The following is a 57,671-nucleotide window of genomic DNA, read 5'->3' on the forward strand; positions in this document are numbered from 1 at the left end:
TTCTCACCCTCTCCCATCCAATATAGCAAAAAAAGCGACATCCTGCTGTAAAAATCAGGATGTCGCTTTTTGGTTTACATAGAGAAACTGGTGGGAACTAGTCTGCCAGCTTATTGGCGGTGCGTGCTACTTCTGCGACCGCTTTGTTGATATCCTCGATGATTTTGGAGAAGCTCTTGATCTCGTTCTCTACTTGGGAGCTTTGCTCCTTGCTTGCGCTTACCGCACCGAGGATCTGCTCGAAGAAACGCATGGTTTCACCCATGGTACCAGAGTTGGAGTTGACGAGCTGCTGTACCTTTTTCGCGGATTCCGCTACGCTTGCGGTCTGATGATTGGTCTTTTCGATCAATTCAGATACACCAGAGACGGATTTCTTGGTCTCTTCGGCCAGCTTGCGTACCTCGTCTGCTACGACGGCGAAGCCACGGCCATGTTCACCGGCGCGGGCTGCCTCGATGGCTGCATTGAGTGCGAGCAGGTTGGTCTGTTCCGCGATGGAGGTGACGACGGAGACGATGTCACGGATTTTTTCGGAGATATCCTCGAGTGTGTTGATCTCGGAAGCAATCTGCCCCATGCTTTGCTGGATCTGGTTCATTTCGCCGCGCTGCTGCTCCAGCTTCTGCTGTCCTTCACGGGAGAGTCTTTCTGCATTGGCAGAGTACTCCAGGCCGCTCTTGGTGTAGGCCACCACCCCTACAGACTGATGGGTCAATTCTTGCACAGAGGCACTTGTCTCTTCGGACAGGTATGCCAGCTCATTAGCCATCTGGTTGAGCTTGTCACGCATCTCTTGCTTGCGCTTCTCCTCTTCTTGACGGATACGCTCATTTTCATTCTCGTAGGCTTCGAGCACCAGCTGCTGTTCGAAGTTAAGCAGCTTGGTCACCACGATCAGTGAACGGTGGTACTCCTTTTTCTCAGGCAGATAACGGTCCAGAAGCGCCATCATGGACAACAGCAGATCTTGGAATGATGCCATGTACCATTTGGTATCCAGACCAATGCGTACGTGGACATGTGCAATGATGTTCCGCTGCTTGAGAAACGCGGCATCGATCACACCGTTGAATAATTCAGTAATATGACGGTTAAGCGTTTTCTTAAGACGGTCCACACTGCTGTTGTCTTGGATAATCTTCATCAAGGAGCTTTCATGTTCCAAGTTCTTATAAAATTGAGAAACGATCGCTTCAATATGCTTCACGACGATCGGTTGGAGTGATTTGGCGACGGCTAAATCCTCTTTGGTCAGTTGGATCATGCTCATTTGTTTGTGAATTGAGCTGTTGCGCGGCACGTCCAATACTACCTGATGAATCAATTCGGCTGGCGGTGTAAGCCGGATCGAATCCGTATCGGCATCCTTTTTCGATCCGAACAAGGTGGAAAATGGATTTTTTGGCATTGAAGTTCCCCCTATAAAAGCCCCAATAGTAACCTTTTCTATATGATTCAATACTAATACATATATACCCTTCGTGTCTGCATGTAAACCCTTTTATGCGGACAGATTCATTTCTAATTTATAGAAAAAAAGAGAGCCGCAGGTAATTATAACCTGCGGCGGTCTATTATTCAAATAGGGGTTTTCCCGTACTTGCGTCAAGGAAGCTGATTGTGGTGTATGGCGGCAAGTTGACTTTACCGACCAGATATGGATAGCTGATCACCTGCGGATACATCATGCCCGGTTCTGGTTCCGTCAGGCTGATATAGACCTTGAGCTGCTCCCAGGATTGCTCTTGCTTGACGTATTTGATCCCGTATCCCGGATTTGGCACTTCGCCTCTGGCGACGACGAAGAGGTTTCCTTTGCGGTGTACTCCTTTGGTCTGCTTCACAGAATTGACAAATTGGACTTCTTCCGCAGTCAGTGTGGACTCATCGACAACTGTAAACTGATCTTGAGTGTTCATGGTCATTGGGTTCACCTCGATCATTTTTTCAGCAGCGTTCCAGCCGACTTGATAGGAGAAAGATTCTAACGCATAGCGCAAAGGTACGTAGACCTCGCCAGCCTGGGTGATGGCGCCCTGTTCCGAGGCTTTCCATTCACCGCCCATGTTCACTTTGTCAGTGTTGGGACGAAAGCCTACTTCTGTTCCGTTGAGATTGAGAAATACTTCTGTCGCCCCAGTTCCGCTTTTTACTTTGGCATTGATGAGGGCGGCGAGGTCGTTGACTTGGATCATTGTGCGCCCTTTGATATTGAGGAGCGGTTTTTTCAGTGTATTTTTGATCTGTTTGTTTACTTGGATTTGGACCGGAGCGGCCGCCGGAGTCTGCGCCTGTGCAGGTGTGACCGTCGCGCCGATGGAGACTCCAATGGTCAGGGCAAGCGCAAGAATGGAGGTGTGTTTCATTTTGATTCATCCCCTTCTGTGGTGTGTAACCTGTATGCCTTATTGACGGTGGCTGATCGTCAAACGTTTCAGCATCCGGCAATATATCTTGCCAATGTCCTCTTGAAGATACTATAATCGTGTTGTTACATACAAGCAGAAGGCCATGTACGATCAGGTACAACCTCGGATGAGATCTTCCATTCATCGGAGCGTTGTGCCTTTTTTGCGTGTCCATTTGCGAGTCCAATAGAGACGTGAGACCAAGGAGGATACGACAGATGCAACGGGAAGCCATTTATCACCGCCCCAAAGCCAATTACGCCTATGCCTATGATGATCTTACCCTGCACATCCGGGTGCGAACCAAAAAACACGAAATGCAATCGGTTGAGCTGTTATGGGGTGACAAATACGACTGGGATGCAACCCATCAAATCACCCTGATGGATAAGCTTGCCACCGATCCGCTGTTTGACTACTGGCAGGCAGCGATTCAGCCCAAGACACGCCGTACCCGTTACGGCTTCGGGTTTACGCCGGAAAAAGGAAAACAGCTGTGGATGACCGAGCGGCAGTTCTGTAACGAGATGCCGGGTGACCCGAACCAGTTGTTTGATTTTCCGTATCTGCATGCCAGTGACCGTCTCAATATCCCGGATTGGGCGCGGGATGCGGTGTTTTATCAGATTTTTCCTGAACGTTTTGCCAATGGCGATCCATCGATCAGTCCGGCTGAGGCGGCTGAGTGGGACGGGATTCCGCGCTGGGACAATTTTTACGGCGGTGACTTGGCGGGGATCATCAAGCATCTGGATCACTTGTCCGAGCTTGGGATCAATGCACTGTATCTAACCCCAGTGTTTGAGGCGACGACCAATCATAAGTACGATACAGTTGATTATAAAAAAATCGACCCTCACTTCGGCGACATCGATACGCTGAAGCAATTGGTCAAAGCGTGCCATGACCGTGGCATCCGGGTGGTGCTGGATGCGGTGTTCAACCATTGCGGCTATCATTATCCACCGTTTCAGGATGTGCTGGCACACGGGGAGCAGTCCCGCTACAAGGATTGGTTCTACATTCATGATTTTCCTATTGTAACCGGGCCAAGACCGAACTATGAATGCTTCGGCTTCCATGATCAGATGCCGAAGTTCAATACACAGCACCCCGAGGTAAAAGAAGCCCTGCTGGATGTGGCCCGCTATTGGATTGAAGAAGCGGATATCGACGGCTGGCGGCTGGATGTAGCCAATGAGGTGGATCATGAGTTCTGGCGGGATTTCCGTAAGGTCGTCAAGTCTGCTAAGCCGGATGCCCTGATCATCGGCGAGATCTGGCACGACTCGATGCCATGGCTGGAGGGGGATCAATTCGACACCGTGATGAACTATCCGTTCAATGATGCCGTCCATGCCTTCATCGCCAAGGGCACGATCAAAAGCGCACAAGCCTTCGGCGAGACCCTCTCCCAAGTTCTCGCCATGTATCCGTCCCATGTGACCGAAGCGATGTTTAACCTGCTGGATTCACATGACACCCCCCGCCTGTTGACCGCCTGCCAAAATGACAAGCGCAAAATGAAGCTGGCTACCCTGATCATGCTGACCTATCCGGGGATGCCATGTATCTACTATGGTGATGAAGTCGGCATGACAGGCGGGCAAGATCCGGGCTGCCGCCAGGCGATGGTCTGGGAGCGTGCTGAGCAGGACCGGGAGCTGTTTGGCTTTTATCAGGCCCTGATCCGCCTGCGTCACCAGCTGGCTCCCCTGCGGCGTGGTGAGATGAAGACGGTCTATGCTGCACCGAAGCAGATGGGCTTCCTGTACACGCGCACGTATCAGGGGGAGACCGTATATGTAGCGGTCAACAACGGGAAAAAGCCGGTCACAATCCCACTTACCGAGACACCGGGTAAGACACTGATCAATCAGCTTCAACTGGACCAGTCCGGAGAGTCTGGTGCAAACGTAACGGTGGGTTCAGACGGTACGGCCCACATCGAGCTTGCACCATATGGCTACGCGATTTATACCGTAGAATAACAGCTACACATGAAAAAGGAGAGGAGCTCTTCCTGCCTGGATGCAGAGTGCTTCTCTCCTTTTTTGCCGGGGAAAACGAAGATTAAATGGTAAACTTGCCGACCGCCACTTTCAACTCAACAGCCATTCGGTTCAGGCCCGTGGATGTGCCCGCAATCTCTTCCATAGACGCAAGCTGCTGTTGGGATGCGGAAACAACATGCTGGGCACTTCCCGCTGCTTTTACGGCGATTCCGTTCATCTCCTCGATCACCTGTGTCACTTGCTTGGTACTGTCCGACAGCTGTCCGGAAGCGGAAGAGACATCCTCTATCTGCTTCGCTACTCGTCTGGACGCATCTAAAATACGCTCGAACGTCAGCCCTACGCCCATGATCATCTCCTTGCCAGACCTCGCTTCAGCTGTACCGTTGTTCATCACAGCAACGGCTTTGGCCGTCTCGGATTGAATCTCCTGAATCAGTGACGCAATTTTGCTTGCAGACTGTTGGGATTGTTCGGCCAGCTTGCGGACTTCGTCTGCGACGACAGCAAAGCCTCTGCCCTGCTCCCCTGCCCGTGCCGCTTCGATCGCTGCATTGAGTGCAAGCAGATTGGTTTGTGCCGAGATCCCATTCATCACCTCGATGATCTGCCCGATCTCGTCGGAACGGTCGCCCAACAGCTTCACAACCGCTGCGGATTGGTTGACCGAGTGGCTGAGTGCTTCTATCTGTTGGATGGCTTGCTGGACAGTATGGTTGCCATCTTCCGCCTGTAACGCTGTCTCTTGGGACGCTTGGGATACATCGGATGTGGTGATGGCAATCTGCTCCATTCGTCTGGACATCTGATTCATCTCTGTGTAGCTCTGCCGGGCCCCTTGTGCCTGTTGGTCAGCGCCTTGGGAGACTTCTTGAATTTCAAAGGTAATATGATTGGTGGATGACGTGACCTGCTGAATCCCCGCGGTCAATTGCTCAGAGGCCGCTGCCACTTGATTGGCCGAAGATACGACCTGCTGGATCAACTGATGCATGTTGATCACGAGTTGGTTAATCGATGTGGCCAAATCCCCCACTTCATCACGTGTTCTCACCTTGATGGTCTCCACCCGCAGATTCCCTTGGGCAACCTGCTGGGCGATCTCGGTCACTTTGTCTAATGGCTTCATGCGCCGGCCAAGGAGATAATAACCGGTCAAGACGCACCCGATCAGGATTGCGCTTGCGATGTTGGTCAGCACCAAGGTGAAATAATAAGAGGATGTCGCCTCCTCCACTTCCAGCCGGGTACGTTCACTCACCGTCTTTTGGAATTGGAGGATCGAGGCGGTGATCCGTTGCTTTTCTTGGTCATAGGATTGACCGAACACGATATGGCGGGCTTTTTCCAAGTCATCCTCATCGACTGCCCTCATCGCTTCCTCTTCGGTTTGGATGAGGCTGTCTAAGTCTTGCTTGGCCTTCTCCATCAACGCTATCTCTGCTTGGGGGGCGTTCAGTTCTCGCAGACGCTCAATGACGCGGTCATGGGTCTTGATCTCGGTCACCTCACGCCGATAGTTATCCTTATGTATTTTCTGTCCATAGACCGTGTAGCGGCGCACTTCATTGGTCAAATAATCAGAAGCGCCCGCCAAATCCAATCCCAGCTGCTTGAACTCCGCTTGACGCAGGATCGATTCTTGCTGCTGCGAAAAACTGACACTGGTCTTGTAGAGACAATATCCGGTCGCTGCCGAAAGTACAACGACGAATATCCCCATCGCCTTGAGAAATGCAGAAAGCCTCACGTAATTTCACTTCCTTTCTTAATATAAACAATGTTAATAATTCTATAAAATATATAGTAAATTATACTTTTTAACCCATAATGAAACAACCCTAATCTAAAAAACATCTTACGCTACTATTGAGCGTAAGATGTCTTGGTTTTGCCTCTTCCACCTTTTCAACCTTTCCAGAACGAACTGACCAGCACAAAGCCCAGATACACCCCCACGATGCCCATCACCCCGGCCAAAGCAGGCGGTGCCGGAATCGGCAGCTTCAAAAATGTCACGATCCCCCCGACGATCAGTCCCACCACAAATGATTTGATTACCTCCATGAAGTCCATCCCTGATCCTCCCTTCCATGTCCGGACGGTTTTTTTACAAGTATCCCTCGAAAATGAAAAAAGATGTGGGAAATAAGGCAAACTAACGACATCTTAGCAGGCTTCCCCTGTACTGGGATTGGATATGCCATAATAAGACAAGGAAGTGTTGTAAGACCAAATCCGCATGGGTTCACTAGGAGGCGACCGGAAACGATGAGTACTGTTACGATGACCAATATCACTGCAATCCGTGATCAACTGCTGCAACATCCGGTGTATCAAAAGATGGATAATCCCGAGAACGTGAAGGTGTTCATGGAGCATCATGTGTTTGCGGTGTGGGATTTTATGAGTCTGTTAAAACGTCTGCAAATCGACCTGACCTGCACCACTGTACCGTGGATGCCTGTGAAAAATGCACACTACGCCCGATTTATCAATGAAATCGTGCTGGGTGAGGAGACCGACGAGGATGGCCAGGGCGGGTTTGCCAGCCATTTTGAGCTGTATCTGCAAGCGATGGCCGAGGTAGGCGCAGATACGGGCAGAATCAACCGTTTCCTGCAGGCGATCGAGTCTGGTGCGGCCCCATTGGATGCACTGCGTCAGGCTGAAGTGCCAGAGACGGTGTATCAGTTCGTCTCGCACACGCTCGATCTTGCGCAAAAGGGCGGGACACATGAGGTGTGCGCGTCATTCTTCTTCGGTCGCGAGGATTTGATTCCGGATATGTTCCAGGTGCTGGTCGATGAATTGACCCGCCGCGGACAGTCTGCTGACCGCTTGGTTTATTATCTGAAGCGTCATATCGAGCTGGATGGGGACGAGCATGGCCCGCTTGCGGAGAAGCTGTTGTCGTCGCTGTGCGGGGATGATGCACAACGGTTGAGCGAGGCGGAGCGTACGGCGACGAACTCCCTGAAGGCGCGGATTACGCTGTGGGATGGCGTGCTTGCAGCGATTGAGGGGCGTTAAAAAAGAAGAAAAACTGGGGCTCCAGAGGGAGACCCCAGTTTTTTTATACCTCACCCAATCAACTGTCCGCAGACCATCACCACAACCGGAATCGTCAACAACCCGACCAGCGTCGACACCACCGTGGTCATCGCCCCCATCTCCTCATCGGCCGCATACCGCGCGAACAGAATCGAGGCCATCGCAATCGTCGGCATCGCTACCTGCACCAGTACGACCTGCGTAATCTCTTTTGGCAATGGCAGTGATATGACCGCAAGAATCCCCGCGACTACCAGTGGATAGACCACCAGCTTGAGCGTCAGGGGCATCCCGAGCAGTCTGAGGGACTGGCCTGTGGAGCGCGAATTTTTCAACAATGGCGGAATCAGCATCCCGATGTACAGCATCGCCATGGGAGAGGCGAGAGCAGCCAGCATCGAGGTGAGCTGTACCACGGCTTGTGGCGGATGCCAGTTAATCAGCGCGATCAGCATGCCGACGAGGATCGCAATCATCGGAATATTCAGGATTTCTCGGGCGTTTTTCCACGTCCATGCTTTTTTCTCTTGAAGCATCGTCGCCGCTACCGTCCAGATCACGACGTCCAATCCGGCGTCATAGACGGCCGCAAGCAATGCTCCTTTGTGACCGAACAGCGCGGCACACAGCGGCAGACCGATGAAGCCTGTGTTGCCCAGACCAGAGAGAATCGCCAGCTCATTGGCCCGTTTGCCGGGAATGCGAAGCAGCTTGGCCCCCAGATAACCGAGAAAGATCCCGAAGGCACTCAGCGCAATCGCCACGAGGAAAATCGTCATAATCTGCTGGAGCAGCTCAGCATCGATCTCTGATTGAAAAATCCCGTTCAAAATAATACAGGGCATCGCGACATTGACGATGATCGACACCAACAGCTTACGTGACTCAGCGGTAAGTGGATGGTGCTTGGCGGTGAGCGCACCGATACCGATAATCACCGCCATGATCGTGATTGATGTAAGCAAGGGAGCGAATGCCATAGGCTACTCCCCTCCCTCGATCAGCGTCCAATTGAGTCCCTCTACTTCTTTCAGATCACAGGTCCGTAAAATATCGCCGCAGACCGGGACGACTTTTTCTAATGGGACAGCCCATGCCAGTGGAATCGGTACCTGTTCACCCTCGATCGTGACCGTGGTCATCAGTCCGTCTGGCTTGTCCTGTGTGAGGATGTAATGCTTCGGTGTCCCGTCATATTCCTTCCATTGAACCAGCACATTGCCTTCATTGCCGCCGGATACCACCAGATCTACGTGGTCACCATATGCCGCATGCACCATAGTGTGAGTCGTGCCGTTGAGCTGGGCAATCGCGCGCAGGACTTCGTGCCAGGCGGTGTGGTTTTGATCTTCTTTGGATGCATCTGTATACATACGCCAATCGTTCATCTGTCTCTACCTCTTTTGCAGTTGGTTTGGTGACTGTCTTCCACTCTGTATCTTACCATAGTAACGAATCAAGCCCCCTTCTGGCAATCGCAAAAGGGGGCTTTTTCATCCATATCGGAATTTGGTTTAGGCTTGTTCTTTTTTGTACTCGACGACTACTTCTGTACCGAGGCCGCCGCGTGCGTTCCAGTTCGCTTCAATACGCATAGAGATTGGATCGCAGAGAGCAACGAGGTCGTTGAGGATCCGGTTGGTCGCATGCTCTTGATAGATCCCTACGTTGCGGTAGGAGGTCAGGTAGTATTTGAGGGATTTCATCTCGATCAGGGTTTCGTTTGGTACGAGGTAGATTTTGATGTCTGCGAAGTCAGGCAGGCCAGACCATGGGCAAACAGAGGTGAACTCGTTGGTCGGCATCATGATTTCGGTGCGTTTGCCTACATATTCGTATGGAATGGTTTCGAGGATATCAACCATGATCGCATCTTCGCTCTGGGTGTCAAAACGGATTTTGTTATATTTGCTGTGGTTGTGATCTACTTGTGTCATTGTGGATTCATCCTTTCGGGTATGGGTTGATTTTTCTTGGTTGTCTAGCGGTCCTGCCAGTCGACGTTGACCGCGTAGGCGATCGGGTCAGCAGAGCCTGCTTCTTGGAAGCCTTTGATCCGCAGGCGGCAGCTGTCGCACACGCCGCATGCTTCCTCGTCGCCTTGGTAGCAGGAGGTGGTCAGGTGATACGGTACCCCCAGCTTGAGGCCGAGCTCGATCGTCTCTTTTTTGCTCAGGTGCATCAGCGGCGCTTCGATCTTGAGGCTGTCGCCTTCTGTACCGATGCGGGTCGCCTGATTGATCGTCTCTGTCATCGAATTGATAAAAGAAGGACGGCAATCCGGATAGCCGCTGAAGTCTACTGCGCTGACACCGATGTAGATTTTGCGTGCGCCGATCACTTCTGCATAGGCCGTCGCCAAGGAGAGGAAAATCAGGTTGCGCGCCGGCACATAGGTGGATGGCACGCCGTCCTCTACGCCATCTGTCGGCACGTCGATGGTGTCATCGGTCAGCGCACTGCCGCCGATCTCACGCAGGAAGCCCATGTTGACGATCTTATGTTGCGGCACTTCAAAAAAGGCAGCGATCTGCTTCGCCTGCTCTACTTCACGGTTGTGCAGCTGTCCGTAGTCAAAGGTGATCGGGTACAGCTCAAAGCCCGCGCCCTTCGCGATTCCCATGCAGGTGGTGCTGTCCAGACCGCCGCTTAGGACAACGACTGCTTTTTCTCTGGTGGTCATCTTCTCGCCACTCCTTCCTATACCCCGCGCGTGTCGGGATGCCAGATGATTTTGTGCATTTGCATATTAATCTTGATCTGTTTGCGGCCAGATGCCAGCAGCTTGTCTACCAGACGTGCTGGCGGCATCGTCTCCCAGACCGGACTTAGCATCGGCAGTGCCTTGGTCGGGTAACGGTCGAGCACCTCCAAGGTAGTATCGAAGTCCTGATCACTGCCTACGACGAATTTCAGTTCATCTTGGTTGTCCAGCACAGCCAGGTTGTCCGGGATCATCTTGTCCATCTCGCCACTGTCAGGCAGCTTCCAGTCCATAATGAAGCGGACTTTTTGTGCTACGTTCTCATCTGTCTTACGAAGCTCCGCATAAGGGGCCAGATCGATCGCCCCGTTCGTCTCGATATGCAGATCCTCTACACACGGGATTGTGGCAAGAGCTTGGACCAGTGCCAGCGACTTCTCTCCGTGCATCAGCGGCTCGCCGCCTGTCAGACAGATGTAGTGGTTGCCGAACTTCTCCACCTGCTCCATGATCTCACCGATCGTCGCATAGAACTCCGGCTTATGCGGTGCGTAGCTGTAAACCGTATCACACCAGGTACAGCGGAGATTGCAGTTGAAGACACGGACAAAAGTCGTCGGAAATCCTGCCCGCGTCCCCTCGCCTTCCACCGTCTCAAAAATCTCTACCATCGGCAGCCGGATCGCCTTGATCTCTTGGTCTTGGAGTAGCGTCGTCGTCATCGCTTACGCCTCCTCCATCCATTCGCGCTTCATCGTACCCCAGCTGTTCGGTGTCTCGGCCAGCTTCAGCTCTTCGATGCGGAAGCCCTCTGCTTTGAGACCGTTGTCGATGAGCCATGCGTCGATCTGCTCCCAGATCCAGACGATCACATTTTCGACAGAAGTATTCATCTTCGGCAGGGTTTCATTGAGATAGCGGTGATCCAGCTTATCCTCCAGCACCTCGGTATAGATTTTTTTGATCTGACCGAAGTCGATGCTCATGCCGATTTCGTTGGGATATCCGCTGATGGTAATCTCCAGGCGATAAGTATGACCATGCAGGCTGATGCATTTGCCTGCATAGTTGTGCATATGGTGAGCCGCGTCAAAGGTAAATACCTTGGTGATCGCCACGCGCTTTTTGTGATAGCGCAGCTCTTCTGGCTGGATGTCTTGCATAAACTGTTGGGTCCCCTGCGGAATCTTAAACTCTGCCATATGCGTTCCCCTCCATGGTTGTTGGTTTCTTCTTCATGCCTTGAATCAAGAGGTACGAAATCGGTGTATCAATCGCGGCAATCGCCGTCTTCACCAGATACTGAAAGCCGATCATCGAGATCAGTGCCTCACTAGGCATCGTGCCCGCGAAGGCAATCACGATAAAAATACTCGTATCAAGCAGCTGACTGATCGCCGTTGAGACGTTTTTGCGGAGCCAGAAGGATTTCTCCCCGGTCTTGCGGCGAATCGCGTGGAACAGCTTCACGTCCACCATCTGTGCTACGAAATAAGAGAGCAGGCTCGCGACCACGATCCGAAGCGATGAGGACATGATCCCCTCATATGACTCCTGCAGAGGCCAGAACGGTGCTGGCGGCAGGAAGATCGTCGCCTGAACGAATACAATCATCAGGAGATTGGCAAAAAAGCCTGCGTACACGACCTGCTTCGCATTTTTCTCTCCATATAACTCACTGATCGCATCAGTCAGCAGGTATGTCAGCGGATAACCGATAACCGCTGCCGGGAGAATCATGCCCCACACGCTGATCACCTTGGTCGAGACGATATTGGCTACGACCAGGAGCGTGATGAAGGCGGTCGACAGATATAAAAAGCGTCGATCTATCTGAATGTGCTGGTCCATCTTGTTTCTACCTCACTTCTTTCTCTTGCCTGCATAACCCGCAAACCTAAAAAAACCACTCACCCGCCCCTGTATTCGCTAACAAACAGACAAGGGTGGAGAGTGGTTCTGCGCTTCATCACAATCACATGTAAGCAACACGAACTTGATCCATCAGCATGCATGGAAAAAATCCATACAGCCGGACGAATCCGCTCTTCCCTAGTTTTTATTAACGAGAGGAGGGTATTTCGAACTCTCGGTCTATGCGGTTATGTACCTGTTACACTATATCAGATGGACTTGCTGTTGAGAAGCAGATTTTTTCACTTGGAAAAATATTCTTGGCGCAGGATGGAATCCATCCCTGCTACACATAAACATGCACACAAAAGACAGGTACTGCGCCATGTCCGACACAATCCCTGTCTTTTTCCTTCATCTTATTTTATTAATGTGGAAGGTACTTCGAATACGCAAAATGATAGAGGCTCGTCTCATTGCTGCTTACGCTGACACCGTTAGAGGTAACGCTGAGCGGGATCACGTCGTAATAGTGCATGCTGCTCCAGTTGTTGTACGAATAGACACCTACCGCTGGTGACAAGCCGCTAATAGGGATACTGAATCTCCCGTTGGCATCAGCCGTACCAGTCGCTTGGAAGGTGCGGTTATTCAGACGAACCGTCACACTTACCGTAACACTGGCATTGGCAGCTGGCTTACCCATCGTGTCATATGCTGTACCGATGACGGTGATATTGCGGTAGATGCGCCATTTGCGGCCTTGTCCGTAGTTGATATAACCCTGTACACCACCGTCTGTGTTGATCTGGCTGATGCTGACTGATTTGGCCTGTACGCCTTTGCGGGTGACGGAGATGGTGTAGGTTTTTGTATTTCCATTCTGCGCGGTGACAGTGACGGTGATCAGGGTGGTGCCGACATTCAGATTGATCGGCTGGCTGGCCTGTCCATTGGTCACGGCTGTTCCATTGACCGTGACGGTGGCGGTTTCATCAGCCAATACAGGTGTGACCGATACAGAGGTTACACCGTTATCTACACTCGTGGTGTAGCCCGTAACCGCACTTGCAAAAGCCGGACTCAGTGTACCTTGGCTCGTCGTGAGTCCCTTCAGATCGGCATTGTTGCTGATGATCGTCTTGGCTTCAGCGATATTGGAGAGTCGGGACTGGTTGCCCGCCTCATCTGTCGTTTTGAGTGCAAAATAATAGAGAATGTTGCCAGTAAGACCTTGTACGACCGTAGTCTGCTTGGTTCCTGCCTGAGCCGGGGCTGGTGCTGTGGTGACACGTGCTGCCTCGCTCCAGTTCTCCTCTGTGATCGGCTGGGTACTGTAACGGATGTCGTAAGTGGCAGCAGTACCCGTCATCTCGTCATCACCAGGCGCCGTCCAATTCAGAGTGACGGCAGAACCCGTCGCTCCCCCTGCGGTCAGATCAACGGTAGCCGCTGGTGCTGTCGTGTCTCCAAACAGTATCGTAGTAGAACCACTGACACCGTTGGCGGTCGTTGCGGTGACCACAACGGACTCTGCTGTCTTGTCCGTCACCTGCACGACAGCCTGTCCGTTGACATCGGTACGTACGGTTCCTGTCACCATCGCGTTCCCTGTCGCGTGAAGCGTGACATCCGCATTCGGTACAGGATTGCCATATTGATCCGTAATCGTCATGCGGATGGTGGAGGCTTCTTCTGTAGTCGGATTGAGATTGTCCGCTTCCATAGCGACATGTGCCGGCTGATCTGCATGCAGCTCAACCGTGATCTGACCCTTGGCATCTCCTGATTGAGCCGTCAGGACGACATCCTGAACCTTGGTCGGTGCAACAAATTGGAAGGCAAACGCTCCATCCTCTGTCTGTTGCTCCTGTGGTGTCACCTGCCCTGCTGTTGCTGTGGCGGTGACGATCGTATCATTCTCGACTGGATTGTCATAGAGATCGTAGACCGTGCCGCTGAGTACCTCTGTTCCACCAACGACCAGAGGTGAAGCGGCTTCGAGTCGCAGATGATCCGGAAGACCTGCAATGAACTCGACACTGGCCTCTGCCGTCCGAGTATCGACTTCATCCTGATACTCTGTATCCTCAGAGATGACCTTCAGCGCAACCGTTTCTTTGACATGATCACTGACTTCAATGATCCCTTGGCCCTGATCATCGCTGTCCAGCTCCAGAGTGTCGGCTTGTACATTCACGCTTTCGCTCTCTATGTGCACGCGGGCATTGGCAGGCAATCCGTAGTCATCGGTCACTTTTACATGAAGCTCGGCGGTTTCTGTGACACGCACCTTGGATTGTGGCACATTCACTTCCAGATGGGTTGCTTCGTGTAAGGCCGAACCTGTCTCGAAGGAGTATGTAAACGTCGCATTATTCGAACTATTTTGGTCATTTTGCATGTCTGCCTTGAGGCTGAGACTGACTGTGATGGTACTGTAGCGCGGCAAGGTACCCGGCTCGACTTGGATCACCTGCTTTTGTTTGTCATAGCTGCTTGGTACAGCTTGTCCATTGATGCTAAGCTCATAAGCACCCCTCTCCAATTGATTGCGGAAACGGGCAAAATTCTTGTCTGCCGCATCCAAAGTCAGCTGGATGCTCGCATCTGGACGAACCCCTTCTGCTCCTGCCTGCGGGGTTACAGCGGCAATCGGGAGTCTGGTTTGATCTTCTTTGGCGTATTCAGCCGCAGCATAGACTGGTGCAGAATAGTAGGGGCTTAGGGTCGGGATACAGATGCTTGCAACCAACCCCATGACTAAAGTCGTGTGTTTCAATCTTTTTTTCACATTTTCTCCTCCTTATGATATATGTATAAAGTTATGGAATACTCCTATTTTACCATAAATTTTATATATCAGATGTAAATATTGAATAAATTTACCTACTCGTCAATAAATAAACACTGTGCCCAAGTAGACACAGTGCCTATTTCCTATCACCCATGATTTGGTCATAACGATAACAGATAACGTCGAGCATACCTTCGATTAGTCGTCGAAGAATACGCTAATCAAGAACAGGATGATAATGATCCAGATGATGCTCTCGAATCCGTCCCCAAAGAATCCCTTATGGCCACGGCTCATGGCTCATACCCCCTCTCAATCGCTACTAACAAACTATGTGGGTATGAGCATGCGTGTATGGACACCTGTTCTTATTTGCATAAAAAAGGGCAAAAAAATAAACCATCCGGGGGAACATGCTCTTGTCCATGATACAGGCAAGCTGTTCCCCGGTGGTTTCTCTCCAGGTTCTCTCTCGTTTTCTCTATCTGAGTGCTGTCCGTATTGCGATGACCCTTATCCTTTGGTTCCGCCTGAAGTAAGGCCAGAGATGAGGAAGCGTTGGGCCAGCAAGAATACGATCAGGATAGGCAAGGTTACGATAATCGCACCAGCGGACATGTAGTGCCAGTCAGTACGGAACTGGTTGACGAACTGCTGCAGACCGATTGGCAGGGTATACATGCTCTCGGTAGTCATGAACGTCAGGGCGATCAGGAACTCATTCCAAGCCGTTATGAACGAAAAGAATGCAGTGATCGCAAGACCAGGCAACGCCAACGGCAATACGATACGCCAGAACGTGCCAAACGGTGACAGACCATCTACACGGGCTGCTTCTTCCAGCTCATATGGAATCGTATCGAAGAAGTTTTTCAGCATCATCACGCAGAAAGGTACCGCGACTGTAGAATACGCGAGAATCAGACCGAGATAGCTGTTGAGCAGACCCATGCTGTCAACGATTTTGTACAGCGGAATAACCAAAAGCGACCCTGGAAACATCTGGGTCAGCAGGAAGCTGTAGTTGACCATGTTTTTCCCGATAAATTTGAAACGGGACAACGCATACGCCGCTGTGGCAGACAAAAACACACCTAAAATCGTGGTCAACACCGCAATAATGACACTGTTCGTCAGCCAGGTCAGGAACATCCCGTTATTGGCGGTAAGCACATGTTCATAGTTGCTTGTGGTGAATTCATTGGGGATAAAATTGATATCGGTTGAGCCAGCGAAGATCTCTTGTTCCGTCTTGAAGCTGGTGGACAGAATCCAGACAACCGGACCGACAGCGATGATTGAGGCGATAACCAACAGAACGTGTACCCACCAATTTTTCGCTTTGCCCATTAGTAGTAAACCCCCTCGTTGCTGTTTGCCTTGGTCATTTTGCTATGGAAAATGGAGAAGACGACCAAGAAGGAGAGAATCACAACACCATAGGTGGATGCCACACCGAAGTTCCAGTTCTGGAAGGCTTCACGGTACGCATAGGTGACGAGAATCTCCGTAGAACGGACAGGGCCGCCACGAGTAACGAGATAGATGATGTTAAACATATTGAAGGTCCAGATGACACCAAGCATAGTCGCCGTAGCCGCTACCGGACGTAAAAGCGGCAGGGTGATATTCCAGAATTGCTGGAAGGCAGATGCCCCGTCTACTTTTGCCGCCTCGTACAGGGAGGTCGGGATGGACTGCATACCGCCGAGCAGTGTTACCATCATGAAGGGAACCCCTACCCAGACGTTGACGATGATGACAGAGGTCATCGCCCAGAAGCTGTCACCCAGCCATGGAATGGTTGGCAGGCTGAGCTTAGTCAGTAACAGGTTTAAGAGACCGTATTTTTCGTTGTACATCCAAGTCCAAGAGAACGCGCTGACGAAGGAAGGCACGGCCCAAGGAACCATCAGAAGCATACGGTAAATCCCGCGGCCCTTGATCTCACGGTTCAGCAGAAGTGCAAGCCCCAGCCCAATCACAAAGTGGAAAAATACGTTGACGAACGTCCAGATCATGGTCTGGATCAACACGTCACGGAACACAGACTCAGGTGCGGCAATCGATGCAAACAGATCTGTATAGTTTTTGAACCCGATGAACTCCCAGGTCGGTGGTGCAAATTTACTGCCCATGTTGTATTGTCCCATGTCGGTGAAGCTGTACATGACGCCTTGGATGAGCGGATAGAACACCAGCAGGGCCATCACGATGATAACAGGAGCAAGGAACATGTAAGCGATCCATGTATGGTTGCGATTCACGCTTGACTCGCCTCCTTTTTTCTTGAAAATTTTGTAAATTACTTTTATTCGCTGAAATGGAGAGAAGGGTAGAGAAGCCTGTGGCCTCTCCCCCTACTCTCCTGCTTATGGGTTACGACTGATTACTTTTTGAGAAGTTGTGCCCAAGCTTGTGCTACAGAATCGAGCGCTTGCTGCGCGGATTTTTCGCCTTTGAAGAACGCTTGGAATTCTGGAGTGAATGCAGTGTAGATTTGGCCGCCTTCTGGAATAACTGGACGGTTGGTTGCATTCTCGATGACTGGTTTGTAATCAGAGATGATGCGGTTGCTCTTCACGTCGTCCAGCTCGTAAGCGGACTTACGGGTTGGCAGAAGACCATTTCTCACAGCGAATTTCGCTTGGTTTTCTTTGGCGTTGATGAACTCGATTACTTTATAGGAAGCATCCTTCACTTTGGAACCAGCGTAGATGACATAACCGTGACCACCTACAGGAGAACCGGTTTTGCCTTCTGGACCTGCTGGGATTGGTGCGATCCCGAAGTTGTTCTGATCTTTGAACTGCTCCCCTTTGAGGATGTCAGCAGTTGCCCATGGACCGTTGAGTACCATTGCCGCACGGCCGGTTTGGAATGCTTTCATTTGGTTGCTGTATTCGTTGGTTGCGTCGAATTCATTCGGGAATACCTTGTCTACGTCGCGCAGTTCTTTGAGGAACTCAAGACCTTTGACAGAACCTGGAGTGTTGATCAGGATTTCTTTGTTGTCATCGATCAGGCCGCCGCCGAATGCCCACATGAATGGTTGGAACCAGTACGCATCGGTTACACGGTAGTAGAAGCCCCATTTGTCTTCAGCAGGTTTGGAGAGCGCTTTTGCCACGGTGCGGAACTCTTCCATGGTTTTTGGCGGTTCGTTGAAGCCTGCGTCAGCAAGCAGCTTTTTGTTATAGAGAAGAGCAAGCGCATCGGTTACTTGTGGAACAGACCAAGTCTTGTCGTTCCATTTGGAGTAACGAAGCGGTGCATCGAGGAAATCGTCTTGATCTTTGAAATAGTTATCCAATGGTTCCAAGAGACCGAGTGCTGCGAACTCAGGAGTCCAGGCGATCTCAGAACGGAGGATGTCCGGGCCGTTACCAGCTTGTGCAGCGGTACGGAATTTGTTTTGTGCACCCTCGAATGGAATGGTTTCGAGCTGTACTTTGATGTCTGGATTTGCTTTTTCGAATTCTCCGATGATTTCTTTCATGGTGACGGTTTCTTCTGGGTTCATCGTGCTCCAGAAGGTTACTTTTACAGGACCGCCTGCTGCTTGTTCGCCGCCTTGTTCAGCCGCCGGAGCTGCGCCATTGGAACCGCAACCTGCGAGAATGCTGCCGAACAGAGCCATGGTAGCTACCACGTTGAAAGTCTTTTTCATGTTCATGAGTCAAACCCCTTTCTCTACTTGGTGAGATCAATCTCGTAATGGAAAGCACGCTGGTTCACCCTGATTATTCCGAGCTGCATGATGCAAACGGTTGCACAAATCCTCTAAAAATATTCGGGAGTGACAATCGCGCAAACGTTTTCACGAATAAGAGAAGAACAAACGCCCTTTGATTAACTTTATCCTACACTACATTTTCAAATTAGGAAACCGTTTGCATTGAACGAAAATCGGCTTTTATTCTTGTTTATTCTTCTTTATCTCTCACTATCTGCTTATTAGTCTGATTTTCTTTAAATATCTTGGATTTATATCTTTTCATAAAATACTTGAAAACGTTATCATATGCCGTATGAATTTTCATAAAATCGCTTCAATAGGTTTACAAGCCTGTTATTTTTCACTATGATGAAGAAAAAACGTTTGCACTTGCGCGGTTTGGGAGGTACTTTACATGTCATCTGCTACCATTAAAGACGTGGCAAAGCTTGCCGGGGTCTCTCCTTCTACGGTGTCACGTGTGCTGTCCCAACATCCCAAAATCAGTCCTGCTACCGTCCGCAAGGTAAAAGAAGCGATGGAGACACTCGGTTATCACCCGAACATCATGGCGAAAAGTCTCGTATCCAAAAGCACCCAGACGCTTGGGCTGGTTTTACCCCGTTCCGCTGAAGAGTTGTTTATCAATCCCTTCTTTTCGGAAGTACTGCGTGGGATGCTGGCATATGCCAACACGGCTAAATATGACCTGTTGATGTCTTCGGCTCATTCACAGCAAGAAGAATTGGAAGCGGTTAACCGAATGGTGATGGGGCGTCGCGTCGATGGGATCATCCTGATGGCTCCCCGAAAATCAGACCCGATTGTCGACCGGCTGCGAGAGCATGACTTTCCGTTCGTTCTATTAGGACGTTCGGTTGATTATGATGATGTGCTGTGTGTCAACAACGACAACAGGAAAGCAGCCTATGACGCAACCAATCATCTAATTGAACAAGGTCATACCCGCATCGGTTATGTGAGCGGCCCGCCTGATCTGGTCGTCTCTGAGGACCGTCTGGCTGGATATCGGGAAGCGCTTGCAGAAGCGAATCTCCCCTGCAACCGCGAATGGCTCGTCGGTACAGAGATACTGGAGAAAAGCGGCTTTCATGCGATCTCTCTGGTGATGAATCTGCCGGAGCGGCCGACTGCTTTTGTCATCGCAGACGATGTGGTGGCGTTCGGATTGATCCGGGAGCTGTACCAGGCTGGACTCTCTGTTCCGCAGGATGTCTCTATCGTCAGCTTCAACAATATCGTGATGTCAGAATTGAGCAATCCGCCGATCAGTACGATTGACATCGGCATCTATCACCTCGGTTATCTCACGGTTCAACAGTTGATCCGTAAAATATCAGGTGAAGCCATTACGCAACCACAGATTACGGTTCCACACCGATTGATCGTCCGCGGTTCATCAGTTCGATCTCATAAGTAACTCTCATCCCCTTGTGCTCCAAGGGGATGTTTGCAAACATGAAAGGAGTTTTATAACAATATGAAATGTTCACCTGTAACTAACAAGCCGTATCTCAATGATGCGATCATCGGCAATTCTTCCATGCTGGCTGCACTTGGCACCAGCGGCGAAATCCACCGTCTGTGGTGGCCGCACGTAGATACCCCGCAGCACATCGAGAAAATCCGTGCCGGTATCCTGCTCCATGACGCTCATCAAACCGTCTGGCTCGATGAAGCCTCCGAGTGGACACACGAGCAAAGCTATCTGCCAAAAACCAATGTGCTGGTTAGCAAAGCCACCGGAACCAAGCTCCCGCTGACCGTTCAATCCACTGATTTTGCCGTACCTGACAAGGATCTTCTGGTGCGCCACTATGAATTGACCAACACTTCTGATGCGCCTGTCTCTTTGCAATTCATCTACTATGCCAACCTGACGATCTGTGAGAACCGCCTCTACAATACGGTTACATTTGAACCAAAAATCGACGGTTTGCTGTTCTTCCGTCACCAGTATGCTTTTGCGCTTTCTGGTGCAAACGTTTGCGCTGGTTACACAGCAAAGAACGCTCTAGAAGAGGCTGAAAAGGGTGCATTGAGCGGTGTTGTGATTGACATGGGTACAGATGGTGCGCTCTCCTATCAGGTAGAGATCGAGCCGGGTGCTACTGTCTCTCTGCCGATCTATCTGGCTTGCGGTACGACACTCGCTGAAGCGACTGCCGCTATGGAGGAAGCAAAATCGGAGTCTGTCGGTCACTGGCTCACCCAGACCTCTCAATACTGGACCAATTATGTGAATGAGCTGACAGGCAAAAAACCTGTCACTACAGATGATACACGGATCACCGAAATCTATGAGCGTTCCCTGCTCGTCTTCAAGCTGATGTCTGACAGCCAGACAGGCAGCGTGATTGCCGCGCCTGAGTTCGACGAAGCCTTCACTCGTTGCGGTGGCTATGCGTTCTGCTGGGGTCGTGATGCGGCGTATATCACGACTGCGTTCGACCGTGCAGGCTTGAGTGATCTGACCCGCGACTTCTATCGTTGGGCTCTGATCGCACAAGATGCTGACGGTTCCTGGCAGCAACGCCACTACCATGACGGCCGCCTCGCTCCATCCTGGGGTCTGCAAATCGACGAAGGTGCCTCCATCCTCTGGGGGATGTACCAGCACTATCTCGCAACAGGCGACCGTTCTTTCCTCGAAGAAGTATGGACAGCCGTCGAAAAAGGAACTACCTTCCTGCTCAACTTCCTTGACGCCGAAACGGGTCTGCCACTGCCTAGCATGGACCTGTGGGAAGAGCGTGCAGCCGAGCATACCTACTCCTCTGCCGCGGTATTCGGCGGCATCACAGGCGCTGCCTCCATCGCGCAAGAGCTGGGCAAAACCGAGCTGGCCGACGCGTGGAACCAAGCAGCCGCGAACCTGAAAGACTCCATCCTCACCCATACCGTGCGTGAAGACAATACGTTCTACCGTGGCGTGAAGCTGGCTGTCAACGAAGAGACTTACAACCGCGCAGAAGCAGCAGGCAAAAAAGTCTACAAGGTGACGGATGAAAAAGGCTATGTGCGCCACAATCAGTATTTTGACGAAATCTATGACATCAGCCTAATCGGGGTAACGGTCCCATTCAACCTGATCGATGCCAATGATCCTCGTGCAGCCGCAACCGCTGATGCGATCGAGCGTACCTGCACCTCGCCAAAAGTAGGCGGCATCCGACGTTATGAGGATGACCCATACATCGGCGGTAACCCTTGGATTCTCACTACCCTCTGGCTCGCTCAGTTCCGTATCCTCCAAGGCCAATACGATGAAGCGAAAAAGCATCTGGAGTGGGCTGTGACACATGCGACCTCCCTTTCCCTGCTGCCTGAACAGATTGATAAGGAGACGGGTGAGACGGCATGGGTTGTGCCGCTGACTTGGTCTCATGCGATGTTTGTGCTGACGGTGCATATGTTGCAGGATGCAGGACAGTTGTAATTTACTGGTAAATACTTCTTTTCAAAAGGCTGTCGACGCTTTGGGGTCGGCAGTCTTTTTTTGGGTTGCTCCGGCAGGAGCGTGGGGTAGCGTGGAGGAGCGTGAGGAGCATCTGTTTTCCAGTCGCCTTTCCCTCTCTTCGTTCGGCCGGTCTCCTTACAAACAGATGCTCCTCACGCTCTTCCAGCAGTTGGTTATATAACTGAAAAAAACTACGGTTCCCTTCTTGCTCATGCCTCTTTCGAACCTCAGCAACTCTCCCCAAAATTCAACCTAACTAAACTCACTAAGATGACCAGGTAGCCTTTTCCTCTGTTCATAATAGAAAAAGATTGCCCTCCCTATCTGCGTGAAGCCAGCGGGAAAGCAATCTGTCTGCATGAACTTAATTTCTCTAGCAGTCCATACTTTTTATATGATTGATCAACTACTTCCGGATCAGCTCGAAGCTGTCGAACGCTGCCCAGTTATTTGCGTTGGCGTCGTTCCAGACTCCCACTTCGATCTGGCCGCTGGTGACATTGATATTGTCGATGGTGTATGGCGTCCAGTTGGTTACCGGATTCGTCCCGACCTCTGCTGTCAGCTCGGCACCGCCGTAATCTTTGGCGAACAGGCGAAGCGTTTTTTGTCCGCCGCCGGAGCGCACCCATCCGCTGATTTTGTACGTCCCATTTGGTACCGTCTTGATCTGGCTGGTCAGTTGCTGATAGGCAGACGCAGAATAGTGGGTCAGCTTATACGTCCCGATGTATGGATAGTCGGTATCTACCTTTTGTGCAGATGTCCCGCTGCTCCACTCGGTCCAGCCTGTTGCATTCCCCGTCTCAAAGCTGGGATTGTTCAACAGATTCGGATTGGAGGCAACCAGCTCAAACTGGTCAAAAGCAGCCCAGTTGCCTGTATTGGCATCATCCCAGACGCCCACCTCGATCTGTCCGTTGGTAACCGTGATGTTATCGATGGTGTATTTCGTCCATTCGGAGATTGGATTCGTCCCGATATTCGCCGTCATCTCCGCACCGCCGTAGCCTTTGGCAAACAGGTGCAGCGCTTTTTGTCCACCTCCGGAGCGTACCCATGCACTGAATTGGTAAGTCCCATTCGGCACAGCTTTCACTTGGCTGGTCAGCTGCTGGTAGCTTCCCGGGGCATAATGGGTCAGCTTGTAATTATCGGTGAAGGGATTATCCATATCCGCTTTCTGTGCGGAGGCCCCGCTGCTCCACTCCGTCCAGCCTGTTGTGTTGCCAGATTCAAAGCTGAAATTGGTCAGCTTGTTGGGAGTCGTACCTGTGCCAGCACGCGGCCATTTGTACGTACCGACCGTCTTGGCTGGCAGGGTGGCGACGATCTCCTGCCCTTCTGAGACGATCTTGAATTTCTGTGCATTGGCCGTCTGATTAACCACAACGGTAACGATGGTATTGTCCAGATTTAAGAAGGCCACATTGGTCACCGATGCAGATGAACCATAGTTGCTGGAGATCCGCTCCGCCCCTGCCTTGACGAACTTGGAAAATTGACCGGTCAGGTAGTACTCAGGAGCCGCCCAGTAGTTGTCATAGGAGCTGGCACTCTGTATAAGCATGGTCGTGTTGGGCGTGCCAGTCCATTGTTCAGGGGCAATGTTGCTGTCTAGCATCGTCGCCCACGCATTATAGCTGATCGCCCAATTGCGGAAGTATTGTGCGATACGGTCTGCCCCTGCTGTCCCCCACACAGAGCGCTCGGAGAGGAGCACATTTTTATTGTAGCTGTTGTGAATCTCGGTCATCGTTCCCGGTGAACCTGCATAGTCGTGAAAAGCTATGGCGTCGACGGCAGCATTGGCGGCAGAGTCATTGAGGATCGTCGGCACGTAGTTCCAGGCATCGCTGAAATTGTGACCATACGTCCACAGCTTAGTTCTGACCGTATTGGCATCCAGTTCTTTTTTGATCGCGGTCACCAGCTGGCGCTCTTGGTCAGGTGTCAACAGCATACTTGGATAGTCGGGGGCCGCATACAGCGGTTCGTTCTGAATCGTCATCGCATAGATCGGAATTCCCTGTGCCTGATAAGCTTGAATCGCCTTCCGATAGTAGGTCGCCAGATTCGGGATATACGATGACAGCAAGCGCCCTCCGATCAGACTTTTGTTATCCTTCATCCAAGCAGGGGCACTCCAAGCGCTTGCAAAAATCTTGATGTTCGGATTAATTGCCAATGCCTGCTTGAGCGTCGCGATGATGTTATAATCGATGTCTTTCTGAATGGAGAAATGGGTCAGGTTCGGGTCAGACTGCCCAGTCGGCATATCGTCATAGGTGTAGAATGGTCTCCCGGTAAAATCAGCCGTACCAAAACAGATCCGGATCAGGTTCATTCCCGCGCCATTCACCGGATCGACCAGCTTGCGGAGCACTTCCTCCCGTTTTACCGGAGTCATCCGGGAGATGTTATAGATCGTCGATTCCTCCAGCGATGTGCCCACCCCCAAGATACTCTGGAATTGCACCGCCGGATCAACATAAATCGTAGTCGCCTGTGTCGAAGTCTGACTGGTGACACTGATGTCCGCCTGTCTGCTCAACGTATACGGAATTGGCATCGGGGCGCTGAACCACGCGCAGTCTTGTGGGTTCTTTTCGGAGCTGAAGTAGACCTCTGCGGACGATGCGGCTGACACTCCCGATCCACCTGAGGTCAGCCCGATTGAGACGGCCAACAGCCCTGCTGCGGTCGTGACGGCGGTCTTGCGAATGGTCATAGTAAAACCTCCCTCTACCCTCTAATGTAATCGCTTACACATTGTGGGACGGTAATGAGCCCCACATGAACAGGCGCGAATGGTTTCATTGTAAAGGATGGGCGGGAGATGGATAATGTGTGAAAATTGCGATAAGGTTTGTATTTTTTAGGATTTTGGTGGTGGTTGTGAATTCATAGAGGAAAAATATCAGCAGCTACTGTCGCCGCCTGAGTGCCCACCGATTACGCCATGCCTGTAAGCCGAGTAGGATGTGGTAATAGAGCAGTGCTGCTATTATGCCTACTTGTGCGATCTCAAGGTCCTCATAGCTTGGGAGTTTACCTTTGGCAAGTATGAAGAAGTAAAGGATGATCGTTACCGCTCCGAATGCAGCATAGAAGAACACATACAGCAGGTAATCCGGTAATTTATCTGGCATGGAGAATTTATGTACCAGCATATCGATCAGCCATGACGATGGAATTCCAAAGAAGAGAAAGCCAGGGGTCATATAAAACATAAAGAACCCAAAGAGTGACGAAAAGGTCGGGTCGTACGATCGGGATGGATCAGGTTGTAAGTGATTCAGATATGATCCGATCGCCCAGAACAAACTCACCACAACCGAGGACAGAATCGCGGTAACCAATTTGAATAACATGGCAGAACACCTACTCTCTATAGAAGATTCAGACTCCATTCTCCTCACAGAAAAAGCAGAAGCCCACATCCGCTGGAACTCCTGCCTCCTCCTACTCATTCTATTGTTCTCTGCCTTCCTGCCCCTTCAAATACCCGTTCAAATGCTCTGGCAGGTGGTCGCGGATATACTGCTGCAGCTCCTCATAAAACGCTTGATTACAGGCCATGATGCTGCTCTTCTGATCAAAAGGAAGCGGTCTGCCGCTCATCTGTGTCACCTTACCCCCGGCTTCCTCCACGATAATTCTCGCGGCACCGATATCCCAGGCGTTGAGCTGCATGCTGACATAGCCGTCCAGTCGCCCTGCAGCTACATAGGAGATCTCCAAAGCGGCACTGCCTAAGAGACGCATGCCGCGCACTTTGGCTGCCAGCTCCTTGATGATGACGTCGATGCCCATCTGCTCGGCCCGTTTGTTCCAGAAGACGCTGGTGCACAGGATCGCTTCCTCCAGCTTCACACGGCGGTCCAGCTTGAGCCTGCGTTCATTCAAGAAAGCACCCTCCCCCTTGGAAGCGTGAAACATCTCATCCCGAGATGGATCATAGACGACGCCGACGATCCCCTCGCCTTTGTAGTAAAACGCGATGGAGACAGAAAAATTGATCTGTTGATGGACAAAATTGGTCGTACCGTCAATCGGATCAATAATCCAAAGGCAATCATACAGGCTCGGATCTTTGGTGAACGTGCTCTCCTCACCTAGAATCCCATGGTCTGGAAACTGCTCCAGAATCATATCGATGACCATCTGTTCCACTTCTTTGTCCACAGCGGTTACGAGGTCAGAAGCGGAGGTTTTGTACTCCACCTCAAACGATTCGTTCATTCTCTTCAGACTCAATTCGCCCGCAGCTTTTGCACATTTCATCGCAAGCTCTTTGACAGCTTCTATTTGAAACGGTTGCAAAGATATCGCCACCCAACCCAGACTTTTCCCCTAGTGTACCATAAAAATTACCAAGATACACGCAAAAGGAGGCTCCATTTCCTGTTAGGAGCCTCCTGTCAAACCAATCAACAGCAGCGGTTGATGCCACCACTCTCGTATCGGTTTTTCAATGCGTACATATAGTATTCTTTCTCCGACAGCGGGAATTCACCCGGCTTGGCATGGTTTTTGTGCCAGTGCTGCAGGTAGCGGTCGTAGTCCGGCATGCCGAAGATGGTCTTGATCGCGGAACTGAGCTTGCGCAGCTGCATCCGAAGCATTTTGAGGCGATATCTCATCATGCTACGTGATGTCCGCCGCCGTAGATGTCATCCCCTTTGGAGAGCACATACGGAGATTCTTGCAGCTCATATTTTTTGCCGCGCATCACACCGACCCAGACGCGAATCCCATCGAGGATAACCGCTACCGTGATGACAAGGAAGATTCCGCAGACGATGGCGTCGACTTGGTCGTTGAAGATCATCTTCTGAGCCGCTTCGATCGTTTTTACACCCTTCGGCAGCTCGCCCGCATCAAGTGTTTTCTGGAAAGCTTCTGCATGGGACAAGAAGCCGATCTTTGGATCTGGGGAGAAGATTTTCAGCCACGCCGCATACAGAGTAGCCGTAGACAGCCACGCCATTGGCACGATGGTGACCCATGCGTAAGCGGCTTTGCCCATTTTGAAAATAAGCGTGGTTCCTACCACGAACGCGATCGCGGCAAGCATTTGGTTGGCGATACCGAACAGCGGCCAGAGGGTTTTGATCCCGCCAAGCGGGTCAACAACGCCTTGGTAGAGGAAGTAGCCCCAGCCTGCTGAGATAATCGCAGAGCCGATGATGTTACCCGGGAGCCAGTCAACCTGTTTCATTTTTGGAATCACGTTACCAAGGATATCCTGCACCATGAAACGGCCTACACGTGTACCTGCGTCGATGGTGGTCAGGATGAATACCGCTTCGAACAGGATGGCGAAGTGATACCAGAACGCCATCAGTGCTTTACCGCCGAGGATGGTGGAGAAAATGGTCGCCATCCCAATCGCCAGGGATGGTGCACCGCCTGTACGGGACAGGATGGTTTTCTCCCCTACGTCGTTAGCAAGACCGGTGATCATATCAGGTGTGACTGCGAAGCCCCAGCTGGTGATCGTCTGTGCGGCTGTTACTGCATCTGCACCGATCGCCGCTGCCGGTGAGTTAACCGCGAAGTAGAGACCCGGTGTCAGGATACAAGCTGCGATCATCGCCATGATGGCTACCGCAGACTCCATCAGCATCCCGCCGTAACCGATGACAGGTGCATGGGATTCTTTGGCGATCATTTTTGGTGTTGTACCAGAGGATACCAGGGCATGGAAGCCAGATACTGCACCACACGCGATGGTGATGAACAAGAACGGGAACAGCGTACCGGAGAAGACCGGTCCTGTACCGTCGATGAACGAGGTCAGCGCAGGCATTTGCAATGGTGGAAGTGTAAAGATGATACCGACTGCGAGTACCCCGATCGTCCCTACTTTGAGGAAGGAACTGAGGTAGTCACGCGGTGCAAGCAGAAGCCATACTGGCAGGACAGATGCGATAAAACCGTAGATGATGATCATCCAAGCCAGCTGTGTACCAGTGAAGGTGAACATCGCAGCTGTTGTTGGGTTTTGGGCGATTACTTGACCATAGTACAGAGAGATGAACAGCATCACGAGACCGATCAGGGATGCTTCCATAACACGCCCTGGACGCCAGTAGCGCATGTAGACCCCCATAAAAAGAGCAATCGGCAACGTCATGAAGATCGTAAAGGTAGCCCACGGAGATTCCGCGAGAGCGTTTACAACAACTAGTGCTAGTACGGCAATAAGAATAACCATGATTGCCAAAATACCGACCGAAGCAAGCGCACCGCCAACCGGCCCGATCTCTTCTTTTGCGATTTGGCCCAAGCTTTTACCGTTGCGGCGCATGGAGCCAAACAGGATGATGAAGTCTTGTACGGCACCACCGAGAACTACCCCGGCAATGATCCAGATCGTACCTGGGAGATAACCCATCTGAGCGGCAAGAGTTGGTCCGACCAGCGGGCCTGCTCCGGCAATCGCCGCAAAGTGGTGACCGAACAATACCCATTTGTTCGTTGGTACGAAGTCTTTGCCGTCGTTGTTTACTTCGGCAGGTGTAGCCCGTTTATCATCGAGACCCATAATTTTGCGGGTGATAAAACGGCTGTAAAAACGGTAGGCAACCGCATAGGTACAAAATGCTGCTGTCAACAGCCAGAAGGAGTTGACGGTCTCTCCACGGGACAGAGCGAGAGCACCGAATCCAAACGCGCCAAGCACGGCGACGGCTGTCCAGATGAGGATTGAAACTATTCCCTTTTTCATGATGCTACCCCTTTCATGTGAATATTATGAATAGACAGACAGAACTTACACTCCACTTAAACATACAAGCCTGACCGCGATGTAAAAATGAAAATTGTGCGAAAAGTTAAAATTAGTGCATGAACGGTTGATTTTTAGTATTGAAAACGCTTACATCGACCTCGAAATGCAAAGCTGGCATTAAAATCCAAGACGCCGCTTTACCTCTTTCACTGCATTCCGGCTGACTGGCACTTCACTCTGCCGCGCATCCTGCATCACCAAGTGGATCGAGCCTTTGAACCACGGGACAAGCTCCGCTGTTTTGGCCAGATTGACGATAAAAGCACGATGGGTGCGGAAAAACTGGCGGGCAGGCAGACGGCTCTCCAGCTCTTGCAGCGTAAACGAGGTGGCATATTGCTCTTTGTGAGTGAAAATGCTCGCATATCTCCCCTCCACGGTCGCAAACACGATCTCAGATGGATCGATCAGCAGGATTTTGCCGTTCTTCTCAACAGGAATGCGCTTGGGCTGCTGTTCTTGGGAGAGGACATGCTGAATCAGGGAGGCGAGCTGTTGTTCCATTTGTTTGGGATCTAGGGAAGCACCTGTGGCTAAGGAATCATCTGCTGAGACTTGCTGATGGCTCTCAGCCGTGACGTCTACTTGGATGCTGTCAGGTGCAGAATCGTTCTCTCCAGCTTCGTAGTGTGCGTTCTCGAAGCGTTTGCGGACACGCTGAATGGTCTTGTCCAGACGCTGTTCACTGAATGGCTTGACGATATAGTCGGTCGCCTCCAGCTCAAATGCACGGACAGCATGAGCCTCGTAGGCGGTGGCGAACACGATAACCGGCCGCTTTTCCATCTGATTGACCAGTTGTTCAGCCACCTCCACTCCGTCGCGGTCGTGCAAATGGATGTCGAGGAAGACCAGATCGGGCTTGGCTTCCGGGATCAGCTCCAGCGCTTCGGTGCCACTGGAAGCTTCTCCGATCACCTCTAGATCCGAAAATTGTTCGAGCAGATAGCGCAGCTCGGCGCGTGCAGGCATTTCATCATCCACGATGAAGACGTTGAGCATGGTTGTTCACTCCTATCGGCAAAGTGATGGTACAGGTGGTACCTGCTCCTTTTTCGCTATGTATAGTGAGATCATACGGGGCACCATAAATCGATTGGATGCGCCCTCGCACATTGGTCAGTCCAATCCCACTGAAGCGGCGTTTTCCTGAAGGGGTCCCCTCCGGCTTGACGGCAAAGGGATCGCAATCCATCCCGACTCCATCATCAGAGACGGTCAGAACAAGGGTATGTGAATCGATCTCGCGGGCAGAGATGGTGACAGTCCCTCCCTCCCTCTTGGGTAACAGTCCGTGCTTGATCGCATTCTCGACAAGCGGCTGGATGATCAATCCCGGAACGAGCACATGCTCCACTCCTGGCTGAATGTCATAGGCCACATGGAGCTTGTCGCCAAAACGCGCCCGCTCGATCGCCAGATATGCTTCGACATGCTCCAGCTCCTCTGACAGAGAGACATACCCGCCACTCTGGTGCAGATTGCGGCGGAAGTAGTCAGAGAGGTAGATCAGCAGTTCACGGGCTTTTTCCGGGCGGATGCGGATGAAGGAGACGATCGTATTGATGGCATTAAACAAAAAATGCGGATTGATCTGAGCGTAGAGTGCCCTGATCTCGGCATCGGCAAGCAGACGGGACTGACGTTTCAGCTCAGCGACCTCCAGCTGGGTGGAGATGAGTTCCCCCAGACCCCGTACCAGCTCCAGATCAACCGGAGAAAGCTTCCGGGTATGATCCTGATATAGCTTGAGGACCCCCACTACTTCCCCTCTTCTTTTGAGGGGGACAAGAATCGCAGAGCGCAGGGCACAGTTACGCACCTGGCAGCCGATCTCCTCTTTGCTTGCCGCGATTTTGATTTCTTTGGTCTCTATGACCTCGCGAGTAGCTTCGGTGGCGATCTGCTTTCCTGGGATGTGATGGGACGAGCCGATTCCCACGTGACTCAGCACCTCATTGATATCGGTGATGGCGACTGCTGCACAGCGGATGGAACGCAGGATCTCGTGGGCTACTTTTTCCGCTGATTCACGGGTCAACCCGTCGCGCAGGAAGGTCACGGTCTTATCCGCGATCCGAAGCGTCCGCTGGGCTTGCAGTGCTCCAATCTGGTCTTCCTCTGACTTGACCAGATCAACGATGATAATGAAGACAGCCACCCCAACCGAGTTGACCACCGACATCGGGATACTGATCACCTCGACCAGCTCCAGCACCTTGGTATACGGATAGGCGACCAATAGCAAAATCCCCATCTGCACCCATTCGGTAAAAAAACCGACCCACAGGGCAACGACCCAATTGACCTCCCGATGCTGTTTCCGATACGCCCGAAAGACCCAGCCCGCAATAAACCCGTGCGCCATCGTAGCGATCCCGGCCGCCAAGCCTGTATAACCACCCAACGCATAGCGGTGAATCCCTGAGATAAACCCAGTGGCAACCCCAACCCACGGGCCTGCTAAGAGTCCAGCCACAACCGGCCCCATGGCACGTGAACTGGCGATCGCCCCATCATAAGGGATCCCGATATGCGTCGCAAAAATAGAAAAAGAGGAAAAAATAAAGACCATGATCAGCTTGTCCCGCCATGTGGCACGCTCATTCAGTACGCGGCGAACCGCTCTGATCCGTGTCAACAGGAACGCCGCCATAATCAAGATCGCAGCTCGCTCGGTTAAAAGAATCATCAAAGGATGCAGGAAGATCAACTCCTCACCCACCTCCTTTTGGTTTTGATGCATCTACCATTTTCGATACTGTTACTATTATTCGCTTTTGTCACATTTTGGTCAAGAAAAAAGACACCGTCTGATCGGTGCCTTACTCTACACGAAAGCCGATGGACTCTGTCTCAGGCGATTCTGCGCTGCTCTGAGAGCCTGTGTTAGTGTTGAAGCCTGCTTGTGGATCGGTTGTCTGTGGATGTGGTGTGTCGATCTCCACTTCTGGACGGTCTACATACGGGATCTCTTGCGGGGTATCAATCTGCGGGACTTCTACCATGTTCTGCTGATTCATTTCCATCTTCTCTACCTCCTGTTGGCTCATCGATCCCCTATAGCTTTCCCGAGAAATCATCCCTTCATCTATTGGAGGAAAAAATGGAAAACGGCCTGCTTCTCCAAGAAGGAAAAGCAAACCGTTTAGATATGGTGCTAAGCAGTTGATTAGAGGTTACCGCGGCGCTCTTGCTCGCGCTCCAGTGCTTCGAAGAGAGCTTTGAAGTTACCGTCGCCGAAGCCTTTGGAGCCTTTGCGTTGGATGATCTCAACGAACAGGGTTGGACGGTCTACGATTGGCTTGCTGAAGAGCTGCAGCAGGTAGCCTTCGTCATCACGGTCAACGAGGATGCCCAGTTCTTTAAGCTTGTTCAGGTCTTCTGGGATTTCACCGACGCGGTCAGTCAATTCTTCGTAGTAGGTATCTGGTACATGGAGGAAGTCTACTCCATTGTCACGCAGAGCGGATACGGTTTTGACGATATCGTTGGTCAGGAGTGCGATATGCTGTACGCCTGGTCCTTTGTAGAACTCCAGGTACTCTTGGATTTGGGATTTGCGTTTGCCTTCTGCCGGTTCGTTGATTGGGAACTTGATGCGGCCGGTACCGGAAGACATTACTTTGGACATCAGCGCAGAGTATTCAGTGGAGATGTCGTCGTCTTTGAAGTTTTGGGTAGCAGTGAAGCCCATTACTTTTTCGTAGTAAGAAACCCACTCGTCCATCACTTCAACGTTACCTACAATGTGGTCGATACCGATCAGGCCGGTACCTTCGCCTTTTACAGGTGCTTCGTACGCTTCGAAGCCTGGGAAGAATACGCCTTTGTAGTCTTTACGCTCGATGAAGGAGTGAACGGTGTCACCATAGGTACCGATGATTGCTTTTTTGATGGTACCGAACTCATCGGTGTACTCGGTTGGCTCTTGGATTGGGATCGCACCGCGGGAGATCGCTTCGCGGTATGCCTGTTCACAGTCTTCTACGCGGAGCGCGATATCTTTTACACCTTCGCCGTGTTTTTTCACGAAGTCAGTGATTGGATGTTCATCGGTAAGCGCGCCGGACAGAACGAGGCGCAGGTGGTTTTGCTTGAGTACATAAGACACTTTATCGCGGGAACCAGTCTCAAGACCTGCATATGCATAAGCCTCGAAGCCGAACGCTTTAGTGAAGTAGTGCATCGCTTGTTTCGCGTTGCCTACATAAAGTTCCAGGTAATCCCAGTCTTGAATTGGAAAGAAATCAGTTGCCATTATGTCACCCTCCAGAATTCGTAATTTCAGAACTTATTGAAATGCTTTCTTAATTCAGAGATTACATTGAAACCGCTTTCCTCGCAAGAATCCCTAGTGAAGCTTAAACGCTTTTCATTAATAAAGACCATCGTTTCAGCATTGACCACGCATCAAATCAAGATAAATTGGCAAAAGTAGGAATATGAATTTTTATTTCCACAGGGGGTATCAGTCCGTGTATCCATCCTCTACCCAAAGCATGTCAGCCGAGCTGCAACGCTTGATCAATCAGCTCCAGCAGCACGAACGTAATCAGAGCAATACCCTGCGCAATCTTGCCAACCAGCTTCAGAACCTCGCCTCCATGGAAAATCAGACGATGACCCTGCTGCAGCAAATCCATCAGCTCAGCAATCAGCTGGCATTCGAGGCGATGCGGCATAGCAGCGGCAGCATCACCACAAGCGGTACCACCAACCAGCCACAGACGGCGACCTCGTCGTTTCAGCCTGAGCAGCATTTGACCGGAAATCCAGCGGGCGGCAATCTGACGGGTCTTGCTGGTCAGGTGAACCCGATCCCTCAGATGAATCAGGTTGTTGGTCAGCCTCACTCGTTCCATCCGGTGAATACGGTCGGACCGATTAGTTCGTTGAATCCGCTGAATCAGTCGGGGCAAATCAATCCGTTGAATCCATTCAATCAAGCTGGTCAATCCGTGCAAGGGCAACTCCCTACTTTGAACACAGCCAATCCGATGAGCCAGCACAGCTCACTGTCCCAGTCGAATCAGGTGAATCCTCTTAATCCGTTATCGCAGACACAGGCCAATCGGCTGAATCAGAACCAGCCAAGTACTCCTTTGGCCCAACCGACCTATGATCCCAACGTGGGTGCGTTTCAATTCGAACCGCCAGAATCTTAATCCTTCGCTACCCCATCCTATGCGGTCATCACCACAAGCAACACCGTAGGTCAGAGATCAACCCGGTGAATATGAAAAGGCACACGATGCGAACCGTGTGCCTTTTGGCTGTTGTCTATGCTTGTTTTTCCTGTAAGATGGTAGGTAGAAAAGATAGGGAAATAACAGGAGGAATCTGGGATGAATCAAGAATGGAATGATGAAGTCGTCAAGAAATGGAATAAAAACGCGGAGCAATGGGATCGGGACAGTATCGAAATGTGGGATACCGGTAGCCGTAAGACGATTCTTCCGCTGTTAAAGCAACTGGTGTCGACTGCTGACGGCACGATTCTAGATGCTGGCTGCGGCGCAGGATATGGCAGTTGGAAGCTGGCACGGGATGGTTATCGGGTAATTGGTGTCGATATTTCCCAAGAAATGATTCAATATGCCAAATCCCGTCCAAGCGAAGGTCTTTCGCTCGAATTCCGTGTCGGCGATGTCGGTCGGTTGTCTTTGACGGATGAAGAGGCGGCGGGGATTTTATCTATTAATGTCGTGGAATTCACTGAATCACCGCTGGATACCCTGTTGGAATTCCGCCGCGTGTTGAAACCTGGCGGCATGCTGCTGCTCGGAATTCTCGGACCGACAGCCGGCCCCCGTGCGTACAGCTTCCCTCGTCTGTATGGAAAACCAACGATTCAAAATACGATGATGCCATGGGAAGCCAAGCAGTTGGCTGAGGAAAACGGCTACGAGCTAGTCTCCGAGCACCCGGTCTACAAGGAAGGTGTCACCGATGAGATCGCAGAACAATTAGATCCGTTGCTGCGGGAAGCTGTCAGTTTCTTGACCGTTTTTGTCCTTAGAAAAGTAGATCAACCGTAAAGCTTACTGGGCCTGCTCCAGATCGCGCGCGGTCTTGCTCTTCTCCACCTGTTTCTCATTGGGAAACGTCCCCATGAGCACATCAAAGGCCGGATTGGTTACACCATACCAGTAGTTTTCGTTTTTGAAGTGGTGCAGTAAGTGAAGCTTCTTCATCCAACGGCCCCATGGGGTGAACGGCTGGATTGGCCTGTGCGCCACATAGTGCGTCCACTCATAAAACAACAAAAACCCGATCATCCCTGTGGCAAAAGCACTGGTCATCGCCGCATCTGCGGTCAGCCAATAATAGACAGCAAACGTCACCACCATCTGGGGCAGGCTGTACCATACCGGCAAAAACAAAAGCTCCAGCTCATCCGGCTTCACATGGTGATCATAATGTAAGCGCTTTAAAAAATGTAGAAACAAAGGGTTCTTCGGCGGCTTCAAGTGAAACAGAAAACGATGAATCAGGTACTCACTGAGCGCATAGAGGACCATCCCAAGCAGGAGGGACAGCCAGACCACGCCTCTGTCCAGATCAGGCAGTGTGAAAAACAGGCAAGCGAGTAACAACAGGCTCATCACCATAATATCTAAAAAGCTGAAAAATTCTTTCAAATAAACCCTCATTTCGCATCCCCCACAAATACACTCTTTTTGACATAGGCTATTACGTTCTCTTCCTCATTATACTGCGAAACGCAACGAAAAAAAGGGAAATGATCCGGCGCAGCTCTGCCACACGGTCATTTCCCTCTTTTATTTAGCGTTCCATTAATTTTTTCAGGCTAACGTAGCTTTGCTCCAGCTTGTCATCCACCTGCTTGGCTTCACGGACGTGGGACACCAGTTCCTCGTTCATCGAACCAAGCAAGTCTTGCGCGTCACGGACTTGGCTTGCGATGTCGTCCGCATAGCGTTTTTGCTTGTCAATGGTGTCGATTACATTTTGAACCTCTGCGCTGACTTGTTGGAAAGCACTCATCATTTCGCCCATCTGGGTTGCGGCGGTTTTGCTTTTTTGCAGGCCCTCTTGGATGGCAGCAGAGCTTTTCTCTGCATTGGTCAGGGCGGTTTTGGTCTCGGATTGGATATTGGTGATCAGATCGGCGATGGATTTGGTGGAATTGCCAGTCATCTCGGCCAGCTTGCGCACCTCGTCGGCAACAACGGCGAAGCCGCGTCCCTGTTCACCTGCACGCGCCGCTTCGATGGCAGCATTGAGGGCGAGCAGGTTGGTCTGGTTGGCGATATCACTGATGACCTGCACGATGCTGGTAATCTCGGCAGAGCCTGCTTCTAGACGGCTCATGGAGGCGGCAGTATTGGTCGATTCGCGCTCCAGATTGGAGATGACGGACAGCACTTCCTCCATCGATTGTTTGCTGAGGCGGGATTGCTCCAGGGAACGGTTGGAGATATCGTTCAGACGCTCTCCGCGTGCATGCAAATCAGTGGCGGTACGGTCGGAGTGCTCACTGATCTGCTCGATCCGCTCGACGGTCTGCTTCATCTTCCCTGCCAGCTGGGCCAGTCCACCATGCTGGGAGTTGACCACTCCATGCTGCTTGATGATCACGCCCATCTGTTCGTACAGCTCGACGATATCACGCTCCAGCAGGGCTTTTTCTTGTGCATTCTTATCATTCTGTTCTGAATTCGCAGGGATGAGTTCGGACATGACGGCTTGCTCTTGTTTTTTACGCCAGAACATCTTGTTCCTCCTTTAATGGCCCTCTCCGGTAGCTGTATGGACGAGACTCTACGATACCGGGGTGCTGTTTGACAAGCAGGTGCAGGTTTTCCATAAAGAAATAGTGACCTTCTAACAGTTCCATGTCTTTCTTGGTGAAATTCTCAACCTGGAGATATTGCTGCATTTCAGTTATATACCTCTCCATCTTGACGGCAAAACCATTGGCGCGAAGCATCTGCTCGATCTCTGGATTCTCCGCTTTGACCTGCTGGATGTCGGAGTGGATCTGAGTGGCTTCGTAAATCATCTGATAGGCGCTTTTGACATAGGTTTCGCTGGTTGCGGATGCTTCTTCTTGTCTTGCTGCGCGCAAAGCACCCAAGTACGTGATAAAATGGTAGGTGGTTAAAAACAGCGGACCTAAAAACAAGATGATCCCTGCTTTGTAGACATGCTGATTGGCAATATTGGTGATAAGAAGAAACAGATGGTACAAAATCGCGCCCAGCCATACATAGATGATCACCTGGTGGCTCACCTGACCGGCCTGCTCCTGCCTGGAGAAGACGAACGTCAAGCCCAACAGGTAAAAGGCCAGCAAGGTAAAGCTGGCACTAAACAACGCCATCTCCATCTCCATCAGCCATTCTGCCTGTACGATCGGAATATCTACAAAAAAAGTAAAGGCTAAAACCAATACAGAGAACACCAGCCCCAGCACCCAGAAACGGGATACATCACCGTCGACACGACGGCGGGAGCGGTATCTTTGTGCGCGTGACTCTTTCAACGAATGCTCACCTCACTATAGGTAAGGATTCGCCAAAAGACTACATAATCCTTTTTGGTCTGTGCAAAACCGTGTAAAACTGACAGTGGAGGTACCCATGAATCGCGAGCTTCCGACATTATTTTCCGAACGGATGAAAACCATGCTGCAAGACGAATACGAGCGTTTTGTAGATTGTTTCTCCAACCAGACGTATCTTGGCCTCAGGGTCAATACCTGCAAAACGACACCAGACGAGCTGCGCGGGGAAATCCGCCTGCTTGAGCCTGTGCCGTGGTGCAGTGAAACCGGATTCTATTATCCCGAAGAGGAGCGTCCTGGCAAGCATCCTTATCATGCCGCCGGTCTTTATTATCTGCAGGAGCCAAGTGCCATGTCGGCCGCCGTCGTCTTGGAGGCACAGCCCGGTGAAACCGTGCTAGATCTCTGTGCCGCACCCGGCGGGAAATCGACACAGCTGGCTGTCGCTATGAACAACCGAGGCCTCCTCATCTCCAACGAAATCCATCCCGTCCGCGTCAAAGCACTCTCCGAAAACATCGAGCGCTTAGGCATCACCAACACGATCGTTACCAATGAGACGCCAGAGCGGCTGGCTGAGCGTTTCCCTCTGTTTTTTGACCGAATCCTCGTCGATGCCCCCTGCTCTGGTGAAGGGATGTTCCGCAAGCTGCCAGAAGCGATCGACGACTGGTCACCAGCCAAGGTAACCGAGTGCCATATCATGCAGAAGGATATCCTCGACTCTGCAGCCGACATGCTCAAGCCCGGAGGTGTGCTGGTCTACTCCACCTGCACATTTGCCCCGCTGGAGAATGAGCAGTCTATCAGTGAGTTTTTGCAAAAGCATCCTGAATTCGAACTGGAGCCGATCCCGACAGCTGAATTCTTTTTACCCGGTGTCCCTGAGTGGGGTGATCCCACCTTCAATCTGAAGCTGACCTCCCGCCTCTGGCCGCACCATCTGCACGGCGAGGGGCACTATGTCGCCAAGCTTAGGAAAAAGGATCTGACCGCCCTAGATGAGGACGATGACTCTCTGTCCGCTGCCCCTGCTTCGAAAAAAGCAGGCAAAAAGAAAAGCGGGCAAACACAGGTGAATGCCGGACGCAAAGAAGCGATTGCAGCCTGGCGACAATTCGCCGAGGAAGCCGTCCCATCGGTGCTGGAGCGTACCGCCGACGATAAAGCCTACCAGCTGTTTGGCGAGCATCTCTACTATTCCCCTGCCTCCTCGCTTGAGCTGTCCGGCTTGAAGGTAGCCCGCCCCGGCTGGCATCTGGGAACGGTGAAAAAGAATCGTTTCGAACCGTCCCACGCGCTCGCCTTGGCAATTGGGCCAGATGAGGCGACACGAGTGCACCAGATGGATCTGGCTGAAGGAACTGCCGTCTATGACTATCTGGAGGGACAGACTCTGCAGGCAGATGGGTCGAATGGCTGGACCCTGGTGACGGTAAATGGTTATCCACTTGGTTGGGGCAAGCAGTCGAATGGGCAGTTGAAGAATCATTATCCCAAGGGGCTGCGGTGGGTGTAGAGAGTTTTTTATCTTTGAGAAAATCAAAAACCCCAAGCTTGAAAAGCCTTGGGGTCTCTATCTTTTTACTCTTTTTTCTATTTCTCATTTCCACCAGTGCTGGGAAGAGTCCGGGGTGATGCCAGCGGCAAACCTCCTTTGAAAACCCTCTTAGCTCCGGGAAAAGCAAGAGTGTTACCCGCTTCTTCGAGTAACCCCAGGGGAAACCCCTTCGCTTGAAAGAGCTTCTTCGAACCTTTTTCCCCGAACATACACTCTTGATTTTCCCGGAGCGGACAGTGCAACACCCTTGCGGGTTTTCAACAGAGGTATGCCGCTAGCATCACCCCGGACTCTACACCACCACCACCACACTACCTACGCCGCTCGTCGTCAATCCGCGTCAAAAGCCCATCACGAATAAACTTTGTAATTTTAGAAACAGGAACCCCTGTCGCATTGGCTACTTGAAGCGCATTGGAGTTGGGATTAGCACGAATGTAATCCTTTACCGCTCGGAATACACCTTTATCCTTTTCAAAACATACTTGGCAGTACGAATGACGCGGTGGCATAACACTGCCACATACGGAGCAAAAGCCCTCCATTGGTCGATTTCCTCCCCTGACATAATTCATTTCCCTATGAATAGTCTGTATTACTTAGTACCCTCTTCCATATTCTTTAAAACGCATATACATTGGGTAGAATGTAGTGTACAATTTTTATTAAAAAAATTTTTTTTACACCGAAAGGAGAATTGCTTTGTCAACCGTCCATTCCGCTGTGCAGACCTTTCTCAATGAACGCCTGCCACAGATCAAGAAACTGAATGCTGAAAGTGCCGATGCTTATTGGCAAGCTTCGATCACAGGTAAAAAAGAGGAAGAAGAGCTCTACTCCAAGAAAAACCAAGAATTGCTTATGCTCTTTTCCAACCGTGAAGATTTTGCCTCCATCAAACAATGGCTTGCTTCCGATGAGCTCACAGATGAAACCCTGCGCCGCCAACTGGTCCTGCTACATAACGACTACCTCCCGAACCAAATTCCTGAAGAAAAAATCAAGCAAATGGTCGAAAAAGAAGTAGAGATCTCCAGTGAGTTCACCAACTTCCGTCCAGAGATCAACGGTGAGCGTGTGTCCAACAACATGATCAGCGATATCCTGACCGCTGAAAACGACAGCACACAACGGGAAGCAGCCTGGAGAGCCAGCAAAGAGATCGGCGAACAGGTGGCTGATAAGATCAAAGCACTGGTTCAACTGCGCAATGAAGTGGCCCGAGAGCTGGGCTACAGCAGCTACCACAGCATGGCACTTGAGACCCAAGAATTGGACGAGACAGAAATGTTCCGTGTACTCGATCAATTAAAGAATGAAACAGATGAGCCGTTTCGTCAAGTAAAAGCGAAGCTGGATGCGGAATTGGCTGCCCGTTTTGGCGTTCCTGCTGAAGAGTTGCAGGCATGGCACTACCGTGATCCATTCTTCCAAGAGGCTCCGCCGCTAGAAGGGCTTGACCTTGATCCTCTGTTTAAAGACAAGGATATCGAGGCGCTCTGCCGCCAATTCTTCCAAGACCTCGGCATGGACGTGGCAGATATCCTCGCCAACAGTGACCTCTACGAGCGCGACAACAAAAACCAGCATGCCTACTGCATGGACGTTGACCGCTCCGGCGATGTCCGCGTGCTTGCCAACATCCGCGACAATGAGTGGTGGATGAGCACGATGCTCCACGAGTTAGGTCATGCTGTCTATGATAAATACAATGATCCAAACAGTCCATACCTTCTCCGCCGTTATGCGCACATTCTGACCACAGAAGCGATTGCGATGCTGTTCGGACGCCTGACCAAAGACGTCGATTGGCTGCAAAAATACCTGACCCTCTCAGAAGCACAGGCTACCGAATTCCAAGAAAAGCTCCAGCCGTATCTCTCGCTCAGCATGCTGATATTTGTCCGTTGGGGCCTGGTGATGGTCTACTTCGAGCGTGAGCTGTATAAAAATCCAGAGCAAGACCTGAATGCACTCTGGTGGAAGCTGGTGGAAGAACTGCAATTCGTGAAAAAGCCAGAAGGCCGCAATAAGCCAGACTGGGCTGCGAAAATCCATATCGGCACATCGCCTGTCTACTACCAAAACTACATTTTCGGTGAACTGACCGCCTCTCAGCTCGACTACGCGATCCGCCAAGCAACCGGAAAAGAAACGATCATCTCAGAAGAAGCAGGACAATGGCTGGTCGAGAAAATCTTCAAACCGGGCGCAAGCTTCCACTGGAACACTATGCTTGAAAAGGCAACAGGTGAGTTGCTCAATCCGGAGTATTTTGTGAAGCAGTTTGTCGGGAAGTAGGATCGCTACTGCTTATCTCATTACGACATACAAAAAATCGTCTACGCTCCAGCATCGGGGCATAGACGATTTTTTTTGCAAACGTATCTGTCTTTTGTTACGGTTAGATTACCGAAATAAATCGAACGCACGTTCTTATACAGATCAGTTCGCTCGGTTGAACCTTCGCTTAGCGGTTACGACCTCCGCTTTTTGCACCTGGTCTGCCTGCTCCACCAGGTCGTCCGCCAAAGCCAGATCTTCCGCCGCCGGTCGGTCTGCCTGCTGCAGCTGGTCTTCCCGCACCGCCAGGTCTTCCCCCTGCTGTCGGATTGCCTGCTCCGGATGCACGGCCTGCTTGACCTGCTTTTCCGCCTTTTCCAGCTGCTCTGGCTGCTTTCTTAGCTGCCTTGGCTTCTTCGATCTTGCGCTTGCGGTCGTACGTGGTTTTGAGTTCTTCCACTTCACGCGCCAGCTTTTTCTTGTAGCCCGGCTTTACTTTTGTCTTCTTGGTCAGAGCTTCCTTCAGTGGAGCATCTCTTTTCTTCTCTTTGAGCTCTTCATCTTTTTTCTTCTGCTCGCGGAGATTGACGAAGTACTCTTCCCGCTTGGAAGCACGCTCACGGCGACCTTCGTCAAGATGACGGCCTGCCACCATCAGTTTTTCTTCGATGTTGGAGCGGATTGCTTTTTCAAAACGGACGATCAAGCCACGCTGACGCGGGGAAAAGAATGAGATCGCCATCCCCTTCTGCCCGGCACGTCCCGTACGGCCTACGCGGTGGATGTAGCTCTCCACGTCATTAGGCAGATCGTAGTTGAATACGTGGGAAACACCTTCTACGTCAAGACCACGTGCCGCGATGTCTGTGGCAACGAGGACTTGGAATTTGATATTGCGGAAATCACGCATGATTTGTTCACGCTTGTTTTGGGACAGGTCACCGTAGAGTGCGCGTGCTTCGTAGCCGTTCTCTTGGAGACGGGCGGTCAGCACTTGGACGCGTTGTTGGGTGTTGGCAAAGATGATCGACAGGAACGGCTTGTGCAGCTCGATCAAGTCCATCAGCGCATCCATCTTGTCGCTTTGGTTGACCTGATAGCAGATCTGCTGGATGTTCTCCACGGTTCTTTCTTTGGACTCAATCTTGATGTGTGGAGCGGATTGCATGAAGCGCTGTGCCAGCTTCTTCACCAGATCAGGCATGGTTGCGGAGAACAGCAGCACTTGGCGGTTCTGCGGTGTGGAGACGATGATGTTTTCCACGTCTTCAAGGAAGCCCATCTCCAGCATTTTGTCCGCTTCATCCAACACCAGTGTGGAGATGCGGCCGAAGTGGAGCGTACCGCGCTTCAGGTGATCGAGCACACGTCCCGGTGTACCGACGACGATATGTACGGTTTCCTTCAGCTTGTTCATTTGGCGTTCGATATCCGTACCACCGTGGAGCGACAGTACATTGACATCGAGATGCTTACCCAGCTTCTCTATCTCCTTCGCGATCTGGATGGAGAGTTCGCGGGTTGGGGTGAGAATCAGGGCTTGGATGTCATTCTTGTGCGGTTGCAGATTGTGCAGGATCGGCAACACGAATGCAGCTGTTTTCCCTGTACCAGTCTGCGCTTGACCGATTACATCCTTTCCATCCATAATAAGCGGAATTGCTTCAGCCTGGATTGGGGTAGGTTCTTTATAATACAAATCTTGGATGCCCTTCAGGACTTCTGGGCGAAATCCGAACGATTCAAATACTCTACTCATATCATCACTTCCTCCGTTAAAAGACACTTTATCTATAGTAAAGTAGTATCTCCAAAATGACAAGAAACGAATAGTCCCCTGCTCATGCTGTCATGGCTTTCTTGCGGTTCATGAAGACGAGTCCTGACGAGATGAAGTATAACACAGCCGCAAAAATATATACGGTGCGGATCCCCAGCCAGTCAGAGACAGCCCCCATCACGAAGACCGAAATACCAAATGTGGCATAGCTGATCGTGCTCTGCGCTGAGAAGACCTTTGGCAGAAGTTCCCGCTCTACATGTGCCTGAAAATACGTCCGCTGGGCAATGTCCCGCAGCTCATAAAACGGACCCATCACAAAGACCATCGCCAAAGCTATCCAAGCTTCCCCAGTCAACGCATATCCAAGCGTCAAAAGACTTACCCCGAACGATCCGACTGCAATACTTGCAAACAGATGGTTCTGAACCCTGCGTGACTGTGACAAGATCAACAAGCCGCCGACGATGGCCCCAGCGTAATACCCGGCATTGATGTAGCCCCACCATTCTTCCCCCTGATGCAGTACCTCTTTGACAAAGACGAGCGTCAGGCCGCCGATCCAGATTCCTCCCGCGATTCCTTCGATCATATCCATCAGGGTGATCATCCGAAGCGGGCGGCGCTCCCAGATCGCAACCCAGCCTGCTTTGATCGTATCCCACTGCATTCCTTTCTGCTTGGTTTCGGCTTCCACTGGCTGATCCGGCTCCCGGATAAACAGATAGGACGCCGTCGACAATACATAGAGTACCAATGTCAGCCACAGCAGCTTCTCCTCCCCGAACCATGCCGCCAGTATCCCGCCGAATGACCAGCCGAACAAGGCAAGTGTCTGGTCTGTCGTGGACAGCAGACTATTGGCTTTGACCAGCTTTTCCTCCTCGACCAAACGGGGCAACAGAGCCTGCCTGCTTGGAACCACCCAGCCGTCGAGAAAACCGACGATGGTGATGAGTCCAAGCAATCCCCAGAGAGCACTATCCCAAGCATTACCTCCTGTTAATCCAATCACCACGATCATGGTCACCAACAGCGCCATCTGCCCGATCTGCGCCCCGGCTAAGATCGAACGGAGTCTGTAACGATCCATCAGCAACGGGGCAGAGAATCCACTCAGCAGCTGTGACAGCACCCGAAGCAGCGACACCACCGCTGCTAACGTAGCTGAACCGGTCGCGTGATAGACCAGTGTGACTATTGCCACCGTGTAGAATGCTCCCGCCACATTCACAATCGACTGCCCCGCCCATAAAAAATAAAATGACGGATTCATCCCTGTTCAACCTCCCCCACGGTTTCCCTCATGATTTTCTACATTTGCTTTTTTCCGACTTTACTCCCGACTTTACACGCTCCCACTCCTTCCATACATATGTCAAAAGCCCATCCGTTCATCCAAGGATGGGCTTTCCACGTATATCTTTAACTCTTGATCGAATCAGTCAGCATACATTGCTTACCCGATCACGACTTTTGTTTAGTCAACCAACATTACTTTGCCAACTCATAAATCGCTTGGGCATAAATAGCCGTTGCTTTTACCAGATCATCAATCTTGATAAACTCATCGCGTTGGTGCGCACAATCTGCCCCACCAGGGAACAGCGGGCCAAATGCCACACCTACATCAAGAGAGCGTCCATAGGTAGCTCCACCGATCGCTATGATGTTGGCTTCCTGACCAGTCTGCTCGGAATATACCTTTTGCAGGGTGGTTACCAGCGGGTGGTTCGGGTCGACACGGTGCGGCTTCATGTTCTCCTCGATCTGAAGCGTGAATGCCGCTTCGTTCAGGCGGTCGAGCAGGATCGGCTCCCACTGGCTGTACGGCTGGGAATGAGGGTAACGGATGTTGATATCAAAGCGCAGCTCGCCGTCCTCTTCGTAACGGATAATACCTGTATTGAGAGTGAGCGGCCCCATCTCCGGATCGTTGTGACCGATGCCCATCGCTTCACCGTAGTGCTGTTGATACAGATACTTGTTGGAGAATTCGATCAGCTGCTCCGCACGGGAATCCAGTGTCAAACCTGCGAGGAAACGGATCAGCTCAGTCCCTGCATTGATGCCTTTCCCTGGATCCATACCGTGAACCGATTTGCCTTCAAATGTCAGCGTCACGAAGTTATCATCAATCGTCGCCGCACCCTTGTGCCCGGTCTCGCTGAGGTATGCCTGATACTTGTCAGCCAATTCCTGTGCGGAGAGTCGGCCTGCTTCAAGCAAGGCTCTCGCCCGGTCAGGAACCATGTTCATACGCAGACCTGCATGGAGCTGGGACAACTTCGCATCGCAATCCTGTGCAGCGCGCTCGGTGCGTCCTTGTCCGAGGTATGCCTCTTTGCTTTGCAGGAAAACCAAATGGGTCAAGCCTTTTTCCGCATAGATCAGCGGGAAATCCGCATCCGGAGTAAAGCCCATGGTCGGCATCTCTTCGGTTTGGAAATACGTATTCATGCAACGCCAGGAAGTCTCTTCATCTGTCCCAAAGATCAGGCGCACACGCTTGGACAGCGGCAGACCCAGCTCCTTCACGATTTTGGCAGCAAAAATAGACGCCATCCCAGGTCCCTTGTCATCTAAGGAACCGCGTGCCACGATTTTGCCGTCGACGATCTCGGCCGCATACGGAGGAGTTGTCCAGCCTTCTCCCTCAGGCACGACGTCCACGTGGGACAGCACGCCAACCAGCTCTTCCCCTTGGCCGAATTCAGCATGTCCGGCATAGCCGCCTACATCCTTGGTCTCCATGCCTGCTTCTGCACACACGTTCAGAGCGAATTCCAGCGCCTTCTGAATCCCTTCACCGAATGGTGCGCCCTCTCTTGCTGTAGATGGGTCGAGCACGCTTTTGATGCGTAAAAATTCTTGCGTCGTCGAGATCAGATCATTCCTGCGCTTCTCTACCTCTTCCAACCAATTGATCTTGCTCATTTCGTCCCTCTTCCCTTCATTCATATGTATAGGAAAAACCGGCTCCTCCACATCCTCCATATCCAGTGCCGATTCCAAGTCAAGATCAAGCTCGACATTGAGGAACACATCGGTTGGCGATTCGCGCTTGCGGGCGAACTCCATCTGCGCATCTTTAATCTCTTCGCGCATCTTGTTCATCTCACTGTCCAGAATGTTGGAAGCCTTGGCCGTCTCGATCAGACGATCCTTGATATTCTGCGGCAGGATTCCCTCGTATTTGTAGTTAAGCGAGTGTTCAATCGTCGCCCAAAAGTTCATCCCCAGCGTACGTATTTGGATCTCGACCGGTACGGTAATCTGCCCCGCCGCCGTCATCATCGGATATTCCACCGCAATATGATAGCCACGGTAACCGCTCTCTTTTGGCTTGGTCACGTAGTCTTTTTCCAGAAAAACCCTCATGTCCTTGCGCTGTCTGAGCATCTGCACCACGGTGGTGATATCATCTATGAACTGGCAAATGATGCGGATGCCCGCGATGTCGCGCAGGTTCCAGCCGATTTCATCGTTGATGGGAATCTTCAAGCGATTCGACTTGTTGTAGATGCTGTTTACCTTTTTGACACGCCCTGTCACGAACTCGATTGGGGAATGCTGCTTCCGCTTGAGTAACTCATTGCGGATGTTTTTCAGCTTCACCTTCAGCTCCTCAACCGCTTGTTCATAGGGCAACAGGTACAGGTCCCAATCTATTTTCTGCACGTCTTTCCCTCCGACCTGGAATTGCTAGTCCTAATGTTGATTCAACATCATCAGGCGGATATCCTGCCCCACACGAAAAACGGGACTTGTCTTTTGTCCCAACAAGTCCCGAATCTTTTTCTTATAATTCCCGAATCATTGCGATTTCATCACACATCGGCAGCTTCGGACAGTGAATACAGTCCTTCCATACCTTTTGCGGAAGCGTCTCTTTGGCGACCACCTGAAAATCGCATTTCGTGAAAAACTCCAGCTGGTACGTAAGCGACAGTACCCGCTTGATCCCCAGGCGCTCTGCCTCTTCTACTAACGAAAGCACTAACTGTTTGCCAATTCCCATTCCTTTGGCAGATTCTGCGACGGCGAGGGAACGAATCTCAGCAAGGTCTTCCCACAAGATATGCAGTCCAGCCATTCCGATTACCTGGTCTCCGTCCAGTGCGATGAGATAGGATTGCAGATGCTCACAGACAGACAGCTTCGTACGCGGCAGCATCAGCCCCATTTGGGCGTAATCGTTAATGATTTCAAGCATTTGGTCTACATCTTGGATTTTGGCCTTTCGAACCGTCACCGCAGTTGTCATTCCCATGGGAACATTCCTCCACATTACATGTATACTCATTCATTATTATTTATAAATATACAGTTTGTTGTATACAGAGTCCAGTCTTTTTTCAAAAAATTATGCCGCCCGACACTTCACCAATCGGACAAATTTGATCGATGTGATATAATAAATGTGGAGGTGTTCAGCTTGACCACACGCAGAGAAAGAAAGAAGCGGGAAACTCGGGAAAAGATTTTTACCGCAGCAATTGATCTGTTTAAAGAACACGGCTTTGATGCAACCACCATTGACATGATCTCCGAAGCGGCAGATGTAGCCCGCGGTACGATTTTTCTCCACTTTACGTCCAAGGAAGCGATTCTCGCTCACTGGGGACACGAGCGCCTGCAAGAGATCGAAGAACGCCGGGATGAATGGGACTATGGCGAAAGCTGCAAACAACGCGTATTGCGTATTTATAAAATCCTCAACGAAGTAAATATCCAAAACTACGCATTCATGCGAGTCTTGGTGGAATCCTCCATGAAGCACCGAAAAGTCCACGAGTCGGAAAAGAACGTGCACTTCGAGCTTCGTCAGCTGTTTGCGGACTTGATCGAGGACGCCCAGGAAAAAGGACGCCTCAAGTCCAAGTTCAATCCGCTGGTCGCGGCTAACATGCTAGAAAATATCTATTACAATGCCTTATATGATTGGGTGCGCAGTGAAGGCGCATGGCCATTGGAAGAAATCATGGAAGAAAAGGTATCGATCGTATTCGAAGGGCTGGATCAGTGAGATCCAGCCTTTTTGTATGTTCACCTATTCTTTTGCCAGAGTCTGATTCAGCCCGTGTCCGTGGACGTGCGGCTGCTTTTTCTTCGGTTTGTAGCTGATGAACAGCATCAGTGACAGCAGGCAGAGACCTGCCAGACTGTTGAGCATCCATTGTGGCGAGACACGCTCATAGAGAGCACTGCCCCAGAGCCTGTCCTGGCATATCCCCTGCTTTTTCCCCGTGTCCCTTGTTCCCTCCCGCATCCCTCGCCTTGATCGTCCCGGCAAAGATCAGCAGAAACATTCCGTATGTACACGCATTGGCGAGGAATACCGCCTCAAACGAGATGGAAGCGATCAGCCCGCTGACCGCCGTACCGACACCGCCTGCGACATTATAGGTCACATAGATCAGATTGAGTGACCGTCTGCCGCCCTCCGGCCACAGCACTGTCACCATCGCATTGGCCCCGGCAAACATCATCCCGTAATAGAACCCAAACGGTACCATCAGCACCGCATACAGAGTAAAATCCTGCCAGAGCGCCATCAGGACGGCCATCGCGCCCAGACTCGAAGCAGCCGTGAGCATCGTCACCCTGCCGCCCCATCTGTCAAAAATCATGCCGCCCGCCAGATTGCCCACCATCTGTGCCGTATAATGCAAAAACAGCACCGTACTTGCTGCGGTCATCGACTGGTTAAACACCTGCATCATATACGTCGTATGCAACGGCCACAGAAGCGACGCCCCACTGTGGTTGACAAACACCGCTACAGCAAACAGCCACACCAGACGCGGATAGGCCCTGACCTCTTGCCACATGCTCCTACTTTCCTTCCTGTACCACCGCTTTCACATAGCTGCCATTGCTCTCTACAGCAATCGCTGTGTTCGGGTCGATGCCTGTAATCTCAAAATATTTCGTTCCCACCGAATATAGATTGGAAAAATTCTTGTTCCGGTCAAACGCCCTCTCCTGATCGGAATGAGTAGTCACCTGTCCCAGTTCTTTTCCAATCTCTGTAATGGTTTCGTCCGTCACCATATACGTTCGCTTCTGCCAGATCACGAAAGGATATGCCCAAGAGGAGGCGGCAGGGGTCGGATCGGTAACTTTTTCTTGCATTTCTGTAACTGTTTGAACATTCGACTCGTCAGATAGAGTGCTAGCAACGTAGATACCGAACCCTGTGAGGAACAGAAGTGCTGCTCCTGCCATTATTTTTTTCATCCTGATCACCTCTGTTCTTGGAGACGGACTGACACCAACAAATGTTTCAACCAAAATCGAAGGAGTGAATCACTATGAAAACCAACCGCCAAACCGCTTTTACAAAAGCAAGCCTGCTATGCATCACCCTGCTTGCTGTATCCACCCAATCCGCCTACGCGAATGTAACACCGACGGTCGGCAAATGGTCCACCAACAGCAAAAGTGCGCAAAACCAAACAAATAATAGCACAGATGCTGCCGCTTATTCTACCGGTAAAACCCGTTGGAACAACTCTACCGACTTTTTGATCGGCAGCACGACCTCTACCAGCACGTTTACATACTCCAATGTCTATAACTCCAGTGCCACATGGGACGGCATCTGTTACTATACATGGTCTGGCGGCTATATCTCCGGCGCCCGCACTTATCTGAACAACTATTTCACCGATTCGTATACCTCTTCCCTGCGTAACAGTGTGGCCACACATGAGCTGGGGCATGCGATCGGGCTAGACCATAACACCACCGCCTCCCAATCCTCATCTGTCATGACCCCATATACCAAAGTAAGCGGCGTCGCCCGCACGGAATATCCGCAAAGCTACGATATCACCGCTGTCAACAACCTGTATGCCTACGGCTTCGCCGGAGTACAGTCAGACAGCACCATCCCTGAGACCACCGCAACCGGTCAAACAATCGTAGAAGTCTGCTTCTCCTGGGCAGAAGGCTATAACACCCTGGAAGATCTCTACAAGGCCGCAGACGTCGTCGTCAAGGCCAAACTGGCGAAAACCAACAGCCTGACCAACAAAACAGGCAGCCTCGAAGGAATCGCAACCGAAAACAGCCTGAAGGTACAAAAAACACTGAAAGGCAACGCTACTCTCACTGATGAGCAAATCACGGTTGTCACTGAGATCGGTGAAAGCAGCAAGTTCCAAGTCGTCTCCGACCAACTCTCCCCGCTTCAGCTAAATGGCACCTTCTATCTTTTCCTCAAAGACAGAGGTGATGGTACCTATGCGCTGATCAATGGTGATGAAGGTGTGGTCAGCAAAAAAGATGGCAAGGCTTATAAGCATGTGAAATACGGTGAGCTGAGCGAGGATCAGTTGGAGCAATTGAAATAGGTCATTGGGTTTGAAAAAGTAGAGATAGAGAGACCGCCCCTGACGTGGGAGCGGTCTCTTTTGGCTATCTATTAAAAATACTCGTAAGAGAATTTTTATTACACGGGTTTTGGGGGTAGATATGTAAATAAAAAGGCTGTCGATGTTATCGACAGCTTTTGAGACGGCCCGGTACTCGGGGTCTGGACGTTTATTCTACTTTTTCATATCTATCGTGCTCATGATGCTCGTTGATTTCATCGCTGTCGCTGATCTCGCCGATCTCATGGTTAGCATCGGCCTCATCATTTTCTATGCCATCATAATTATCATTATGAGTTTCATCATGGTTGTCATCGACATCAACGATTACACTGCTCTCATTGATCTGAAAATGAGAGGCCGTATTCTCCAGCAGCTCTGCTTGCTCGGCCAATAATCCGGCTGTGCGGGCGATCTCTTGGACGGTAGCGGTGATCTCTTGGGAGGAGGCGGTGATTTCTTCGGCGCTGGAGGCGGTAAGTTTGACTTTGTGGCCGACCTGTTCCATGCGCTCCTCGACCTCTTGGAAGTTGGCGACGAGATGGGAGAGTTTGCTTTGCATGAACTCGACCTGTGTGCTGGTGCCTTCAGCGGTAGCTACGATTTCGCCGAGGGCCAGTCCGCCTTTTTCGACCAGACGGATCTGTTCTTGCATCTCGGTTGTATTGTTTTCCATCGCATCCAGAGAGCGTTCGGTCTCACGTTCGATGCTGACGACGATTCTGCCGATCTCTTGGGCGAATTTTTGGGATTGCTCAGCCAGCTTACGCACCTCATCAGCGACGACGGCGAAGCCTTTTCCATGCTCACCGGCGCGGGCGGCCTCGATTGCCGCATTGAGGGCAAGCAGGTTGGTCTGGCTGGCGATTTCACCGATCATGGTGGTCACCTTGGTAATCTGTTTAGAGTGGCTTGCCAGTGAGCGGATCGAATCTTGCGCGGCTTCGATACTGCCCATCAGCTTGATGGTCTGGTCTTTGGCACTGTCAACCGCACTGCGGCCATTCTCCGCTACCCGGCTGGTCTCTACTGCCAGTTGGTTGGTACGCTGTGCTTCGCTGTAGGCATTCTCGATCTGTGCCATGCTCGCTTGTACACGGTCGACGACTTGTCCGACATATTCGCTTTGATCGGTTGCATTGTCTGCTGTCTTCTCAATCGCGACAGCCACTTGCACGGTCGTAGAAGCGGCCCCGTCGGCACTCGCTCCCAGTTCAGCAGAGGTGGCGCGCAGGATTTTGGCTGACTCTTGCAGTTCGCCTACCACAGAGGTCCACTTTTCTGCCAACTGGTTGAAGGCATCTCCCAAACGGCCGATCTCATCGTTGTTGCTCACTTCGATACGGACACGGAGATCTCCTCCGGCCATCGTGGCGACGGCCTCATCCAGACGCAGGATCGGTCTGATGATCAGCATACGGATCAAGATGAGACCCAGCACGGTGGCTATCACGCCAAGACCTGCAACGATGACGGTCATGATCAGAGAATCATTGAAGCGCTGTTTGGTCAGATCACGGGCAATCGAAGCCTGCTCGGTATTGTACTTCACCAATTCGCTGATCATCGTGAGGATCTGAGAGCCGTCCCTATCAAGTGCCTTGACGATATCCATCGCGTCTTGCCCACTCTGAATACGCTGCACCACGTCATCACCGTAGCCTGTGTATTTTACCCAGAATCTGTCGATTTCTTTTAATTTTTTCTTTTCAAACTCCGACAATTGTGGAGATTCCTTATAAAGAGCGATGTTTTTCTCAAAAGTCTTGATCCGCTCGCGCAGAACGCTCTTGAGAACGATCTTGCTCGACGAGTTGTCGACAATTCCTTTCATGACGCTAAAACGAATCATGATCGCGGAATATCGTGCCTCGTCCAGATAGTTAATCACTTGCAGCCGGTCTTTGTACATGCTCTCGGTTTCTTGGCTCATTACTCTCATCTGGTAAATTCCGTTAGCTCCAATGGCGATCGTAAAGAGGAATAAGACAAAAAACAGAAACGCCAGTTTGAAGCGAATGCTAATGTTCGTCTTCCATCTGCCTGTACCAGTTTTCCGTAGGTTAGGAAAATTCAGTGCTTTGGGGCTTTTTGATGTGCGTTGCTTCTTGAAAATCATGAGTATCCCCCCCTCAATTTAGTTTATGTCTATATATAATCATATACTTGTTTATTGGATATGGCTATGGTGCATACTAAGAGAGTTTGAGACACTCCAAGATGCCTTTGCCAACATGTTTTCCTTGCGATAGGTGCATACATCTCCTATGATGGAGATTGTAGATCATATAACGTATGTTGGACAAGAAATTTTTTTTAATTGAACGTTTTTTTTCGAAATTTGGAGGTAAAAACCAAAGTGAATACTTACATTAATAATATTAAACGTGAAGATATCGAACTGTTAGCACCCGCAGGCAACTGGGACTGCCTAAAGGCTGCTGTAGCCAATGGAGCCAACGCAGTCTTTTTTGGCGTTGAGAAGTTTAACGCACGTGCCCGGGCTGATAACTTTTATATGGAAGAATTGCCTGAGATCATGTCGTTTTTGCATCTGTACGGCGTAAAAGGGTTTCTGACCTTTAACATTCTTGTGTTTGAAGATGAGCTGAAGGAAGCCAAGCAGCTGATCAATGCCTGTATTGACGCAGGTGTAGACGCGGTGATCGTCCAAGACCTCGGTCTGGTCAAGCTGATCCGCGAAATCTCACCTGACTTCCCGATCCACGGTTCCACTCAGATGACGATCACCTCACCGGAAGCAGTCGAATTCACCAAGCCTTATGATATCGAACGCGTAGTCTTGGGCCGTGAGAACTCGCTCAAGGAAATCAAGACGATCGGTGAAAAAGCAAAGCTCCCGATGGAAGTCTTCGTCCACGGTGCGCTCTGTGTCTCCTACTCCGGTCAATGCCTCACCTCCGAGATGTGGGGTGGACGCTCCGCCAACCGTGGGGAGTGTGCGCAAGCCTGTCGTCTGCCGTATGATCTGATCGTGGACGGTGAGCGCAAAGAGATGGGCAACATCGCCTACGTTCTCTCACCAAAAGACCTCGCAGCCATCGAGCTGGTACCAGAGCTGATCGAAGCAGGTGTCACCTCCTTTAAAATCGAAGGCCGTCTCAAACAGCCGGAATACGTCGCCAACGTGGTCTCCAAGTATCGTGCCGCGATTGACCGTTATTTTGAAGGCAAAGAGGCTACCCCGAATGCAGTGGAAATCCGCGAGCTGCAGCAAAGCTTCTCCCGCGGCTTCACTCCAGGCTTCCTGCTTGGCACCAACAACAAGACCCTCATCGACGGCTCCTTCCCGAAAAGCCGTGGTGTCTTCCTTGGCAACGTGAAAAAAGTAACCAAAAACGCGATCCTCGTCGAAGTCAACTCCCCGCTCAAACGCGGTGACGGTATCTGCTTTGATGCAGGTGACCCGACGAAAAAAGAAGAAGGCGGACGCGTCTACGATATCCTCACCCATGGCACCAAAGTAGAAGGCGAAGTGGAAAAAGGTCTGTACGAGATCGTCATGGGCCGCACCGACGTTAATCTCTCCCGCATCCACGTGGGTGACCGTGTCTGGAAAACCAACGACCCTGAATTGAACAAGCGTCTGCGCAAGACCTTTGAAACAGAAAAGCCATACCACACCTTCCCGCTCGCCGTACATGTGTCAGGTAAAGTAGGCGAAGCACTACAGACCACGTGGGTGGATGTCAACACCAATCACGCTGTCGCCGTCCCATCTGAAAAACCACTCGAACAAGCGATGAAGCGCCCGCTCACCCACGAGACCCTGCATGATCAGCTGGGACGTCTCGGCGGCACGGTCTATCATCTCGAAGCAGACCGACTCACCGTAGACATCGAGGGTGACGTGATCGTACCGATGAGTGAGCTTAACCGTATCCGCCGTGAAGCGGTCGAGCAACTCGTCTACCTGCGTACCAAGCCACCTGTCTATAAAAAGAATCCTGTCGACGTCTATACTGACGTGCCACAAAAACAGCCGGTTGATCAGCCACTGTTGACTGCACTCTGCCGCTCCCTAGAGCAGATTGAAGCAGCTGCACAGACCGATGTGGACATGATCTACGCTGAATTCGAATTCGTGAAGCAATACCCGCAAGCGGTCGAGATGGCACACCGTTACGGCAAAAAGATCGCTCTCGCTACCATGCGCATCCACATGCCAGATGACAATGGTGTACTGGCCCTGATCGCCAAAAGCCAGCCTGACGCGATCCTCGTCCGTAACACCGGCGCGCTGTACTACTATCTCTCCCGCCGCGATCAGTACAATATTCCGCTGATCGGTGACTTTGCCCTAAATATCGCCAACCACAAAACGGTTGATCTGTTCCTTAGCTACGGCATGGAACGTGTGACTCCGTCCTATGACTTAAATATCCAACAGATGGTGGATATGCTGCAAAAAACAGATGCATCCAAGACCGAGCTGGTTATTCATCAGCACATGCCGATGTTCCACACCGAGCACTGTGTCTACTGCACCTTCCTCTCTGAAGGTACCGACTACACCAACTGCGGCGTGCCATGCGAAACCTCCCGGATCTCCCTGCAAGACCGCGTCGGCTTCTCCCACCCGGTCCGCGTCGATACCGGCTGCCGCAACACCGTCTACAACGCGATTGACCAGTCTGGTGCAGAATACCTGCCAGAGTTCAAAAAGCTTGGCGTCGGCAGCTACCGTGTCGAGTTCCTCGAAGAAGAGCCAGCACGCGTAAAAGAAGTGATCAACCTGTACCGCAAAGCCCTGCGCGGCGAAGTGAGCGGCACACACGTATGGAAAACGTTAAAAGCAACCAACCAGCTGGGCGTCACCCGCGGTCAGTTGACCAAATAAAAACACAGGGAGAGGAATCACCTATGGCAGACCTGAACCAACCGACTCAAGAGAATCTGACCGTCATCATCGACGGGATTAAAGCAAAGCTTAACATGGCCAACACAGCCGTCATGCGCCCTGAGGATTTTGACCTTGCGAACTATGAGGATCTGTTGTACCTCTACAACATGGTGCAAAAGAAAACAACCTTTAGCATCAATGAAATGACTGCGATTGTGGAAGAGCTGGGGGCTATGCGTAAGCAGAAGTAGTCTAGCTTGATTCGTATGATGTTGCATGATAGAGGGAGCCTTGCTTGTTAGATGAGCAAGGCTTTTTTCTTTTGATTTGGCTTTTGATTTGGCTTTTGCTCCGGCAGGAGCGTGAGGAGAATCTGTTTTCCAGTCGCCTTTCCCTCTCTTCGTTCGGCCGGTCTCCTTACAAACAGATTCTCCTCACGCTCTTCCAATAGCCCGCTTTTTCAAAGGAAAAAAGATCGTTCACTCTGGCTTGTCTCACTTCTCCATTCATGATCACGTACACCTCCCTCTATTCCTCCAGATACTCACTCCTCCACTCCTCTCCTTACACCATACAAATAAGGACTGCTGAACTATACCCGTAGCAAAATGGAAAGAGCCATGCTTAACCTAAATTACCCGCAAGACGCCTTTGATTTTCATTTTTTCATTGCTTTCATTTCTTTTTTTATCCCTCCCCTACAGCCTGAGCGTGTGGATCGAAGATCTATTTGTAAGGAGACCGGCCGAACGTAGGGAGGGAAAGGCGACTGGAAAATAGATCTTCGATCCACACGCTCTTGCCATCCAATCACCCGATATGGTCTACTTAAAGGGCACGTATTTTTATTCACAGAGGTGGTTCCCCGATGGAATCGAACTTGCGCACCACGCGAATTGCTCATCTGTATCGTCTGGTGATCACCATAACGGTCTGGGTCGTCGTTGCCAATCTCATCACATGGGGGATTTATCTGACTGCTCCCGCTTTTTATGAGTGGTATCTGTTGATTCCAGACGCGTTGCTGTTTCAGTTGTATATCATTATGGATCGTGTTGTTGTCTCTATCTTCTTTTTAATGTGGATCAACTACATTCATGCTGATTTAAAAGATCTAGCACCCGCCTATCCGATATCCAAATGGGGCTCGATGCTGTTGTGTATCATACCTGGAGTCAATATTTTTGGTATTTTTATTATCTTTGCTGTGTTTCGTCGTTTCCTGATTCGACTGGCTCCGCACCAAAAAAAGACGGGCAACATCACGCTCGGGGTCTTGTCCCTTACGTATGTGCTGACTGGCGTGATGATCGTGCTGTCGTTAAAAGCCACTGATTCGGATTGGGCTGATCAGGCCGGAGCCTTGGTAACACTGGTTTCCTTCGTTCATCTGATGCTGTATGGTGTACTCGTTCGATTCACGATGCGCGGGCTGGAAGCGATCGAGCAGGCGCTGGCTCCATCGCCGTCCGATAGCTTATCGGAAAAAGAGACAGAAGACGCAAGCCATGATGACGTGATCCGTCCCTAAATCAGTTTCTTCCATTCGTTTAAAGTGTAAGCCTCAGTCTGACCAAGACATCTAAATCGTCCTGGGTCAGACTGAGGCTTTTTTTCGTTTTGAAATATGCTTTTCCGCACAGAAAAAAGCCGCTCTGATGAAAGAACGGCTTTAGTCCGGTACTACCTCTTCACGATGCTCTGCCCCACCTGTGGCGACCTTGGTTGGGCAGATCATGTCATCCCCGATAATCTGCATTTCACTGATGGGGTAATGGGTCTGGATGGCGAGGCGCATGTCTTCGATCAGCGAGCACAGCACCTCTTCCTGAATCCGTTGGTCAAACGTCAGACGGATATCAATTTCATACGGTTCATTGCCCGGATTAAGCTTGGCATCTGCATTGCGCACGATCTGACACCTCCAAAGACAAAGACGGCTTGTTGCGTCTGTTCTCTTCCTAACATGCCATTCCGTGGCTTTTTTTATGTGCCCAATCGTTACTCTTGCGGAGGAAGCCCTTCCATCGAATCATCCACAGGCCATTGCGACCGTTTGTATGTCTGATACAGATAAAGCAGGATAATCCCCATGGTCGCACTGCTGATGATATTGACCGTCGCGGGCGTGATGGCCCACTCATAGATCGCCTGCTGGAACGGAACCTGGTAGACCTCCACATCGATCAATCCTGCAACGGTCAATCCCACATAGTTGCCGACCACACTGAGCATCACAAAAATCACGTAATGCAGGCGGTTGATCACCCCCTGGTGCGGACGGTATTCCGGTACCAGATACAAGAGCCCTGAGATCAATCCGATGATGCCATTACCCAGACACCAGTTCCACCAAAACTTTTGCTCCAGCAAATCAGCTCCCATATTGCCGAAGAAACCAACGAAAAAACCTGTCACTGGACCAAAAACAGCCG

The 57,671-nt window shown here is 51.1% G+C and carries 51 protein-coding genes and 1 pseudogene (2 of these 52 cut by a window edge); 13 read left to right on the plus strand and 39 right to left on the minus strand.

Features of this window, described 5'->3' with window-relative positions:
- The 3 genes from FGI41_RS16480 to FGI41_RS16490 all read right to left on the minus strand — a co-directional run.
- On the minus strand, position 1 holds a 1-nt sliver of the coding sequence (locus FGI41_RS16480; RefSeq protein WP_255298503.1) for a SanA/YdcF family protein. Its footprint begins 686 nt before the window's first position; only 1 of the gene's 687 nt is visible here; only part of the start codon is in view: it crosses the left edge, with 1 base visible at position 1; its stop codon lies off the left edge, out of view.
- Between the two features lie 96 nt (positions 2–97).
- The gene (locus FGI41_RS16485) at positions 98–1,411 is read right to left on the minus strand and encodes a globin-coupled sensor protein (RefSeq protein ID WP_139491436.1); all 1,314 of its coding nucleotides are present in this window, start codon (positions 1,409–1,411) and stop codon (positions 98–100) included.
- A 166-nt stretch (positions 1,412–1,577) separates the two neighbouring features.
- Complete coding sequence (locus FGI41_RS16490; RefSeq protein WP_139491437.1) at positions 1,578–2,369, minus strand: stalk domain-containing protein; 792 nt, start codon at positions 2,367–2,369, stop codon at positions 1,578–1,580.
- A gap of 260 nt (positions 2,370–2,629) precedes the next feature.
- On the opposite strand from FGI41_RS16490, the gene FGI41_RS16495 reads away from it, so the two are divergent.
- Positions 2,630–4,402 (plus strand): alpha-glycosidase, encoded by a 1,773-nt coding sequence (locus tag FGI41_RS16495; protein ID WP_139491438.1) that lies wholly within the window; start codon positions 2,630–2,632, stop codon positions 4,400–4,402.
- Positions 4,403–4,484: 82 nt separating this feature from the next.
- On the opposite strand, the gene FGI41_RS16500 is transcribed toward FGI41_RS16495, so the two are convergent.
- Together FGI41_RS16500 and FGI41_RS16505 are read right to left on the minus strand one after the other, a co-directional pair.
- On the minus strand, positions 4,485–6,176 hold the full coding sequence (locus FGI41_RS16500) for a methyl-accepting chemotaxis protein (protein WP_139491439.1): 1,692 nt from the start codon (positions 6,174–6,176) through the stop codon (positions 4,485–4,487).
- 158 nt (positions 6,177–6,334) lie between these two features.
- Positions 6,335–6,502, minus strand: coding sequence for a XapX domain-containing protein (locus FGI41_RS16505; RefSeq protein ID WP_255298504.1), 168 nt, complete (start codon positions 6,500–6,502; stop codon positions 6,335–6,337).
- Between the two features lie 195 nt (positions 6,503–6,697).
- Here FGI41_RS16505 and FGI41_RS16510 point away from each other — a divergent pair, with 195 nt between their 5' ends.
- Positions 6,698–7,459: a DUF3050 domain-containing protein gene (locus FGI41_RS16510; RefSeq protein ID WP_139491440.1), complete on the plus strand. Its 762-nt coding sequence runs from the start codon at positions 6,698–6,700 to the stop codon at positions 7,457–7,459.
- A gap of 50 nt (positions 7,460–7,509) precedes the next feature.
- On the opposite strand, the gene FGI41_RS16515 is transcribed toward FGI41_RS16510, so the two are convergent.
- From FGI41_RS16515 to FGI41_RS16565, 11 genes are all read right to left on the minus strand, one after another.
- Positions 7,510–8,460 carry an AEC family transporter gene (locus FGI41_RS16515; RefSeq protein ID WP_139491441.1) on the minus strand — a complete coding sequence of 317 codons (951 nt, stop codon included), beginning with the start codon at positions 8,458–8,460 and terminating at the stop codon, positions 7,510–7,512.
- 3 nt (positions 8,461–8,463) lie between these two features.
- Positions 8,464–8,868, minus strand: coding sequence for a hypothetical protein (locus FGI41_RS16520; protein WP_139491442.1), 405 nt, complete (start codon positions 8,866–8,868; stop codon positions 8,464–8,466).
- 126 nt (positions 8,869–8,994) lie between these two features.
- Entirely contained in the window at positions 8,995–9,417 is a 423-nt protein-coding gene (gene queF, locus FGI41_RS16525; protein WP_139491443.1) for a preQ(1) synthase, read from the minus strand.
- Between the two features lie 44 nt (positions 9,418–9,461).
- Positions 9,462–10,163, minus strand: a complete 702-nt coding sequence (queC, locus tag FGI41_RS16530; RefSeq protein ID WP_139491444.1) for a 7-cyano-7-deazaguanine synthase QueC — start codon at positions 10,161–10,163, stop codon at positions 9,462–9,464.
- Positions 10,164–10,180: 17 nt separating this feature from the next.
- Positions 10,181–10,906 carry a 7-carboxy-7-deazaguanine synthase QueE gene (locus tag FGI41_RS16535; protein WP_139491445.1) on the minus strand — a complete coding sequence of 242 codons (726 nt, stop codon included), beginning with the start codon at positions 10,904–10,906 and terminating at the stop codon, positions 10,181–10,183.
- 3 nt (positions 10,907–10,909) lie between these two features.
- Complete coding sequence (queD, locus tag FGI41_RS16540) at positions 10,910–11,386, minus strand: 6-carboxytetrahydropterin synthase QueD (protein WP_139491446.1); 477 nt, start codon at positions 11,384–11,386, stop codon at positions 10,910–10,912.
- Positions 11,373–12,035 carry a queuosine precursor transporter gene (locus tag FGI41_RS16545; RefSeq protein ID WP_139491447.1) on the minus strand — a complete coding sequence of 221 codons (663 nt, stop codon included), beginning with the start codon at positions 12,033–12,035 and terminating at the stop codon, positions 11,373–11,375. Before FGI41_RS16545 ends, queD begins: the two co-directional genes overlap by 14 nt.
- A 430-nt stretch (positions 12,036–12,465) precedes the next feature.
- Positions 12,466–14,832 (minus strand): cadherin-like beta sandwich domain-containing protein, encoded by a 2,367-nt coding sequence (locus FGI41_RS16550; RefSeq protein ID WP_139491448.1) that lies wholly within the window; start codon positions 14,830–14,832, stop codon positions 12,466–12,468.
- Between the two features lie 516 nt (positions 14,833–15,348).
- Positions 15,349–16,185: a sugar ABC transporter permease gene (locus FGI41_RS16555; protein WP_139491449.1), complete on the minus strand. Its 837-nt coding sequence runs from the start codon at positions 16,183–16,185 to the stop codon at positions 15,349–15,351.
- Positions 16,185–17,102, minus strand: coding sequence for a carbohydrate ABC transporter permease (locus tag FGI41_RS16560; protein WP_255298505.1), 918 nt, complete (start codon positions 17,100–17,102; stop codon positions 16,185–16,187). Before FGI41_RS16560 ends, FGI41_RS16555 begins: the two co-directional genes overlap by 1 nt.
- A gap of 122 nt (positions 17,103–17,224) precedes the next feature.
- Positions 17,225–18,511: an extracellular solute-binding protein gene (locus tag FGI41_RS16565; protein WP_139491450.1), complete on the minus strand. Its 1,287-nt coding sequence runs from the start codon at positions 18,509–18,511 to the stop codon at positions 17,225–17,227.
- A 457-nt stretch (positions 18,512–18,968) separates the two neighbouring features.
- Here FGI41_RS16565 and FGI41_RS16570 point away from each other — a divergent pair, with 457 nt between their 5' ends.
- Both FGI41_RS16570 and FGI41_RS16575 read left to right on the plus strand, forming a co-directional pair.
- Positions 18,969–19,994, plus strand: a complete 1,026-nt coding sequence (locus FGI41_RS16570) for a LacI family DNA-binding transcriptional regulator (protein ID WP_139491451.1) — start codon at positions 18,969–18,971, stop codon at positions 19,992–19,994.
- A gap of 60 nt (positions 19,995–20,054) precedes the next feature.
- A complete protein-coding gene (locus FGI41_RS16575; protein WP_139491452.1) occupies positions 20,055–22,013 on the plus strand; it encodes a glycoside hydrolase family 15 protein in 1,959 nt (652 codons plus the stop codon).
- A gap of 427 nt (positions 22,014–22,440) precedes the next feature.
- On the opposite strand, the gene FGI41_RS16580 is transcribed toward FGI41_RS16575, so the two are convergent.
- From FGI41_RS16580 to hppD, 9 genes are all read right to left on the minus strand, one after another.
- On the minus strand, positions 22,441–24,765 hold the full coding sequence (locus tag FGI41_RS16580) for a carbohydrate binding domain-containing protein (protein ID WP_218015238.1): 2,325 nt from the start codon (positions 24,763–24,765) through the stop codon (positions 22,441–22,443).
- Positions 24,766–24,961: 196 nt separating this feature from the next.
- Positions 24,962–25,408 carry a hypothetical protein gene (locus tag FGI41_RS16585; protein WP_139491453.1) on the minus strand — a complete coding sequence of 149 codons (447 nt, stop codon included), beginning with the start codon at positions 25,406–25,408 and terminating at the stop codon, positions 24,962–24,964.
- 100 nt (positions 25,409–25,508) lie between these two features.
- Positions 25,509–26,360: an inositol monophosphatase family protein gene (locus FGI41_RS16590; RefSeq protein WP_139491454.1), complete on the minus strand. Its 852-nt coding sequence runs from the start codon at positions 26,358–26,360 to the stop codon at positions 25,509–25,511.
- 107 nt (positions 26,361–26,467) lie between these two features.
- Positions 26,468–26,680: a CstA-like transporter-associated (seleno)protein gene (locus tag FGI41_RS16595; protein ID WP_139491512.1), complete on the minus strand. Its 213-nt coding sequence runs from the start codon at positions 26,678–26,680 to the stop codon at positions 26,468–26,470.
- Positions 26,680–28,770 carry a carbon starvation CstA family protein gene (locus FGI41_RS16600; protein ID WP_139491455.1) on the minus strand — a complete coding sequence of 697 codons (2,091 nt, stop codon included), beginning with the start codon at positions 28,768–28,770 and terminating at the stop codon, positions 26,680–26,682. Before FGI41_RS16600 ends, FGI41_RS16595 begins: the two co-directional genes overlap by 1 nt.
- 180 nt (positions 28,771–28,950) lie before the next feature.
- Positions 28,951–29,835 carry a LytR/AlgR family response regulator transcription factor gene (locus tag FGI41_RS16605; RefSeq protein WP_139491456.1) on the minus strand — a complete coding sequence of 295 codons (885 nt, stop codon included), beginning with the start codon at positions 29,833–29,835 and terminating at the stop codon, positions 28,951–28,953.
- The gene (locus FGI41_RS16610) at positions 29,810–31,525 is read right to left on the minus strand and encodes a sensor histidine kinase (RefSeq protein ID WP_255298511.1); all 1,716 of its coding nucleotides are present in this window, start codon (positions 31,523–31,525) and stop codon (positions 29,810–29,812) included. Before FGI41_RS16610 ends, FGI41_RS16605 begins: the two co-directional genes overlap by 26 nt.
- Positions 31,526–31,658: 133 nt before the next feature.
- Complete coding sequence (locus tag FGI41_RS16615; RefSeq protein WP_139491458.1) at positions 31,659–31,862, minus strand: hypothetical protein; 204 nt, start codon at positions 31,860–31,862, stop codon at positions 31,659–31,661.
- 143 nt (positions 31,863–32,005) lie between these two features.
- On the minus strand, positions 32,006–33,097 hold the full coding sequence (gene hppD, locus FGI41_RS16620) for a 4-hydroxyphenylpyruvate dioxygenase (RefSeq protein WP_139491459.1): 1,092 nt from the start codon (positions 33,095–33,097) through the stop codon (positions 32,006–32,008).
- 214 nt (positions 33,098–33,311) lie between these two features.
- On the opposite strand from hppD, the gene FGI41_RS16625 reads away from it, so the two are divergent.
- Positions 33,312–34,001: a hypothetical protein gene (locus FGI41_RS16625; protein WP_139491460.1), complete on the plus strand. Its 690-nt coding sequence runs from the start codon at positions 33,312–33,314 to the stop codon at positions 33,999–34,001.
- Positions 34,002–34,181: 180 nt separating this feature from the next.
- Positions 34,182–34,874, plus strand: a complete 693-nt coding sequence (locus FGI41_RS16630) for a class I SAM-dependent methyltransferase (protein WP_139491461.1) — start codon at positions 34,182–34,184, stop codon at positions 34,872–34,874.
- A 3-nt stretch (positions 34,875–34,877) separates the two neighbouring features.
- Here the strand turns inward: FGI41_RS16630 and FGI41_RS16635 are convergent, their stop codons facing one another.
- From FGI41_RS16635 to FGI41_RS16645, 3 genes are all read right to left on the minus strand, one after another.
- Entirely contained in the window at positions 34,878–35,489 is a 612-nt protein-coding gene (locus FGI41_RS16635) for a sterol desaturase family protein (RefSeq protein WP_139491462.1), read from the minus strand.
- 133 nt (positions 35,490–35,622) lie between these two features.
- Entirely contained in the window at positions 35,623–36,573 is a 951-nt protein-coding gene (locus tag FGI41_RS16640; RefSeq protein WP_139491463.1) for a methyl-accepting chemotaxis protein, read from the minus strand.
- Entirely contained in the window at positions 36,560–37,345 is a 786-nt protein-coding gene (locus FGI41_RS16645; RefSeq protein WP_139491464.1) for a hypothetical protein, read from the minus strand. Before FGI41_RS16645 ends, FGI41_RS16640 begins: the two co-directional genes overlap by 14 nt.
- 97 nt (positions 37,346–37,442) lie before the next feature.
- Between FGI41_RS16645 and FGI41_RS16650 the strand changes: the two genes are divergently transcribed.
- The gene (locus tag FGI41_RS16650) at positions 37,443–38,885 is read left to right on the plus strand and encodes an RsmF rRNA methyltransferase first C-terminal domain-containing protein (RefSeq protein WP_139491465.1); all 1,443 of its coding nucleotides are present in this window, start codon (positions 37,443–37,445) and stop codon (positions 38,883–38,885) included.
- Between the two features lie 744 nt (positions 38,886–39,629).
- Entirely contained in the window at positions 39,630–41,228 is a 1,599-nt protein-coding gene (locus FGI41_RS16655) for a M2 family metallopeptidase (RefSeq protein WP_139491466.1), read from the plus strand.
- Positions 41,229–41,397: 169 nt separating this feature from the next.
- Here the strand turns inward: FGI41_RS16655 and FGI41_RS16660 are convergent, their stop codons facing one another.
- The 5 genes and pseudogenes from FGI41_RS16660 to FGI41_RS16675 form a co-directional block, all read right to left on the minus strand.
- A complete protein-coding gene (locus FGI41_RS16660; RefSeq protein ID WP_139491467.1) occupies positions 41,398–42,969 on the minus strand; it encodes a DEAD/DEAH box helicase in 1,572 nt (523 codons plus the stop codon).
- An 82-nt stretch (positions 42,970–43,051) separates the two neighbouring features.
- Positions 43,052–44,266: an MFS transporter gene (locus tag FGI41_RS16665; RefSeq protein ID WP_139491468.1), complete on the minus strand. Its 1,215-nt coding sequence runs from the start codon at positions 44,264–44,266 to the stop codon at positions 43,052–43,054.
- Positions 44,267–44,484: 218 nt separating this feature from the next.
- Entirely contained in the window at positions 44,485–45,927 is a 1,443-nt protein-coding gene (gene pepV, locus FGI41_RS16670; RefSeq protein WP_176560318.1) for a dipeptidase PepV, read from the minus strand.
- Between the two features lie 264 nt (positions 45,928–46,191).
- Positions 46,192–46,671, minus strand: a pseudogene (locus FGI41_RS25525) (GTP pyrophosphokinase); the annotation flags it as partial.
- Between the two features lie 121 nt (positions 46,672–46,792).
- Complete coding sequence (locus FGI41_RS16675) at positions 46,793–47,263, minus strand: N-acetyltransferase (protein ID WP_139491470.1); 471 nt, start codon at positions 47,261–47,263, stop codon at positions 46,793–46,795.
- A 165-nt stretch (positions 47,264–47,428) separates the two neighbouring features.
- Between FGI41_RS16675 and FGI41_RS16680 the strand changes: the two genes are divergently transcribed.
- Complete coding sequence (locus FGI41_RS16680) at positions 47,429–48,019, plus strand: TetR/AcrR family transcriptional regulator (RefSeq protein WP_139491471.1); 591 nt, start codon at positions 47,429–47,431, stop codon at positions 48,017–48,019.
- Between the two features lie 24 nt (positions 48,020–48,043).
- Here the strand turns inward: FGI41_RS16680 and FGI41_RS25530 are convergent, their stop codons facing one another.
- Genes FGI41_RS25530 through FGI41_RS16695 form a run of 3 tightly spaced genes read right to left on the minus strand, consistent with a single transcriptional unit; the run spans position 48,044 to position 49,233 of the window.
- Positions 48,044–48,166: a hypothetical protein gene (locus FGI41_RS25530; protein ID WP_255298506.1), complete on the minus strand. Its 123-nt coding sequence runs from the start codon at positions 48,164–48,166 to the stop codon at positions 48,044–48,046.
- Positions 48,167–48,185: 19 nt separating this feature from the next.
- The gene (locus FGI41_RS16690) at positions 48,186–48,824 is read right to left on the minus strand and encodes an MFS transporter (RefSeq protein ID WP_139491473.1); all 639 of its coding nucleotides are present in this window, start codon (positions 48,822–48,824) and stop codon (positions 48,186–48,188) included.
- A 4-nt stretch (positions 48,825–48,828) separates the two neighbouring features.
- Positions 48,829–49,233, minus strand: coding sequence for a hypothetical protein (locus FGI41_RS16695; protein ID WP_139491474.1), 405 nt, complete (start codon positions 49,231–49,233; stop codon positions 48,829–48,831).
- A 74-nt stretch (positions 49,234–49,307) separates the two neighbouring features.
- On the opposite strand from FGI41_RS16695, the gene FGI41_RS16700 reads away from it, so the two are divergent.
- Positions 49,308–50,351: a matrixin family metalloprotease gene (locus FGI41_RS16700; RefSeq protein ID WP_139491475.1), complete on the plus strand. Its 1,044-nt coding sequence runs from the start codon at positions 49,308–49,310 to the stop codon at positions 50,349–50,351.
- A gap of 190 nt (positions 50,352–50,541) precedes the next feature.
- On the opposite strand, the gene FGI41_RS16705 is transcribed toward FGI41_RS16700, so the two are convergent.
- Positions 50,542–52,491, minus strand: coding sequence for a methyl-accepting chemotaxis protein (locus tag FGI41_RS16705; protein WP_139491476.1), 1,950 nt, complete (start codon positions 52,489–52,491; stop codon positions 50,542–50,544).
- Between the two features lie 252 nt (positions 52,492–52,743).
- Here FGI41_RS16705 and FGI41_RS16710 point away from each other — a divergent pair, with 252 nt between their 5' ends.
- The 3 genes from FGI41_RS16710 (at position 52,744) to FGI41_RS16720 (ending at position 56,767) form a co-directional block, all read left to right on the plus strand.
- Entirely contained in the window at positions 52,744–55,233 is a 2,490-nt protein-coding gene (locus FGI41_RS16710) for a U32 family peptidase (protein ID WP_139491513.1), read from the plus strand.
- Positions 55,234–55,256: 23 nt separating this feature from the next.
- Entirely contained in the window at positions 55,257–55,487 is a 231-nt protein-coding gene (locus FGI41_RS16715) for a DUF1128 domain-containing protein (protein ID WP_139491477.1), read from the plus strand.
- A gap of 617 nt (positions 55,488–56,104) precedes the next feature.
- Entirely contained in the window at positions 56,105–56,767 is a 663-nt protein-coding gene (locus tag FGI41_RS16720) for a hypothetical protein (RefSeq protein WP_139491478.1), read from the plus strand.
- A 141-nt stretch (positions 56,768–56,908) separates the two neighbouring features.
- Here FGI41_RS16720 and FGI41_RS16725 read toward each other — a convergent pair whose 3' ends face one another.
- Entirely contained in the window at positions 56,909–57,148 is a 240-nt protein-coding gene (locus FGI41_RS16725) for a hypothetical protein (protein ID WP_139491479.1), read from the minus strand.
- 89 nt (positions 57,149–57,237) lie between these two features.
- Positions 57,238–57,671 carry the 3' portion of an ECF transporter S component gene (locus FGI41_RS16730; protein ID WP_176560314.1) on the minus strand. It continues 148 nt past the right edge of the window, so only the last 434 of its 582 coding nucleotides appear in the window; its start codon lies off the right edge, out of view; its stop codon occupies positions 57,238–57,240.

The sequence above is a fragment of the Brevibacillus dissolubilis genome, from assembly GCF_006170445.1.
In the GTDB taxonomy this organism is placed as follows: Bacteria; Bacillota; Bacilli; order Brevibacillales; family Brevibacillaceae; genus Brevibacillus_B; species Brevibacillus_B dissolubilis.

Bases quoted from the DNA above. Each gene is read 5' to 3' on its own strand.
- FGI41_RS16485 (WP_139491436.1), bottom strand. From the start codon at position 1,411: ATGCCAAAAAATCCATTTTCCACCTTGTTCGGATCGAAAAAGGATGCC.
- FGI41_RS16490 (WP_139491437.1), bottom strand. From the start codon at position 2,369: ATGAAACACACCTCCATTCTTGCGCTTGCCCTGACCATTGGAGTCTCC.
- FGI41_RS16495 (WP_139491438.1), top strand. From the start codon at position 2,630: ATGCAACGGGAAGCCATTTATCACCGCCCCAAAGCCAATTACGCCTAT.
- FGI41_RS16505 (WP_255298504.1), bottom strand. From the start codon at position 6,502: ATGGACTTCATGGAGGTAATCAAATCATTTGTGGTGGGACTGATCGTC.
- FGI41_RS16510 (WP_139491440.1), top strand. From the start codon at position 6,698: ATGAGTACTGTTACGATGACCAATATCACTGCAATCCGTGATCAACTG.
- FGI41_RS16515 (WP_139491441.1), bottom strand. From the start codon at position 8,460: ATGGCATTCGCTCCCTTGCTTACATCAATCACGATCATGGCGGTGATT.
- FGI41_RS16520 (WP_139491442.1), bottom strand. From the start codon at position 8,868: ATGAACGATTGGCGTATGTATACAGATGCATCCAAAGAAGATCAAAAC.
- queF (WP_139491443.1), bottom strand. From the start codon at position 9,417: ATGACACAAGTAGATCACAACCACAGCAAATATAACAAAATCCGTTTT.
- queC (WP_139491444.1), bottom strand. From the start codon at position 10,163: ATGACCACCAGAGAAAAAGCAGTCGTTGTCCTAAGCGGCGGTCTGGAC.
- FGI41_RS16535 (WP_139491445.1), bottom strand. From the start codon at position 10,906: ATGACGACGACGCTACTCCAAGACCAAGAGATCAAGGCGATCCGGCTG.
- queD (WP_139491446.1), bottom strand. From the start codon at position 11,386: ATGGCAGAGTTTAAGATTCCGCAGGGGACCCAACAGTTTATGCAAGAC.
- FGI41_RS16545 (WP_139491447.1), bottom strand. From the start codon at position 12,035: ATGGACCAGCACATTCAGATAGATCGACGCTTTTTATATCTGTCGACC.
- FGI41_RS16555 (WP_139491449.1), bottom strand. From the start codon at position 16,185: ATGGGCAAAGCGAAAAATTGGTGGGTACACGTTCTGTTGGTTATCGCC.
- FGI41_RS16565 (WP_139491450.1), bottom strand. From the start codon at position 18,511: ATGAACATGAAAAAGACTTTCAACGTGGTAGCTACCATGGCTCTGTTC.
- FGI41_RS16570 (WP_139491451.1), top strand. From the start codon at position 18,969: ATGTCATCTGCTACCATTAAAGACGTGGCAAAGCTTGCCGGGGTCTCT.
- FGI41_RS16575 (WP_139491452.1), top strand. From the start codon at position 20,055: ATGAAATGTTCACCTGTAACTAACAAGCCGTATCTCAATGATGCGATC.
- FGI41_RS16580 (WP_218015238.1), bottom strand. From the start codon at position 24,765: ATGACCATTCGCAAGACCGCCGTCACGACCGCAGCAGGGCTGTTGGCC.
- FGI41_RS16585 (WP_139491453.1), bottom strand. From the start codon at position 25,408: ATGTTATTCAAATTGGTTACCGCGATTCTGTCCTCGGTTGTGGTGAGT.
- FGI41_RS16595 (WP_139491512.1), bottom strand. From the start codon at position 26,680: ATGAGATATCGCCTCAAAATGCTTCGGATGCAGCTGCGCAAGCTCAGT.
- FGI41_RS16600 (WP_139491455.1), bottom strand. From the start codon at position 28,770: ATGAAAAAGGGAATAGTTTCAATCCTCATCTGGACAGCCGTCGCCGTG.
- FGI41_RS16605 (WP_139491456.1), bottom strand. From the start codon at position 29,835: ATGCTCAACGTCTTCATCGTGGATGATGAAATGCCTGCACGCGCCGAG.
- FGI41_RS16610 (WP_255298511.1), bottom strand. From the start codon at position 31,525: ATGATTCTTTTAACCGAGCGAGCTGCGATCTTGATTATGGCGGCGTTC.
- FGI41_RS16615 (WP_139491458.1), bottom strand. From the start codon at position 31,862: ATGGAAATGAATCAGCAGAACATGGTAGAAGTCCCGCAGATTGATACC.
- FGI41_RS16630 (WP_139491461.1), top strand. From the start codon at position 34,182: ATGAATCAAGAATGGAATGATGAAGTCGTCAAGAAATGGAATAAAAAC.
- FGI41_RS16635 (WP_139491462.1), bottom strand. From the start codon at position 35,489: ATGAGGGTTTATTTGAAAGAATTTTTCAGCTTTTTAGATATTATGGTG.
- FGI41_RS16640 (WP_139491463.1), bottom strand. From the start codon at position 36,573: ATGTTCTGGCGTAAAAAACAAGAGCAAGCCGTCATGTCCGAACTCATC.
- FGI41_RS16650 (WP_139491465.1), top strand. From the start codon at position 37,443: ATGAATCGCGAGCTTCCGACATTATTTTCCGAACGGATGAAAACCATG.
- FGI41_RS16660 (WP_139491467.1), bottom strand. From the start codon at position 42,969: ATGAGTAGAGTATTTGAATCGTTCGGATTTCGCCCAGAAGTCCTGAAG.
- FGI41_RS16665 (WP_139491468.1), bottom strand. From the start codon at position 44,266: ATGAATCCGTCATTTTATTTTTTATGGGCGGGGCAGTCGATTGTGAAT.
- pepV (WP_176560318.1), bottom strand. From the start codon at position 45,927: ATGAGCAAGATCAATTGGTTGGAAGAGGTAGAGAAGCGCAGGAATGAT.
- FGI41_RS16675 (WP_139491470.1), bottom strand. From the start codon at position 47,263: ATGGGAATGACAACTGCGGTGACGGTTCGAAAGGCCAAAATCCAAGAT.
- FGI41_RS25530 (WP_255298506.1), bottom strand. From the start codon at position 48,166: ATGCTCAACAGTCTGGCAGGTCTCTGCCTGCTGTCACTGATGCTGTTC.
- FGI41_RS16690 (WP_139491473.1), bottom strand. From the start codon at position 48,824: ATGTGGCAAGAGGTCAGGGCCTATCCGCGTCTGGTGTGGCTGTTTGCT.
- FGI41_RS16695 (WP_139491474.1), bottom strand. From the start codon at position 49,233: ATGAAAAAAATAATGGCAGGAGCAGCACTTCTGTTCCTCACAGGGTTC.
- FGI41_RS16700 (WP_139491475.1), top strand. From the start codon at position 49,308: ATGAAAACCAACCGCCAAACCGCTTTTACAAAAGCAAGCCTGCTATGC.
- FGI41_RS16705 (WP_139491476.1), bottom strand. From the start codon at position 52,491: ATGATTTTCAAGAAGCAACGCACATCAAAAAGCCCCAAAGCACTGAAT.
- FGI41_RS16715 (WP_139491477.1), top strand. From the start codon at position 55,257: ATGGCAGACCTGAACCAACCGACTCAAGAGAATCTGACCGTCATCATC.
- FGI41_RS16720 (WP_139491478.1), top strand. From the start codon at position 56,105: ATGGAATCGAACTTGCGCACCACGCGAATTGCTCATCTGTATCGTCTG.